This window comes from Chryseobacterium sp. CCNWLW53 (assembly GCF_037083525.1).
In the GTDB taxonomy this organism is placed as follows: domain Bacteria; phylum Bacteroidota; class Bacteroidia; order Flavobacteriales; family Weeksellaceae; genus Chryseobacterium; species Chryseobacterium lathyri.
The window spans coordinates 346,028-403,698 of the sequence record NZ_JBAOJR010000002.1 but is presented as its reverse complement, the minus strand read 5'-3'; the positions used below and the strand labels follow the sequence as shown (position 1 = coordinate 403,698).

General features: G+C 36.8%; 51 protein-coding genes (2 of these 51 running past the window's edge). 36 read left to right on the top strand and 15 right to left on the bottom strand.

Going from position 1 to position 57,671, the window contains the following annotated elements; genetic code table 11:
- Positions 1-370: the 3' portion of an N-acetyltransferase family protein gene (locus tag V6R96_RS06775; RefSeq protein ID WP_336378445.1), read on the top strand. The gene continues 122 nt to the left of window position 1, outside the view; the window shows 370 of its 492 coding nt (coding positions 123-492); its start codon lies off the left edge, out of view; it ends in the stop codon at positions 368-370.
- Positions 371-376: 6 nt separating this feature from the next.
- Complete coding sequence (arsB, locus tag V6R96_RS06770) at positions 377-1,408, top strand: ACR3 family arsenite efflux transporter (RefSeq protein WP_336378444.1); 1,032 nt, start codon at positions 377-379, stop codon at positions 1,406-1,408.
- 764 nt (positions 1,409-2,172) lie between these two features.
- Here arsB and V6R96_RS06765 read toward each other — a convergent pair.
- Positions 2,173-2,922 carry an NrtR DNA-binding winged helix domain-containing protein gene (locus tag V6R96_RS06765; protein ID WP_255815895.1) on the bottom strand — a complete coding sequence of 250 codons (750 nt, stop codon included), beginning with the start codon at positions 2,920-2,922 and terminating at the stop codon, positions 2,173-2,175.
- A 371-nt stretch (positions 2,923-3,293) separates the two neighbouring features.
- On the opposite strand from V6R96_RS06765, the gene V6R96_RS06760 reads away from it, so the two are divergent.
- The 5 genes from V6R96_RS06760 to V6R96_RS06740 all read left to right on the top strand — a co-directional run bounded on the left by V6R96_RS06760 (position 3,294) and on the right by V6R96_RS06740 (position 12,577).
- Positions 3,294-5,552, top strand: a complete 2,259-nt coding sequence (locus V6R96_RS06760) for a TonB-dependent receptor (RefSeq protein ID WP_336378443.1) — start codon at positions 3,294-3,296, stop codon at positions 5,550-5,552.
- A 10-nt stretch (positions 5,553-5,562) separates the two neighbouring features.
- Positions 5,563-7,854 carry a glycoside hydrolase family 3 N-terminal domain-containing protein gene (locus V6R96_RS06755; RefSeq protein ID WP_336378442.1) on the top strand — a complete coding sequence of 764 codons (2,292 nt, stop codon included), beginning with the start codon at positions 5,563-5,565 and terminating at the stop codon, positions 7,852-7,854.
- A 331-nt stretch (positions 7,855-8,185) separates the two neighbouring features.
- Positions 8,186-9,064 carry an alpha/beta hydrolase gene (locus V6R96_RS06750; protein WP_336378441.1) on the top strand — a complete coding sequence of 293 codons (879 nt, stop codon included), beginning with the start codon at positions 8,186-8,188 and terminating at the stop codon, positions 9,062-9,064.
- Between the two features lie 10 nt (positions 9,065-9,074).
- The gene (locus V6R96_RS06745; protein ID WP_336378440.1) at positions 9,075-10,106 is read left to right on the top strand and encodes a nucleoside hydrolase; all 1,032 of its coding nucleotides are present in this window, start codon (positions 9,075-9,077) and stop codon (positions 10,104-10,106) included.
- 5 nt (positions 10,107-10,111) lie between these two features.
- Positions 10,112-12,577, top strand: a complete 2,466-nt coding sequence (locus V6R96_RS06740; protein ID WP_336378439.1) for a glycoside hydrolase family 3 N-terminal domain-containing protein — start codon at positions 10,112-10,114, stop codon at positions 12,575-12,577.
- A 610-nt stretch (positions 12,578-13,187) separates the two neighbouring features.
- On the opposite strand, the gene V6R96_RS06735 is transcribed toward V6R96_RS06740, so the two are convergent.
- The 8 genes from V6R96_RS06735 to V6R96_RS06700 form a co-directional block, all read right to left on the bottom strand.
- Positions 13,188-14,900, bottom strand: a complete 1,713-nt coding sequence (locus tag V6R96_RS06735) for an adenosylcobalamin-dependent ribonucleoside-diphosphate reductase (RefSeq protein ID WP_336378438.1) — start codon at positions 14,898-14,900, stop codon at positions 13,188-13,190.
- Positions 14,901-14,941: 41 nt separating this feature from the next.
- Positions 14,942-16,309 (bottom strand): MBL fold metallo-hydrolase, encoded by a 1,368-nt coding sequence (locus tag V6R96_RS06730; protein WP_336378437.1) that lies wholly within the window; start codon positions 16,307-16,309, stop codon positions 14,942-14,944.
- A 109-nt stretch (positions 16,310-16,418) separates the two neighbouring features.
- The gene (locus V6R96_RS06725) at positions 16,419-16,838 is read right to left on the bottom strand and encodes an Hsp20/alpha crystallin family protein (protein ID WP_336378436.1); all 420 of its coding nucleotides are present in this window, start codon (positions 16,836-16,838) and stop codon (positions 16,419-16,421) included.
- Positions 16,839-16,906: 68 nt separating this feature from the next.
- Positions 16,907-17,287, bottom strand: a complete 381-nt coding sequence (locus tag V6R96_RS06720) for a hypothetical protein (protein ID WP_336378435.1) — start codon at positions 17,285-17,287, stop codon at positions 16,907-16,909.
- 79 nt (positions 17,288-17,366) lie between these two features.
- Positions 17,367-18,419, bottom strand: coding sequence for a response regulator (locus tag V6R96_RS06715; protein ID WP_336378434.1), 1,053 nt, complete (start codon positions 18,417-18,419; stop codon positions 17,367-17,369).
- Positions 18,420-18,440: 21 nt separating this feature from the next.
- Complete coding sequence (locus tag V6R96_RS06710) at positions 18,441-19,631, bottom strand: PAS domain-containing sensor histidine kinase (protein ID WP_336378433.1); 1,191 nt, start codon at positions 19,629-19,631, stop codon at positions 18,441-18,443.
- Between the two features lie 133 nt (positions 19,632-19,764).
- Entirely contained in the window at positions 19,765-20,640 is an 876-nt protein-coding gene (locus V6R96_RS06705) for a universal stress protein (RefSeq protein WP_336378432.1), read from the bottom strand.
- A gap of 7 nt (positions 20,641-20,647) precedes the next feature.
- Positions 20,648-22,018: a L,D-transpeptidase family protein gene (locus tag V6R96_RS06700; RefSeq protein ID WP_336378431.1), complete on the bottom strand. Its 1,371-nt coding sequence runs from the start codon at positions 22,016-22,018 to the stop codon at positions 20,648-20,650.
- Positions 22,019-22,285: 267 nt separating this feature from the next.
- Between V6R96_RS06700 and V6R96_RS06695 the strand changes: the two genes are divergently transcribed.
- The 5 genes from V6R96_RS06695 (at position 22,286) to V6R96_RS06675 (ending at position 27,860) form a co-directional block, all read left to right on the top strand.
- Positions 22,286-22,915 (top strand): hypothetical protein, encoded by a 630-nt coding sequence (locus tag V6R96_RS06695; RefSeq protein ID WP_336378430.1) that lies wholly within the window; start codon positions 22,286-22,288, stop codon positions 22,913-22,915.
- A gap of 27 nt (positions 22,916-22,942) precedes the next feature.
- Positions 22,943-23,989 (top strand): pesticidal protein Cry7Aa, encoded by a 1,047-nt coding sequence (locus V6R96_RS06690; protein WP_336378429.1) that lies wholly within the window; start codon positions 22,943-22,945, stop codon positions 23,987-23,989.
- The gene (locus V6R96_RS06685; RefSeq protein WP_336378428.1) at positions 23,979-26,309 is read left to right on the top strand and encodes a glycosyltransferase; all 2,331 of its coding nucleotides are present in this window, start codon (positions 23,979-23,981) and stop codon (positions 26,307-26,309) included. Before V6R96_RS06690 ends, V6R96_RS06685 begins: the two co-directional genes overlap by 11 nt.
- A 73-nt stretch (positions 26,310-26,382) precedes the next feature.
- On the top strand, positions 26,383-27,048 hold the full coding sequence (locus V6R96_RS06680) for a BON domain-containing protein (RefSeq protein ID WP_336378427.1): 666 nt from the start codon (positions 26,383-26,385) through the stop codon (positions 27,046-27,048).
- A gap of 335 nt (positions 27,049-27,383) precedes the next feature.
- A complete protein-coding gene (locus V6R96_RS06675; protein WP_336378426.1) occupies positions 27,384-27,860 on the top strand; it encodes a DNA starvation/stationary phase protection protein in 477 nt (158 codons plus the stop codon).
- 52 nt (positions 27,861-27,912) lie between these two features.
- On the opposite strand, the gene V6R96_RS06670 is transcribed toward V6R96_RS06675, so the two are convergent.
- Complete coding sequence (locus tag V6R96_RS06670; RefSeq protein WP_336378425.1) at positions 27,913-28,845, bottom strand: 1-phosphofructokinase family hexose kinase; 933 nt, start codon at positions 28,843-28,845, stop codon at positions 27,913-27,915.
- 170 nt (positions 28,846-29,015) lie between these two features.
- On the opposite strand from V6R96_RS06670, the gene V6R96_RS06665 reads away from it, so the two are divergent.
- From V6R96_RS06665 to V6R96_RS06645, 5 genes are all read left to right on the top strand, one after another.
- A complete protein-coding gene (locus tag V6R96_RS06665; protein WP_336378424.1) occupies positions 29,016-29,678 on the top strand; it encodes a BON domain-containing protein in 663 nt (220 codons plus the stop codon).
- Positions 29,679-29,797: 119 nt separating this feature from the next.
- Complete coding sequence (locus V6R96_RS06660; protein WP_336378423.1) at positions 29,798-30,562, top strand: ABC transporter permease; 765 nt, start codon at positions 29,798-29,800, stop codon at positions 30,560-30,562.
- Positions 30,562-31,341: an ABC transporter ATP-binding protein gene (locus tag V6R96_RS06655; protein ID WP_407934749.1), complete on the top strand. Its 780-nt coding sequence runs from the start codon at positions 30,562-30,564 to the stop codon at positions 31,339-31,341. Before V6R96_RS06660 ends, V6R96_RS06655 begins: the two co-directional genes overlap by 1 nt.
- An 11-nt stretch (positions 31,342-31,352) precedes the next feature.
- Positions 31,353-32,411, top strand: coding sequence for an MlaD family protein (locus V6R96_RS06650; RefSeq protein WP_336378421.1), 1,059 nt, complete (start codon positions 31,353-31,355; stop codon positions 32,409-32,411).
- Positions 32,412-32,455: 44 nt separating this feature from the next.
- On the top strand, positions 32,456-33,919 hold the full coding sequence (locus V6R96_RS06645; RefSeq protein ID WP_336378420.1) for a DASS family sodium-coupled anion symporter: 1,464 nt from the start codon (positions 32,456-32,458) through the stop codon (positions 33,917-33,919).
- A 21-nt stretch (positions 33,920-33,940) separates the two neighbouring features.
- Here the strand turns inward: V6R96_RS06645 and V6R96_RS06640 are convergent, their stop codons facing one another.
- Both V6R96_RS06640 and V6R96_RS06635 read right to left on the bottom strand, forming a co-directional pair.
- Entirely contained in the window at positions 33,941-34,498 is a 558-nt protein-coding gene (locus V6R96_RS06640) for an inorganic diphosphatase (protein WP_336378419.1), read from the bottom strand.
- Positions 34,499-34,703: 205 nt separating this feature from the next.
- The gene (locus tag V6R96_RS06635) at positions 34,704-37,226 is read right to left on the bottom strand and encodes a cation-translocating P-type ATPase (protein ID WP_336378418.1); all 2,523 of its coding nucleotides are present in this window, start codon (positions 37,224-37,226) and stop codon (positions 34,704-34,706) included.
- Positions 37,227-37,370: 144 nt separating this feature from the next.
- On the opposite strand from V6R96_RS06635, the gene V6R96_RS06630 reads away from it, so the two are divergent.
- The 19 genes from V6R96_RS06630 (at position 37,371) to V6R96_RS06540 (ending at position 53,690) form a co-directional block, all read left to right on the top strand.
- A complete protein-coding gene (locus V6R96_RS06630) occupies positions 37,371-38,051 on the top strand; it encodes a BON domain-containing protein (RefSeq protein WP_336378417.1) in 681 nt (226 codons plus the stop codon).
- Between the two features lie 171 nt (positions 38,052-38,222).
- Positions 38,223-38,915 carry a DUF1003 domain-containing protein gene (locus V6R96_RS06625; protein WP_336378416.1) on the top strand — a complete coding sequence of 231 codons (693 nt, stop codon included), beginning with the start codon at positions 38,223-38,225 and terminating at the stop codon, positions 38,913-38,915.
- Positions 38,916-39,044: 129 nt separating this feature from the next.
- Positions 39,045-39,368 carry a hypothetical protein gene (locus tag V6R96_RS06620; protein ID WP_336389746.1) on the top strand — a complete coding sequence of 108 codons (324 nt, stop codon included), beginning with the start codon at positions 39,045-39,047 and terminating at the stop codon, positions 39,366-39,368.
- 69 nt (positions 39,369-39,437) lie between these two features.
- The gene (locus tag V6R96_RS06615) at positions 39,438-39,884 is read left to right on the top strand and encodes a thioredoxin family protein (RefSeq protein WP_336378414.1); all 447 of its coding nucleotides are present in this window, start codon (positions 39,438-39,440) and stop codon (positions 39,882-39,884) included.
- Positions 39,885-39,888: 4 nt separating this feature from the next.
- Positions 39,889-40,815: an FAD:protein FMN transferase gene (locus V6R96_RS06610; protein ID WP_336378413.1), complete on the top strand. Its 927-nt coding sequence runs from the start codon at positions 39,889-39,891 to the stop codon at positions 40,813-40,815.
- A gap of 43 nt (positions 40,816-40,858) precedes the next feature.
- The gene (locus V6R96_RS06605) at positions 40,859-41,086 is read left to right on the top strand and encodes a DUF4266 domain-containing protein (RefSeq protein WP_336378412.1); all 228 of its coding nucleotides are present in this window, start codon (positions 40,859-40,861) and stop codon (positions 41,084-41,086) included.
- 32 nt (positions 41,087-41,118) lie between these two features.
- Complete coding sequence (locus V6R96_RS06600; RefSeq protein WP_336378411.1) at positions 41,119-42,288, top strand: DUF3570 domain-containing protein; 1,170 nt, start codon at positions 41,119-41,121, stop codon at positions 42,286-42,288.
- A gap of 621 nt (positions 42,289-42,909) precedes the next feature.
- The gene (locus tag V6R96_RS06595; protein ID WP_336378410.1) at positions 42,910-43,383 is read left to right on the top strand and encodes a DNA starvation/stationary phase protection protein; all 474 of its coding nucleotides are present in this window, start codon (positions 42,910-42,912) and stop codon (positions 43,381-43,383) included.
- A gap of 57 nt (positions 43,384-43,440) precedes the next feature.
- Positions 43,441-44,136 (top strand): LytTR family DNA-binding domain-containing protein, encoded by a 696-nt coding sequence (locus V6R96_RS06590; protein WP_336378409.1) that lies wholly within the window; start codon positions 43,441-43,443, stop codon positions 44,134-44,136.
- Between the two features lie 23 nt (positions 44,137-44,159).
- The gene (locus V6R96_RS06585; RefSeq protein ID WP_336378408.1) at positions 44,160-46,373 is read left to right on the top strand and encodes a response regulator; all 2,214 of its coding nucleotides are present in this window, start codon (positions 44,160-44,162) and stop codon (positions 46,371-46,373) included.
- Between the two features lie 22 nt (positions 46,374-46,395).
- The gene (locus V6R96_RS06580) at positions 46,396-46,947 is read left to right on the top strand and encodes an antibiotic biosynthesis monooxygenase (RefSeq protein ID WP_336378407.1); all 552 of its coding nucleotides are present in this window, start codon (positions 46,396-46,398) and stop codon (positions 46,945-46,947) included.
- Between the two features lie 428 nt (positions 46,948-47,375).
- Positions 47,376-47,933, top strand: a complete 558-nt coding sequence (locus V6R96_RS06575; protein ID WP_336378406.1) for a hypothetical protein — start codon at positions 47,376-47,378, stop codon at positions 47,931-47,933.
- A 51-nt stretch (positions 47,934-47,984) separates the two neighbouring features.
- Complete coding sequence (locus V6R96_RS06570; RefSeq protein WP_336378405.1) at positions 47,985-48,428, top strand: lipocalin-like domain-containing protein; 444 nt, start codon at positions 47,985-47,987, stop codon at positions 48,426-48,428.
- Positions 48,429-48,455: 27 nt separating this feature from the next.
- Entirely contained in the window at positions 48,456-49,424 is a 969-nt protein-coding gene (locus tag V6R96_RS06565) for an NAD(P)H-quinone oxidoreductase (protein WP_336378404.1), read from the top strand.
- Between the two features lie 298 nt (positions 49,425-49,722).
- The gene (locus V6R96_RS06560) at positions 49,723-50,769 is read left to right on the top strand and encodes a cupin domain-containing protein (RefSeq protein ID WP_336378403.1); all 1,047 of its coding nucleotides are present in this window, start codon (positions 49,723-49,725) and stop codon (positions 50,767-50,769) included.
- A 25-nt stretch (positions 50,770-50,794) separates the two neighbouring features.
- Positions 50,795-51,496: a YoaK family protein gene (locus tag V6R96_RS06555; RefSeq protein ID WP_336378402.1), complete on the top strand. Its 702-nt coding sequence runs from the start codon at positions 50,795-50,797 to the stop codon at positions 51,494-51,496.
- Between the two features lie 4 nt (positions 51,497-51,500).
- A complete protein-coding gene (locus V6R96_RS06550) occupies positions 51,501-51,962 on the top strand; it encodes a redoxin domain-containing protein (RefSeq protein ID WP_336378401.1) in 462 nt (153 codons plus the stop codon).
- Positions 51,963-51,965: 3 nt separating this feature from the next.
- The gene (locus V6R96_RS06545; protein WP_336378400.1) at positions 51,966-52,484 is read left to right on the top strand and encodes a thioredoxin domain-containing protein; all 519 of its coding nucleotides are present in this window, start codon (positions 51,966-51,968) and stop codon (positions 52,482-52,484) included.
- A gap of 384 nt (positions 52,485-52,868) precedes the next feature.
- Positions 52,869-53,690, top strand: a complete 822-nt coding sequence (locus tag V6R96_RS06540) for an alpha/beta hydrolase (protein WP_336378399.1) — start codon at positions 52,869-52,871, stop codon at positions 53,688-53,690.
- Positions 53,691-54,586: 896 nt separating this feature from the next.
- On the opposite strand, the gene V6R96_RS06535 is transcribed toward V6R96_RS06540, so the two are convergent.
- The 3 genes in view from V6R96_RS06535 to V6R96_RS06525 are tightly spaced (at most 10 nt apart) and all read right to left on the bottom strand, a layout consistent with a single transcriptional unit that may run on beyond the window.
- Positions 54,587-55,645 carry a hypothetical protein gene (locus V6R96_RS06535; RefSeq protein ID WP_336378398.1) on the bottom strand — a complete coding sequence of 353 codons (1,059 nt, stop codon included), beginning with the start codon at positions 55,643-55,645 and terminating at the stop codon, positions 54,587-54,589.
- A 10-nt stretch (positions 55,646-55,655) separates the two neighbouring features.
- Positions 55,656-56,693, bottom strand: a complete 1,038-nt coding sequence (locus V6R96_RS06530; RefSeq protein ID WP_336378397.1) for a hypothetical protein — start codon at positions 56,691-56,693, stop codon at positions 55,656-55,658.
- 10 nt (positions 56,694-56,703) lie between these two features.
- Positions 56,704-57,671: the 3' portion of a hypothetical protein gene (locus V6R96_RS06525; RefSeq protein ID WP_336378396.1), read on the bottom strand. It continues 85 nt past the right edge of the window; the window shows 968 of its 1,053 coding nt (coding positions 86-1,053); the start codon falls outside the window, past its right edge; it ends in the stop codon at positions 56,704-56,706.

The window sequence follows — 57,671 nt, the reverse complement described above, 5'->3', positions numbered from 1 at the left end:
AGGTAAACTAAAGCACAGACGATTGGTTGCTATAATTGACTACACAGTTGTTGGCTGGGCTGCACTCTCGGCAGTGAGTGACCGATGTGTCTATGGTGGTGTGGCAGAATTGAGCATCTACATTTCCAATAATCATAAAGGAAAAAGCATTGGAAAAGCCTTAATGCAAAAACTGCTAGAAGAAAGTGAAAGGAACGGCATATGGACATTGCAAAGCGGTATGTTTCCTGAGAATAAAGCAACAATGGCTCTTCATCAAAGTTCGGGCTTCAGAATGATAGGTTATCGCGAAAAAATCGGAAAGCTAAGAGATACTTGGCGTGACACCGTCATTATGGAAAGAAGAAGTAAAACAACAGGAATAAATTAAAACAGTATGCAACCAAAATTAAAATTTCTCGATAGATACTTAACACTTTGGATATTTCTTGCCATGGCAGTCGGAGTAGGCTTAGGATATATATTTCCCGAAATAACAAACATTACCAATTCACTTTCTGTAGGAGCAACCAACATTCCGCTGGCAATTGGATTGATCTTGATGATGTACCCTCCCCTCGCAAAAGTAGATTACTCTTTATTGCCTATTGCATTTAAAGACAAAAAGGTAATCAGTATATCACTTCTGTTAAACTGGATCATCGGTCCCATATTGATGTTTATACTGGCCATTATTTTCTTAAGAGGTGAACCTGATTATATGATAGGATTGATCCTCATAGGTTTGGCAAGATGTATTGCAATGGTCATCGTGTGGAACGATCTGGCCAAAGGAAACAGAGAATATGCCGCCTTACTGGTCGCCTTAAATAGTATTTTTCAGATATTCACCTACAGTTTTTTTGTCTGGTTATTCATCAATGTTTTACCGGGAAAATTAGGATTGGCCAATTTCAATGTAAGTGTATCAATGAAAGATGTGACGGAGAGTGTTCTCATCTATTTGGGTATTCCATTTCTGGCTGGGTTCTTAAGTCGCTATTTTTTGGTTAAATTAAAAGGTCTGGATTGGTATAACAGAAAATTTGTACCGGCAATTTCACCAATCACATTGTATGCCTTATTATTTACAATTGTTTTGATGTTCAGCCTTAAAGGCGAAAAAATAGTGGACCTGCCCATGGACGTTGTCAAAGTTGCGATACCACTTGTGGTATATTTTGTACTGATGTTTTTTGTCAGCTTCTTTATCAATAAATCGATGAAAGTACCTTATGACAAAAATGCCTCCATCGCATTTACAGCCACAGGAAACAATTTTGAACTGGCAATCGCAGTTGCTATCTCTGTTTTCGGCATCAACTCTGCACAAGCCTTTGTCGGGGTTATCGGTCCCTTGGTAGAAGTTCCGGTTCTGATTTTGTTGGTAAGAGCAAGTCTATGGTTAAAGAAAAAGTACTATGTATAGTGATACAAATTGATATAACAGAATAAGTTAGCTTATAACAAGCCATTTTTTTAATATAGCATTCGATTATGAAATTATCCATAACTACATTTTCTCAAGTAACATCGTTTTAATTTAGCAGGCAAGCATAGATTTTCATTTCCCTACTCTTACCTTCGTAAAATGGCTAAAATGCCTTTTATTCCGAATCCCAGGTATTCAACGGATAAAGAAAAATCCTTGGAACCCCAACGTCATCTTCATGAAGATATCAGTATGACCTGGCGCAAGCCATATCCTCAGGAACATGAAATACGATTGACCCGCAATAAGATGATATAAAAGAATCTTTAATAAGTACAATTTCAATTACACTTATTAAGGATTATAATAAAATCATACTCTTTGAATATTTATAAGTAACAGAAATAATAAACTTAACTATACTTGAACCTTTTTTTGTAAATCATTCCACATGTATTTTTTCAATAAAGTTTTGTAAATATTGTTCACTCTCACAATCAATAATTTTTCTTACATAATCATGATTTGCCTTGTTAAGCAAATAGACCTGCTTATTGGTAATATAGCTTAAATGAACAATACAAAAAAATTCTCGCTTCATTTAAGATTATGGCTTTATAACAAGATTTTTCAAAGTTTTTAAATCGCTGCTGCTATTATTTAACTTTAAATAACTCAGTCATTTTGATTTTTCCATTATCTTTTTTTATAACGTACCAATGTGTGTTATTCCCAATTAACCCCGCCTACTTATTTGAAAATTACCAGCTATTGACCCCATCCTGCAATGCCTTTTCGTAATTTTCCCTGTCAAAAGAATATAACTCCTGTGCTTTATGTGCCCCACCCTTTCGAAGCTCGTTTAATTTTTTCAGAATACCCATATTCTTGATCTTTCTATAAAAATTACCACGGTTAAGATCTCTGCCCAATATCGTTTCATACAACTTTTGCAGCTCAGTCATCGTAAATTTCTCCGGTAACAAATTATACCCTATAGGTTTATAGGTGATACGCTCTCTAAGGGTCAGGAGCGCTTTCTGAATAATTTCCTTATGGTCCATTGTAATAGGATATCTGTCAAGATTGTTGACATCCAGCCAGTCAAATTCTTCACTCATTTCATCTGCTTTGGGAGAAACATTATGGTAATTGACCAGTGCATAATACCCAATGGAAACAAATCTCTGTTTATGCCACAGGCTGTCTTCATAATCAGCAAAAGAGTCTTCGCTTCTGCCATACTTTCCGAATACCGCAAACTCCTCCAGAAATATATCGGATACCCCTGCACGCTCTGACAGAATTCTCACAGCCGCATCATCAATATTCTCTTTCTTTTTAAGATAACCACCGGGAAGAAACCACTGCTGATTAAACTTCATTTTGATCGCAAGTACCTTAAGCTCATTTTCGCTAAAGCCAAAAATGACCGTATCGATGGAAATATGTGGTAAATATAATTGATAGGACTCAGCTGATTTCTCTATGATCTGCTTATGGGGACTCATGCTTATTTTCTATTGTTTGGTTGCAACAAATTTAAGGTCATATTCAGGAAGAACCAAAATTTACGCTGCCAGATTGTTTTTTTGGGTAATATTCAGTTCAGGATTTCTTAACATTTCCAAAACTCTCCAGTCTATTTCACAATAAAATACTTTTTTATTTATCTAATAATCAAACAAATACATAAATATTAATTTTTCGCAACATTCCATTTGGTTGTATCAAAAAAAGAATGTAATATTAGTTGCTTCTTAAAGAAGCAACTAATATTTATCAGGAAATATTGGATCCTATACCATATAATGATACCGTATCCGTGATTCGATAACTCTCTGCACGATTAAAACCACAAAAAACAGATTAATTGATAATTATGAAAAATCTAAAATTTACAATTTCCGCTTTGGGACTGATGCTTTCCTTCAGTACTGCGTTCGGGCAGCAGACCGATAGCCTGGTAGTGAAAAATGCCGTGAATACAGCTATAAAAGGTGCAGAAGGTGTAAAGACTGTTACCTCCAAAGAAGACAACAACAGGAACGTCATGTTAAACGCGGCCAATAACACAAGTCCCAGAGACGTAAATATCGGTCTGCCATCAACCGTCGGAGGAATTACAATTCTTGAAAACGACCTTCCTGTGGTTTATTTTTTCTGGCCGGAACTGCCCAATAAAACATGGAGACAGAGTGTGGGCCTTGAAAAAACCGGACTTCTGAAAATGGATCAGCTGGCAAATACGATGGGAGATCTTGGTTTCGCGGTGAATTCATACGCGCAGACGGGAACCAAAGATTTCAAACTGAAAGGAAAGCTTACTACAAGCACCTTTGGTTGGCTGCAGGGCGATGTAAATGCGTCAGGACCGATTTCTAAAAACGGCTGGAGCTATACAGTCGGAGCGTTCGCAAATTATGATCCGAGCACCTATAAACTGGGGTTTGCAAGAAATGCCGATGAAACAAAGATTTTCAGGGTCGGCGCTACTAAATATTTCGATAACGATAAGGGTAAAATCTCCATCTTATATAAATATGCGGATTCTTACAGCATCACCAATTATGCGGTTTTTCAATATGGAGAAAACGGAAAAGTAACGGAGCTCGATAATTTCAAAATCGGGAGGGATTCCTATGTGGTAAGAGATGGACAGATGAAAGTCAAAGATATCCTCACGGGTGAATCTTATTGGGCGTCCATGAGCGGCAAAGATAACAGGTCAACCTCCCACAACATTGATATCTTTGGTAATTATCTTTTGAACAGTGGATGGAATTTCAGATTCTCCACAAGGGCACATTTTTCAAAAACTAAAATGTCCAATATGATTCCTTTAAGCATTTTCAATGCCGATCCTTCTGCAGGATATACTTTGGCTTCCAGCGGTCAGGCTTATTCGGGACAGGTAGGAACTATTCTGGGGATGTACACGCCGGAAACCCCAATTACAAATATCGCAAGCCGCTTTTCGTTGAATAAACAGGTCGGAAATCATAACGTGACTTTCGGTGTATTGGAACAGTATTATCACGTTGACAAATTCACGTCCAACCGTTCTTTCTTCTTCCAGACTGTTGAAGCTCAGCCTCAACGATTGATCGGGCCCAATACCGATGCTGACGGGTTCTATAACTACAATGCAGGCGGCGAATATCACAGCGGAACAGAGAACAAACTTTCACTGTATGGTACCGATGAATGGAAAGTTACCGACAACTTTAATCTGAGCTACGGTTTGCATCTGAGAAATCATATCCTAGATGGAGAATATTCTCTGACTCCCAGAACGATTGGGTTCAGTTTCACGGACCCTGGTCAGTTTAATCACATCAGCCAAAATTTCTTTCAGATTGCAGGAAGTTTGAATGCGACTTACAACATTACCAAAAACTTCGGCGTTTTGGCCAACTTCCTATACACAGAAGAAAACAGAAGACTGGAAAGCTACTCACAGGCTTTTGAACCCAATACCAATAAAATTAAAAGCCCATTGGGAGCAATTGGAGTTTTCTGGAATACAGACTGGATCCAGTTAATTTCCCAGGCAACCTATCTGAAAAAAAATAATAACCTTAACAGATATAACCTTGTAAATCCTGCCAATAGTTCTGAGGCACAGACCACGACCGTTTATTACGATATCCAGACATTGGGCTGGACCACAGACTTTGTTTTAAAGCCTTTCAAAGGATTTAATCTTCATTACCTGATTACATTGCAGAATCCGGTGTACAAGAAATTTAATTTCAATGCTTTCGGAAAAGATTACAATTACAGCGACAATAATGTTCTGGGGGTGGCCAAAACGCTGATGGAAATCGACCCAAGCTACTCGACCGGCAAATGGAGGTTCTGGGCGAGCTTCAGGTATTTCTCAAAACAGTATGCGAATCTGACCAATGCACTATATTTTGCGCCGAGATGGGAAACTTTCGGTGGTGTAAATTATACGGTTAACAAAAACATCAATGTAGGTGCAACGGTTATCAACTTCCTGAACCAGAGAGGGGCAAGCGGAACCATCAACGGTGCCGAACTGATTACAGATGCAAGCCCGTATTACGGAAAACTATTGACAGGAACATACATTATGCCGTTGACAGGCCAATTCTCGGTAAACTTTAATTTCTAAATTGTAAACAATGAAAAGAACGGTTTTAAATGTTACTGCATTATTTTTAGGAGTAACAGCATTTGCACAGAATATTCAGACAGTAACGAATTCTAAAGGCCCTGTTTTAGGGTATTCCGCAGATTCAGGTGTAAAAATTCTTACAATTGGCGGAAATAAATTCAAAGATTTAAACAGAAACGGAAAACTTGACAAATACGAAGACTGGAGACTTCCCGTTGACGAAAGAGCGAAAGATTTAGCATCAAAAATGACAGTCGAACAGATTGCAGGTTTAATGCTGTACAGCGGTCACCAATCTGTTCCTGCACCTGCAGACGGTTTCCGGGCAGGGAAATATAACGGAATGCTGTATAAAGAAAGCGGTGCAAAAGCCTCTGATTTAACAGACCAGCAAAAGAAATTTTTAAAAGAAGATAACCTTCGTCATGTTTTGGTAACAACCGTTGAATCTCCTGAAATTGCAGCACAATGGAGCAACAATATTCAGGCTTATATTGAAGGTCTGGGATTGGGAATTCCAGCCAACAACAGTACAGACCCGAGACATTCTGCAATCGTAACGGCTGAGTTTAATGAAGGAGCAGGCGGACAAATTTCTCTTTGGCCGGATGGCTTGGCAATGGGTGCAACTTTCGACCCGGAATTGGTTAGAAAATTCGGGAACATCGCAGCTCAGGAATACAGAGCATTGGGGATTTCAACGGCCCTATCACCTCAAATCGACCTGGGAACAGAACCCCGTTGGTACAGAATCGCTTATGTTTTCTCTGAAAGTCCGGAACTGACAGCAGATTTAGGAAGAGGTTATATTGATGGCTTCCAGACAACTAGCGGAAGCAAAAACGGTTGGGGTAACAAAAGTGTAAATGCGATGGTAAAACATTGGCCGGGAGGAGGTCCTGAAGAAGGCGGTCGTGACGGCCACTGGGCGATGGGGAAATTTGCTGTTTATCCGGGAAATAATTTCCAGAATCACGTAAAACCTTTTACGGAAGGTGCTTTCAAATTAAGTGGAGGAACAAAAGAAGCTTCTGCGGTAATGCCTTATTATACAATCAGCTTTAACCAGGATACGAAAAACGGAGAAAATGTCGGAAACGGTTACAGTAAATATCTGATCACAGATTTACTTCGTGGAAAATACAAATATGATGGCGTGGTGTGTACCGACTGGTTAATTACAGCTGATGAACCAAAAACTCCGGGAGGATTTGCCGGAAAACCCTGGGGTGCCGAGAAATTATCAATCGCTGAACGTCACTACAAGGTCTTGGAAGCGGGTGTCGATCAGTTTGGAGGAAATAATGATAAAGGACCCGTTTTGGAAGCGTATCAGATGGGAATGAAAGAGTACGGTGAAAAAGCATACCGTGCAAAATTTGAGCAGTCTGCCGTTCGTTTGCTGAGAAATTTCTTCAGAACAGGATTGTTTGAAAATCCGTACGTTAATGTTGAAGAAACTAGGAAAATCGTTGGCAATCCTGAGTTTATGAAGGCGGGTTACGAAGCGCAGGTTAAATCGATTGTGATGCTGAAAAATAAAGGAAGTGTTCTTCCTATCAAAGAAAGAAAAACGGTTTACATTCCAAAGCGATATTCTCCCGCAACATTCAATTGGTGGGGAATTTACACAGCCCCGTCTCTGGACTATCCCGTGGATATCGAAAAAGTCAAAAAACATTATAATGTAACCGAAGACCCTACAAAGGCGGATTTCGCATTGGTTTTTGTAAAAAGCCCGCATAGTGAAGAGGGCGGTTACAGCGATATCGATGCTGCAGAAGGCGGAAATGGCTATCTTCCGATTTCTCTTCAGTACAAAACGTATACAGCAACCGAAGCCCGTGAAAAAAGTATTGCGGCAGGCGACCCCGTTGTAGCCCCAAATGTACACGACAGAACATTTAAAAATAAAACTTCAACGGCCACCAATTTCACTGATTTACTGACGATTGAAAACACCTATAAGACAATGAACGGAAAACCTGTCATTGTTTCTGTAACGGCTTCAAAACCGATGATCTTCAACGAATTTGAAAAGCACGCTGATGCGATTCTGATGAACTTCAATGTCTCCAATCAGGCTGTTGTGGATATCGTAACCGGAAAATATGAGCCTTCGGGACTGCTTCCCCTTCAGATGCCTGCAAATATGGCAACTGTTGAAAAGCAGAAAGAGGATGTTCCTTACGATATGGAAACACACAAGGACTCCGAAGGTCATAACTACGATTTCGGATACGGAATGAACTGGTCCGGCGTGATTAAAGATGCCAGAACTCAAAAATATCATAAGTAATAGTTCATTAAAAAATTAGTTAATTGATGTCTTGAGACCGGGCATTATGTTCGGCTTCATTTCTTTAACAGTAATTATTTGGGCAGCTTTATCCGCCTTCCACTCCCAATCTTTTTTGCAATACGATTCCAGTTTAAATAGAACTCGAAGACCAAGCAAAAAAGGATTTCGTTCAAGTCGGGCTGCGAGAAATCCTATGTTAAAACCAACATAGTCTTTGTCATTCCGTAGGAATTTCAACAATGATATTTGAAATACTGAGCTTAGATTCCTACGGAATGACAAACTAACTACAAAGTTTAAGAACTAAAAATCAAAACAATTTAAAAAAATGAAAAAATTAATCATAGCAAGTTTATTTCTTGCAGGTTTAACAACCATCAACGCTCAAAAATCAATTCCATTATACAAAGGAAAAGCGCCGGGAACAGAAAACTGGACACAAAAAGAAGCACAGCAATTCAATGAATTGTTTAAAACGGAAGTTGTTTTCAATGTTTCACAACCTTCAATGCTAGTCTTTGAAGCTGATAAAGCAAAAGCCAACGGAACAGTTATCGTTGTTGCTCCAGGTGGTGGTTTTCAAAGTTTATCCATCAACAGAGAAGGAATTGATGTTGCCAAAAAATTAGCAGAAAACGGAATCACTGCAATGGTTTTAAAATACCGATTATTGGAAACAAAATCCAACGACCCGGCAAAAGAAATGATGGAAGGTATCAAAGACAGAAAAGCATTTGACGCAAAAACAGCTCCAATCAAAGTAATGGCTGGAGACGACATCAAGACGGCCATTTCCTACATCAGAACCCACGCAAAAGAATTAAATATCAATCCTGAAAAACTGGGTGTTATCGGTTTTTCAGCGGGTGCAAGTGTGATTTTGGAAAGTGTTCTTCACAGCAAAGATGCTTCAACGTTACCCAACTTCGCAGCTTCGATTTACGGCGGGCCAAGTCAGGATATTTTAGATACACAGATTCCTTCAACGCCGTTACCATTGTTTATTTGTGCCGCAAGTGATGACCAATTAAAACTGGCTCCAAAATCAGTTTTATTATACAACAAATGGATAGAAGCAGGACAGCCAACTGAACTTCACATCTACGAAAAAGGTGGTCACGGTTTCGGAATGGGGAAACAAAATCTTCCTGTTGACAAATGGTCGGATGTCTATTTGGATTGGTTGAAATTCCACAAGTTTTTATAATTAATCATTGATGAAAACAATATTGGTAAGTGTATTATCCGTATTTGCAGGAGTGTCATTGTTTGCTCAGACGACTTCCGCACTTCCGGGAATGGACAAATTTGTAAAGCCTAGATACAGAGTCATCGTCGACAATGATTTCAGTGGCGACCCGGATGGCTTGTTTCAGCTCGTTCATCAGATTCTTTCACCTTCCACAGAAATCAAAGGAATTATCGGTTCTCATTTAAAACCGGGGGATCCGTTTGATTCATCAAAAGTTACTGCTGAAAATGCAGTGAAAAAAGTCAACGAAACGTTGGAAGTAATGAATTTGAAAAACAGATTTTCAGTTTTCCAAGGTTCAAATGATCAGCTGAAAGACTTGAAAACGCCAAACATTTCCGAAGGTGCAAAAGCAATTGTTGCAGAAACAATGAAAGCGGATGAGAAAAATCCTTTGTTTGTGGTTTGTGGCGCAGGTTTGACGGAAGTGGCAAGTGCCTATTTAATGGAACCAAAAATCGCTGACAAAATTATTGTCGTTTGGATTGGCGGTCCGGAATATCCCGATTTAGCAACCCCTCCTCCCGGTTACAAGCCTTTGGAATACAATCTCGGAATCGACATCAGAGCAGCACAGGTTGTTTTTAACGAATCAAATCTTAATATCTGGCAGATTCCGAGGAATGCTTACCGACAAGCTTTGATGTCATATGGAGAACTTGTGACCAAAGTGAAGCCTGAAGGAAAAACAGGAGCTTATCTTACCAAGAAAATCGAAGATTTAATGGAAAGAACGCAGAAATTCAATCTGTTAATTGGTGAAACTTATATTATGGGAGACAGTCCGTTGGTGTTACTTACAGCTTTACAGTCTTCGTTTGAAGCTGATTCGTCTTCAAGTTCGTATGTCGTCAAAAATGCTCCAAAAATTAATGATAACGGACTTTACGAATACAATCCTAAAGGAAGAAACATCAGAGTGTATACGCAACTTGATACACGAATGATGTTCGCAGATTTCTATACAAAAATTAAAATGTTCAATACTAAAAGATAAAAATTATGAAGAAGAATGTATCTACATTGATCAGACTTTCTCAGAAAGCAAAATATTCAGGTTTATTCCTGGCTTTATTCGCAGCATCACCTTATGCAAAAGCTCAAAATAACAATCTAACCGTAAAAGTTAACGGAAAAACATTTAAAGATTCCAACAAAAACGGAAAATTAGATGTTTGGGAAGATACAAGGCTTTCGGTGGACAAAAGAATTGATGCCATCATCAAACAAATGACCAACGAAGAAAAAGTAAACCTTCTGATTGGAACAGGAATGCCCGGAATTGAAGTTCTGACAGGACCTGTCGGAGACTCAAAGCAAGGTTTGGTTCCCGGTGCAGCAGGTGGAACAGCTAATTTCGACAGGTTCGGAATTCCCGCTACCGTTGTGGCAGACGGACCTGCAGGTTTGAGAATTGCCCCGACCAGGGAAAATGATTCCAGAACGTATTATGCAACGGCATTTCCTGTGGGAACTGCTTTAGCTTCAACCTGGAATAAAACACTTTTGGAGCAGGTTGGAAAAGCAATGGGAAATGAAGTGAAAGAATACGGTGTGGACGTACTTTTAGCACCAGCCCTGAATATCCAGCGAAACCCCTTGAACGGAAGAAACTTCGAATATTATTCGGAAGACCCTTTAGTTTCCGGAAAAACAGCCGCCTCTATCGTGAACGGAATCCAGTCTCAAGGTGTAGGAACATCCATCAAACATTTTGCTGCGAATAATGAGGAAACGAACCGTTTGACCATCAACGCTCACGTTTCAGAAAGAGCAATGCGGGAATTGTATCTGAGAAATTTTGAAATCGCCGTTAAAGAATCTCAGCCCTGGACGGTAATGTCTTCTTACAATAAAGTGAATGGTATTTATACATCAGATTCAAAAGATTTACTGACTCAGGTTTTGAGAAACGAATGGGGCTTTAAAGGAATTGTGATGACCGACTGGTTTGGTGGTTTCCCCGGATTTGAATCCATTAGAAACGGAGGCATTTCCGATGTTGTAAAACAGATAAATGCAGGTAACGACCTTTTGATGCCGGGAATTCCCACACAGAAAAAAGTGTTGCTGGAAGCTTTAAATTCAGGGATATTATCTCAGCAGGTGGCCGACCTCAACGTGAGAAGAATCCTGGAATATGTCTTCAAAACTCCCACTTTTGCGCAATATGAATACAATGATAGACCCAACTTAGTTGAACATGCAGAAGTAACAAGAAACGCAGCAACAGAAGGTATGGTTTTGCTTAAAAATGAACAAAATACTTTACCTTTTGCAGGCAAGCAGAAAGAAGTTTCATTATTCGGAGTGACTTCTTATGCGTGGATTACAGGCGGGACAGGAAGCGGAAGTGTGAACAACAAGCACACTGTTTCTTTATTGGAAGGATTGAATACGGCCGGTTATAAATTAGACAAAGAATTGGTTGATTTATATAAGCCCTTTGCTGAAAAAGAAGTCACTGCCGAAAAAGAAAGAAGGAAAGCAAGAGGAATTTTAGCACTTCCTGAAAGACTTCCCGAAATAAAACTGGATGATATATTCTATGCTAAAAAAGCGGAAACTTCTGAAATCGCTTTTGTGACGTTGGGAAGAAACTCAGGAGAAGGTGGTGACAGAGTGGTGAATGATGATTTCAATTTAGCCGCTGAAGAAATCGAAATGCTGGATAAAATCTCCAAAGCCTTCCATGCAAAGGGGAAGAAAGTTGTCGTGATTTTGAATATCGGTGGTGTTATTGAAACCGCTTCCTGGAAAGATAAAGTGGATGCCATTCTTTTGGCTTGGCAACCGGGACAGGAAGGCGGACATTCTGTTGCGGATGTTATTTCTGGAAAGGTGAATCCATCAGGAAAACTGACGATGACTTTCCCTGTGAATTATGCAGACCACGCTTCGGCTAAGAATTTCCCGGGAGTTCCCGCAGACAATCCGAAAGATGTTACGTATCAGGAAGGTGTATATGTAGGTTACCGTTATTTCAGTACGTTTGGTGTAAAACCTTCGTATGAATTCGGGTATGGAAAATCTTATACAGATTTTGCTTATTCAGATATTAAAACCAGTTCCAAGACTTTTAATAATAAATTGGAAGTAACTGTTGATGTAAAAAATACAGGAAAAATTGCAGGAAAGGAAGTGGTCGAACTGTATCTGTCTGCTCCCGGAAAAAATGTCGACAAACCAAAATCCGAGCTTAAAGCATACACGAAAACCAGAGAACTTAAGCCGGGAGAATCACAAAGGGTTACTATGACATTGGACCCGAAAGATTTGGCTTCATTTGAAACCGCAAAATCTGCCTGGATTGCAGAAGCCGGAAATTACAAAGTGTCAGTCGGTGCATCTTCTTTGGACATCAAACAGACGGCAGAATTTTCTGTTCCGAAAGAACTGGTGGTTGAAAAAGTGCAGCATATCCTTCCATCGGATCAAAAGTTTGAAGATCTGAAACCTAAAAAATAAAATAACCAGCTACTATTGGATCGTACAATTTGATTACCCGACCTAAGGTTAAATAATTTTCGGAAAATAGCGACAATGTTTAATTTTTTAATTGACAAAGATGAGCTCTATAATTCCTGTCTAATTTGACTCAATCAAACCAAATCATCGACAAAAGTGTTTGAAGATACACTCGTCTCGCTCACACAGCCAAATGGCGCCAACTAAAGACAGTTGGCGCCATTTTATTTATTTCCTATTATCAAAGTATTATTATACACATACTTCTCCATTTAAACAGAAAACTTAGTATCAATATAAATCTTAATTTAAAGATTGGCAGAGCAAATACTTCAACTAATTAACATTATTTTTACTAAGCTAAGCAAATTGTACAATTAATTACCTTATAACCTAATTTTGGTAATAATTTACTTAAATGTAACAGTTAGATTTGTGGAACTAGCTCACTACCATATTCGTATTTACTTGCCATTTTGCTTAACCAATTCCAGATGCTGAAGGAAGAAAAATCTGCACCTACTTATAGTTATTTATGGCAAATATTAAATCAATTTCAAAATAATAAAAAAAGAAAGAATTAATTTCTAAACAATCAAAAAGTTTATATTCAACAACCTGTAACATTGCACTTCTGTAGTACCTGACCTTCTCTGCTACCATAACGATAAACCGTGATTCCTTTAAGTCCGTATTTATAGGCAGTTTTATAAATATCTGAAATATCCTGTATGCTAGTCTTTTGAGGGAGGTTAATGGTTTTAGAAACTGCATTGTCAGTATATTTTTGAAATGCTTTTTGATGTAATAAATGATATTGCCACGGAATATCTAAACCTGTCTTAAAAACAGCTGCTATTTTCTTAGGAATAGTTTTCAATCCATTTAAACTTCCAGTTTCTATAACGACCTGCTCCATTTCTTTATTCCATAAATCCAAGTCTTTCATTTTTTGAATAAATACAGCATTGATTTCAGTTTGGATTTTACCTTCTAAAATACCCATTCGTCTGTAAGCCAAAGCGAATAAAGGTTCTATTGAATAAGAAGTATTCGCAATAACTGAAATAGTTCCAGTGGGCGCAATACTGTTGCAGGTTGCATTTCTCATCTTTCTGTTGGAAGCTCCGAATTTACTGAGTTCCCAGCCTGGAAAAGAACCTCGTTCCCATGCCAGTTTTTCTGAAGCATCATAGCTTTCTTTCTGAAAAAACTTCATGAGTTTTTCTGCCAATACCAAGGCTCTTTTAGATGCATATGGAATATTTAACAGAATAAGCAATTCCGCCCAGCCCATTATCCCTAATCCTATCCTTCGGGAATGTAAAGTAGTGATCTTAATTTCGGGAAGTGGATAATGATTGAGTGTAATGACATTATCCAGAAAACGGATTCCAATATGAATAATCCTGGATAATTCATTCCAGTTTATTTCATATTTCCCGTTATTACATATTGTTATTCTTGAAAGATTAACGGAGCCCAAATTGCAGCTTTCATTATCAAATAAGGGAACTTCTCCGCAAGGATTAGTTGCCATTATCCTGCCCAGATCAGGTGTAGTATTGGAATTGTTGATGGCATCGAGAAAAATCAATCCAGGATCACCCGTTTTCCAGGCTTCCTGTACAATCAATTCCCAGAGTGATTTTGCAGATATGATCCGTATTACTTTTTGAGTATGTGGATTAATGAGCTGCCAATCCGAATCCTCTTCTACTGCCTTCATAAAAGCATTGCTGATCCCTACCGAAAGATTAAAGTTTTCTATAGATTTCTTATCCGATTTTGACATGATGAATTCTTCGATATCCGGATGGTCAACATTTAGGATTCCCATATTAGCTCCCCTTCTTTTACCTCCCTGTTTTACATATTCAGTGGCAGCATCGTAAATTTTCATAAAAGAAACAGGACCGCAAGATTCTCCCTTGCTAGAACTTATCAGATCTCCTTTATGGCGAAGAGCTGAAAAATTAAATCCGGTACCTCCTCCACTTTGATGAATTAATGCCGCATTTTTAAGGGTTGTAAAAATACTTTCCAAACTATCTTCTATCGGTAATACAAAACAAGCGCTTAATTGTGCGTGATCACAGCCAGCATTCATAAGTGTGGGAGAATTAGGCAGAAATTTCAGTTCACTCATTACTTTATAGAAAGCTTGGCTCCATTTGGCGGTATCTTTTTTTTCGCAACCGGAAATATATTTTGCAACCCTTTTGAAGAGGGCATCTGGAGTTTCTATTACCACACCTTCATCATTTTTCAGAAGATAACGGTCTTCCAGAATTTGTATGGCATTTTTGGCAAGAAGTTCCATAAAGTAAATTTTAAATCAATTAAACGATATTATCCTATATCTCAACAGACCACCTCTATATCTTTTACCAAAATTTTAGCAGGTATTTTCAAATCTGTTTGAATTTTAACCCGTAATGCCTCCAATGCGGAAGGCTCACCATGTACCAGCATGATTTGTCGAGGAGGATTCTTATATTTTCTTATCCACTCTATCAGTTCAGATTGATCTGCATGGGCAGACAACCCTGTTAATTCTACTATTTTTGCTTTCACCGGATAATATTTTCCGTGAATTTTTAACTCATGAGATTCATTAAGCAATGCTCTTCCACGAGTTCCTTCTGCTTGAAATCCAACAATCATTACTGTATTCCGGCTATTTCCTATATCATGCTTTAAATATTCAAGCACACGTCCTCCTGTCAGCATACCGCTTCCTGCAATAATTATTTTACTTTGCTTATCATGAACGATTTCCGCAGTATTTGCATATTCTCTATTAATATTAACATGCTCAATAATTTCCAACCATTTATCCTGATCTACAGTAGTATACTCAGCATATTCAACCATAATATCAGTGGCTGAAGCTGCCATAGGGCTATCCATTATTATTGGAAGGTTATGGGGTATTCTGTTTTGTTCCTTGAGCCGATAAAGAATATAAATAAGCTCCTGTGCTCTGCCAACGGCAAAACTTGGAATAATTATATTGCCATGGTTTTTAACAGTATGATTGATCCAATGCGCCAAACTATCATACAAATTGGTATTGTCATGAAGCCTGTCTCCGTAAGTTGATTCCATCACCAAAAAATCAGCTTTAGTGAAAAAATCAGGTGGTGGAAGAATAGCACTGTGGCTACGCCCGATATCTCCTGAAAAAATAATAGTTTTATCAAAGCATACAATTTCTACTGAGCAAGCTCCAATGATATGACCACAGGACTTGAATCTGCACTGTATGTGATTACTTAATTGTATGCTGGTATTTTCCTTAACAGTAAAAAATTGTTTAAAAGATTTTTCAGCATCATTTATCGTGTATAGGGGTTTTGCAGGATTATGCCTGGTATAGTGATGATAGTTTGCTTTTTCTGCATCCTCTTCCTGTAATTTTGCACTGTCAAGCAAGATTAATTTTGTCAGTTCCCTCGTGGGTTCTGTCATATAAATTTTACCTTTAAATCCGTTTTTTACAAGCAGGGGAATATATCCGCAATGATCCAGATGGGCATGGGTAAGAATGACAACATCGAGTTCTGCTAAATCGACACTTAAAGATTCCCAGTTTTGTTCACGAAGCGCTTTTAAGCCTTGAAACAATCCACAATCAATTAATAGGGTAAGCTCGGAAGTTTTTAGTAAATGCTTGGATCCGGTAACTGTTCCCGCTCCTCCAAGGGATTTTATAATCATAGTATCCATCTCTTTATTTTTATAAACCTGTTGCTCATTTGAAAATGATCTTGATCAAAAGATATTGGAATACATTTTCAAACGAATAACAGGTTTTATGAGTTAATAGTGAAAAAAATCAACGTATTTTAATCTCTTTTACTTCTCTTTTATCCAGATTAGCTTTACTGATCGTAATATTTAACAATCCGTTTTTATAATTGGCTTTTATATGACCCAAAGTGATGTTTTCCGGTAAATGGAAACTGCGGGAAAATGAGGTAGCAGAAAACTCTTTTCTCACAAAATTTTCCTTTTCTTCTTTTTTCTCTACACTCTTTTCAGCACTGATAACCAGTGATCCGTTTTCCACTGCTACCTTAAAATCTTTTTTCTTAAATCCGGGAGCTGATACTTTAAGCTTATAAACCCCATTCCTGTCAATGATATTAATGGTCGGTTCCATTTTCATGGATTCATCTAAAAAACCGTCCTTATTCCAGAAATCTTCTATCACACTAACCAGTGGAGATTGATTGGTTTTTTCTAAAGTTTTCATAATAAAAATTATTTTAGTTTGATACTCCCAAAGGTATTAGTGAAACAGCAGCCAGACCATGATTTCAGTTAGGTTTTCATATGATCCTGGTCACTTTTTTCCCAGCCATCTAAGGTTTCAATGATCAAGGAAGCAGCCATTCTAGAATCAGAACATTTAATAATATGGTATTGTATTCCAGAATTTTTAATAATGGATAAATCAATAAAAAACTCTTCCTTCGATTTTAAAATAAGGTATGGAATTCCCAATGAAATAAGTTTCAGGATAAAACTATGTGAAAGTTGATTTTCCTGACTCATGATAATGACAGCATCTTTTGCCTCTGCAAAATGAACTGTATTTTCGTTCAAAGGATCTGTTATTATGGTAATCTTGTGTATTTTACGATTAGCCAACGCAAGAAGTTCTTTTTCTTCTTGATTTATATTATAAACTATCGCTTTCATAATGTCTTTTGAATAATCAAATGTATTGAACCCATTATAACTATTCAATGTATAAAATCATTATAAAAAGTGACAGATATTAGTTTTTTAATTTTTGAAGACGTGAAACATCAAGTATCGTAATCCTGCCCGCATTTCTATCTATTAAATTTTCTTCTTTAAAATCACTGAGAATTCTGCTTACCGTTTCAATTGCCATTCCTGCCATAGAAGCAAGGTTTTCCCTGGAAATCTCGAAATTTTCAGTATCTTTATATTTACCATGCAGTTTAAGCAGTACCTCTGCCATTCTTTTTCTTACTGAAAAATAGGCAAGCTGCAATAACTGCTCCTCATGACTAATAACATTTCCGGCAAGAATTTTAACAAATTTTTCTGCTACATCAGGATATTTGGAAAACATTTGATCAATAACTTCTCTGGGAACTGAACATAGGGTAGCATCTTCCAGAACTTCCGCAGTTTCCTTGTACTCTTTTCCTGCAAACAATGAAGTAATGCCAAAATAATCTTCAGCACCATATACTCCTGTCATCAATTCCTTTCCATCTTCTGTCATTTTTGTTGTTTTTACAGAACCGGATATCATTAGATATACTGTACTTGCTGCATCTCCTTCATAATATATAACCTGCTTTTTTTTAAAAGACTTAATTTTCCTTTCATTAAATGCTTTTTGCAACTCATCAAGTCCGTGTGATGCCTGAAATAAATTGGTAATTTGCGTAAGATTGGAACTATAAATACTTCTCTGGCGTTCCCTTTTTTTCAAACGGCTTTCTATGGCACTCAGTAGTTCTATATCATCATAAGGTTTTGTAAGATAATCATCTGCTCCCATTTCTATCCCTTTTCTTATTTCTATCCTATCCGCTTTTGCCGTTATGAAAATAAATGGAATGAGTGCAGTATCCTCTCTTTTACTCAAAAGGTGCAGTACACCGTAGCCATCAAGCTCCGGCATCATAATATCACACAGTATGATATCCGGGATATGTTTTATGGCCAGATCTACGCCTTGTTTACCGTTGGAAGCCTGATATACTTCGTAGCTGGCAAGCTCAAGGATCTCAGAAGTACTTTCACGAATGTCCTCGTTATCCTCAATGATCAATATCTGTGTTTTTTTCATCTCAACTCAATTGAAATATTATTATAAATTTTTAGGAAATGATAAAGTAAACTCAGTTCCTTTACCGAATGTACTTTCAAAATGTATTCTGCCATCCATAAGATTGACATACCGATGCACAATATTGAGGCCTAGACCTGTTCCGGGAATATTACCTGTATTATGAGCCCGGAAAAATGGCTGAAAAAGAGCCGAATGATCTTCTTCAGGTATTCCTATTCCATTATCCTTTACTGAAAACAGATATTGATTTTCTTTTATTTCTGTGGAAAATTCAATCAGTGTATGTTCTCCGGAATATTTTATAGCATTGCTCATCAGGTTCATCAGACAATTCTTTAACAGGTTTTGATCCAAATTTATTTCGCTTTCTGATCCTGTGTGCTGATAAATTATGATTTGGTCTTCTTTGGTGATAAGCTGCATTTCTTCTGTAAGTTCTTCTGAAAACTTGATGACATCAAATAGGCAATGATTGGGATGTACAATCCCTGCTTCCAGCTTTTCCAATGAAAGAAAATCATTGAGAATACCGTTTAGACTCCCAATAGCTGTTTTGATTTTATGAAGGTGCTTTACGATCTGGAGACTGTCCGAAACCTGAAGGTATTTCTCTATTAAAATAACTGACAGCTGCATGGAACTTAAAGGAGTACGAAACTCATGAGATGCCATTGATACGAAACGGCTTTTCATACGGTTGAGTTCTTTTTCTTTTTCCAGCGATACATTCGCTTCGTTCTTTGCCTCTTCCAACTCATACAGCATTTTTTTAAGCGATTTTGTACGGTCTTCGACTAATTCTTCAAGCTCAATCGTATAATTTTTAAGAAACTCTTCCGCTTCCTTTTCTTTGGATAGATCATGGATAAATCCAGTGTAAATAATCCGTTCCTGATACTGAACCTCACTTACAGCAAGCCTGAAAGGAAACTGTGTGCCATCTTTTCTTAATCCTTTTACTTCTCTTCCTTTTCCAATAATCTTTTTTTGACCGGTAGTCTGATAATTGAGTAGATAACCATCATGCCGGCTTCTGTCTGGTTCCGGCATTAACACTGAAATATTTTTTCCGATTAATTCTTCTTCTTTATAGCCAAATATTTTTAATGCAGAGGGATTCAGGCTTTCTATTCTCCCTCTGTCATCAATGGTTATAATACCGTCAATAGCCGTTTCAATAATGGCTTGCAACAGTTTGGCACTTTCCATAGTTATCGTATTATGCAGCCATATAAAGTTATAAATTTTAGCATAAAAAACATACCTAAACTATGAAAAATGTTCGCATATTCAACATTATATGTATTTTAGACAACCATTTCTAATAATTAACTTCAACTATTTAAAAATGAACATGGCCATTTTCAGGAATGGTTAATAATGGAATTTCTAATTCTGAAGCCTGTCTTGTGGCATGACTTCCAAGAAATAGTCTTTTGAAAAAACTTTTATCATGATGTCCCATCACAAGCATATCAATGTCTTTATGTTTTAATATTTCCAAACCGTAATCTATATTTTCACTGTATATACAGTTGTAGCAAATTTTACCATTCAGGTTCTTTAAAAACACTTCTTTTTTATGATCATAATCCGTATCCTGGATCACATCATTATTGCTCTGAATAATATGGGTAATTAAAAGTTCAGCATCAAAGTATTTGGCAAATTCAATTAATAATTGAGCTGTTTTTATATCTTTTTTATTCAGATCTGTAGCGAAAGCAATCTTCTTCAGACCATTATATTTATGGCCTAACGGAATTAAAAGAAGTGGATACTTTGTGTTTTCGATCATCTTTATGCTGTTGCTCCCGAAAACAAAACGGGTAAGCATCCCTGCTCCCTGCATGCCCATAACAATAAGGAGCGGTTTTTTATCGGCTGCCATATTGTTGATCACAGAAACTGCATCACCTCCCTCACATCCATAATATATTGAAGGATGAAAAGGAAAAGCTTCATCTCCCCATACAACTTTTTCTCTGTCTTCCAGCGCCTTTGCCAACTTTTTAAGCTCTTTTATATTTTCTTCCTGTAAAGCTGGATATTCATATAAAGACCAGGCGGTCTGCCCAAGCATTGGACTTTCAACCGGTAAGCCAAAGGCATGGCATAAATCGATATTGGACTTCAGGGCGTTGGCTAGATGCAGGGCATAAAAGGCAGCATTTTTCGCTGGCTTTGAGTAATCTGTGGATACTAATATTGTTCTCATAATCTGATTATTTATTTGGGTTAAATTTATTTTCTAATGAATCATCTAAATGGTAAATATCTTTATATAATACAGGCTTTCCATCTATTATAAGACAGGTCAGGTAGGTTATAATGATGGGAACAGGTTGCTTCAGAACAAAATCTTTTCTTTTATACTCTCCCATTGCATTTTCCAAAACAGGAATCTTGTTTGCAGAACCATCATTTTTTAACATAAGAGATGCGAGTTCTTTAGCGTTCTCAACACGAATGCACCCGTGGCTCAAAGCTCTTTCCTCTTTATTAAACAATTGTTTCTGAGAAGTATCATGGAGATATATTCCATAAGAGTTTTCAAATCTAAAAACCACTGCTCCTAATGCATTATCACAACCGGATGATTGTCTGACACTATATCGATGAGGATTTTGACGGATCTCTTTTAATTTTGATGAACTTATTTCAACCTGATTTCCGTTCCTATCATAAACTGAATAATGATGGTTCTCTAAATATTGAGGATTTTTTAAGATTTTAGGCAGCATTTCTTTTACGAAAATACTTTGGGGAACTTTCCAGTCTGGGGCTGTTGTAAAATAATTAATTTTGCTTTCCAGAACCGGAGTTTTGGTGGTCGGTTTTCCTATAATTACTTTAAAATCAGATACAATTTCTTTTTGATGAAATTCTAATGCGTAAGAAGGAATATTTATTAAAATATACGGGATACTTTGGTTATTAATCCATCTGAGACGTTCCATATTAATGATGATTTTCTGTATTTCCGTTTGGGGTGCTATACAGTCATTTTCTGCATAAAGGGTATTCAAATAGTTCTGGAAGTCCATATAAGCTTTTATTTTAGGCTGAACCTCAAGGACTGTCTTGAGAAAGTCTTTCTGCTGCCTTGCATTTATTAGTATATCCTCAGATCGAAATCCATTCATATCATTGGAATCAATATAAGATGAATCATACAAAGGGTTGTATTTTCCCAAATGCAGATTATTGATGAAAGTAATAAGAGCATCCGTCATCAGAATGTCGAACAAAGCTTTCTCCTCTTGATTTGTTCCAGCAGGAGTATCTCGCAATTTTCTTAATTTCTGAAGAGAAATAGCATCCCAATGATAATCAGATAAAGACAGTCCAAATCGATAGGAATATTCCAATAATAACATTGCAATTTCAGACTGATCTGATCTTTGTGCAGTTATCCATGCATATTCAGAATTATTTCTGGCATAAAACCTAATGACCGATTTGGAGTAATGCAGTTTTGAGAGCGTAACATTGTCTTTAAGTAAAGAAGTAATCTCCTGCGTTGTTTTTAAATCCTGAGCTTGTGTGATTATTGCAAAGCAAAGAATAATAGTGAATGTTAAAAAAGCTTTCATAATCTGAAATTTATACCACAAATTTCCAAATTACCTTACTGCCAAATAATGACTGCCATCACTAAAAATAATGATACAGCTATACTTTAATCTATCTTTTATCAAAGCTCCCCAAATAAGTACTATAAGTAAATTGATTTAGAGTTTTATGCCTCTAAGAGGTTGAATCAGTGAACTGACCAGCATCATTTTTCACAGTGATGCGTGTCATATTATTTCCGATTCTGTTTTAGGACCTTTGGGATGAACTAATAATAAAATACAATCATGAAAAAATCACACTATTATAGGATAATCCTTTTTACAGCATTGGCATGTACAGTATTTCTCAATTCCTGCAGCTCCACTCATATAGCAAGCAGCTGGCGGGATCCGGATAAACAGATCCATCCTACAGATTGGAAAAAAGTACTGGTGGTGGCACTATTAAGAAATGAAACTAATCGCCGCAGTGCCGAAGATGAAATGGCGAAATACCTCGATGGAAAAGGCATCACTTCTTACAGTTATCTGGATGAAAATTTTAACAGAAAGGATGAACAGGCTTTACGGAGTAAAATAAAAAAAGACGGTTTTGATGCTGCTATAACGATGCGTTTGATTGATGTGGATAAAGAAAAGGTATATACTCCCCAGCAATATTATATGTACCCTATGTATTATAATGATTTCATCACCTATTACTACAGAAACTGGATGTATTATAATATTCCAGGCTACTATACTATCACTAAAAAATTTATTATTGAAACTATAATTTATTCCATTAAGGATGATAAAATAATATGGTCAGGAATTACAGAAACGTATGATCCGAAGGGAGTAAAAAGACTAACGAACGAAATTGCCCGGGCTCTTCGTAATAAAATGCAGCAGGAAGGATTTATTGAAAAATAATTACTATCAAATAAATAACAATCTGCTATGATCAATGTAAAAAAAGAAGGCATTATCCTGGAAAAGACCGACCATGGATTTGAGAGCTCAGGAGTTTTGAATCCTGCCGTTTTACGTGAAAATGATTCTGTTCACTTATTTTACAGAGCAGTGAGCAAAGACAATTATTCAAGTATTGGTTATTGTCAGTTAAAAACACCAATAACAATTGAAAGCCGAATGGAAATACCACTTCTTTATCCACAATATAATTATGAAAAGAAAGGGGTGGAAGACCCACGAATTGTAAAAATTGATGATCTGTATTACCTCACCTATACTGCTTACGACGGCATCAATGCCTTAGGTGCATTAGCTACATCAAAAGATTTGGTGACATGGGAAAAAAGAGGGCTGATTGTGCCGCAGTATTCCTATGAAGAATTTAAGTTTTTAGCGGAATCTAAAGGCGAATTAAATGAAAAGTACTTTCGTTTCAACGGGAAATATATAGTCTCAAAAAAACTCGAAAAAAAAGTATTGGTTTGGGATAAAAATGTAATACTCTTTCCAAGGCGGATTAATGGTAAGCTTTATTTTTTACATCGGATAAAACCTGATATTCAAGTTGTTTCTGTTTATGATTTGAATGAGCTTACCCATAATTTTTGGGATAACTTTCTTCTGATGTTCAGCGATCACATTCTCATTTCATCAAAATATGACCATGAAGTAAGTTATGTGGGAGGTGGATGCCCTCCCATTGAAACAGAAAAAGGCTGGCTGCTGATCTATCATGGAGTTCATGATACCGTTGATGGCTACGTATATTGTGTTTGTGCAGCATTATTAGATTTAGAAGATCCTACCCGCGAAATAGCCCGATTACCGTACCCATTGTTTCAACCTGAATACGATTATGAGCTGCACGGAAACGTTAACAATATTTGCTTTCCTACTGGAACATTGGTTTGTGAGGATACACTATATATCTATTACGGAGCAGCGGACGAACATGTTGCCTGCGCTTCGGTGTCTTTTTCGGAATTACTGAAAGAATTAACAACTTATAAAAACTTATCCCATGAAAAATAAATTAAATAGAAGAAAAAGACTGCTTAGACAACTCCCTTCAAAACTTATCCCAAAAAAAATACCTCAACTGCTGATGATCAGTACTTTTCCACCCAGAGAATGTGGCATTGCAACCTACACGCAAGATCTTATCCAGGCAATCAATAACAAATTCAAAGAATCCTTTGATATTAAAATATGTGCATTGGAAAATGGAAAGCATGATTATGATGAGAATGTTAATTATATTTTAGAAACACAAAACCCTCATTCCTATTACAGATTAATCCGGGATATTAATGCCTCCGATCGAATTGAATTAATCGTTCTTCAGCACGAGTTCGGTTTGTTTAGAGGCAATGAAAAAGAATTATTAATGCTCCTAGAATCTGTAGAGAAAACTTCTGTAGTGGTATTCCATACCGTTTTGCCGAAACCGGATAGGGAAACACAACAATATATTCGGAGCATCGCTGAAATTACCAATATGTTAATCGTAATGACTCAGGCTGCTAAAAAAATATTAGAGGATGATTATCTTATAGCAAAAGATAAAATTACCGTTATACCACACGGTACGCACCTCGTAGAAAATTATGATAAAAATATTCTAAAAGAAAAATACGGTTACCAGCACAGAAAAATACTTTCAACCTTTGGTTTATTGAGTTCAGGGAAAAGCATAGAAACAACACTAAAAGCTCTGCCTTCCGTTATTAAACAGCACCCTGAAACCCTATTTCTTATTATCGGGAAAACCCATCCGTGTGTTGTACAGCAGGAAGGTGAAAAGTACAGACAGTATTTAGAATTATTAATTGATGAATTAGAGTTATCTGCAAATGTAGCTTTCGTTAATGAATATTTAGACCTTGATATTTTACTGGAATATCTGCAGCTGACGGACGTTTATCTGTTCACATCCAAAGATCCCAATCAGGCAGTAAGCGGTACATTTTCCTACGCCATCAGTTGTGGTTGTCCTATTATCTCCACCCCTATTCCACATGCTCTGGAAGTATTGGAAAAGGGATCAGGTATGATTATCGATTTTAATGATTCTTCTCAACTCGCCCAAAAAGTAACTACTTTATTGGATGATGAGAATTTGAGAAATCAAATTAGATTAAACGGTTTGCATCAGATGGCTCCGACAGCCTGGGAAAATTCTGCAATAGCTCATGTTCAGCTTTTTAAAAATATTTCAAATTCCAATTTGAATATTCAATATAAAATGCCCGAAATCAATTTGAATCATTTAAGAAAAATGACAACTGATTTTGGTGTTATTCAATTCTCAAATATAAATTATCCTGATACAGAGTCGGGATACACATTAGATGATAATGCCAGAGCATTGATCGCAATGTGCCAATTTTATAGAATTTATAAAAGAAAAAATGATCTGAATTACATCAATATCTATTTTTATTTTATACTATTTACTTTTCAAGAAGAAGAAGGCCGTTTTTTTAATTATGTTGATGTTAAAAAACAATTTACCGAGCAAAACGACAGCTGCAACCTTGAAGATTCTTTTGGCAGAGCAATATGGGCATTGGGATACTTGATTTCGATGCAGGATAGTATCCCGTCAGAATTAATTATTAAAGCAAAGAAACTGTTTAATAAAGTTATTTTGCAAGCCGAATATATCCACTCAACCAGAGCAATGGCATTTATCATTAAAGGATTGTATTTTGCAGATACCAAAAATAACGATCTCTTAAACATTAACCTTATAGAACAACTTGCCGATCGTCTGGTTCAAATGTATCAACATGAAACCGATGATGAGTGGCAATGGTACGAAAGTTATCTCACATATGCCAACAGTGCGGTTCCGGAAGCTATGCTTTTTGCATGGTTAAGTGTCCATAAACCAATATATCGATCAGTTGCTTTGGCTTCTTTTGATTTTCTACTGTCAAAAATATTCTCAGATAATTCTATAAAAGTAATTTCCAATAAAGGCTGGAGGCATAATGGCCAGGAAATTAATCCGGATCATAAAGGTGGCGAACAGCCCATTGATGTTGCCTATACTATTATCGCACTTAATGAATTCTACAGCAATTTTAAAATTAAAGAGTATAAATACAAGATGATCACTGCTTTTAGTTGGTTTTTAGGTAATAACCACTTAAACCAGATTGTATATAATCCTTGTACCGGTGGTTGCTACGACGGTGTAGAAGACAGCTACATTAATCTCAATCAAGGCGCTGAATCTACCATCAGTTATTTAATGGCAAGGCTAACCATGGAAAAATCTGATATATCAGCAGAAAAACATCCGCAAAAAACAATACAAAGTCACTTCAGTAAAAAAATGATATAAGAATTTGATGCAATTATAAAATTCTTCCAATTAACAAACTTTAAACATTTATTAATCCAAAAAAAAAATTAAAATGAAAACAAACTCAAGATTACAAAAGGATGTTCAAGATGCCATTAAATGGGAGCCTTTATTAGATGCTGCGGAAATTGGCGTGATCGCAAAAGATGGTGTAGTTTCCCTTACCGGCATAGTGGACAGTTATGCAAAAAAAGTTGAGGCAGAAAATGCAGCAAAAAAAGTTGGCGGGGTTAAAGCAATAGTTGAAAATATTGAAGTAAAGCTTCCAAGTTCATGGACAAAAGCTGATGCCGAAGTCGCAAAAGAAGTATTGGACGCCTTAAAATCCAATTATTCTATTCCTAATGACAAAATAATGATAAAAGTTGAGGATGGCTGGGTTACTTTAGAAGGTGAATTACCTTGGCATTACCAAAAAGAAGAGGTAGAAAGGGCAGTAAAATATCTTACCGGTGTAAAGGGCTTGATCGACAAAATTAAAGTCAAATCAGAATTAGACGATGCAATACAAAAAAAAGATATTGAAGATGCACTGAAAAGAAGCTCAATTTATGATAGTGAAATTAAAGTATCTGTTTTAGGAACTACAGCAACTTTAACCGGAACAGCAAATTCTTTATATCAAAAAGAAGAGGCAGGCCGCATTGCCTGGAAAACTCGTGGTATATGGAATGTAAAAAATGAATTAGAAGTTAACTATGAGTATGATTTTTATTAATCTCTGATTAATTTTTGACCTGTGGAGGGTAGTTTTTTCCACAGGTCAATTATCAGTTCATATAAATTATAGTAAAAAAAATTAGTAAAATCTATTTATTAAATAAATCTGAACTCATGAGAAAATTAGAAAATAAAGTAGCCATTGTAACCGGCGGTGCTGGAAGCGTAGGAAAAATTACAGCTAAACTATTTTTAGAACAGTGAGGAAAAGTAATGCTGGTTAATAACAGTCAATTCATTACAGTACCACTCGAATAATTGATGAAAAAATGTATGCTGAATAACAATACAATACCCTTACAGTCTAATAAAAACGGTAAAAATCAATTAATTATGAAAATACAAATAGGAATAGCAAACAATCACCGCCAGGCAATCGCCGATCACCTCATAAAAATATTGGCAGATGAAAACGTTTTGTATATAAAAACAAAAAATGCCCACTGGAATGTTGAAGGAGCTGACTATCATGACAAACATATTTTTTTTGAAACTCAATGGAAACAATTGGACAATATCATAAACAGTATTGCAGAAAGAATACGTTCTCTCGGTCATTATGTTCCGGCAAATCTACAATCGTACTCAGGGTCAACTCATTTTACAGAACAAAATGGGGAAAGACATAACGGCCAGGCTTTTATTACAGAATTGTTACAAGACCATGAAAGTCTTATTCTTATACTTTGTGAATATACCATGAGCTGTAAGGATGACTTACACGACATAGTAACAAGTCATTTTATGACTCGTCTCTTAGAAGTACATCAGAAAATGGCTTGGTTTTTACGTTCATATATAATAGAATAAATCAGCAAACAAAAATTGGAGCCGACTATGATATATCATTCTTGACTAACAGTTATTTCCAAATTTCATCAAATAAGTGCTTTGCATTTTCTCTTGTAAAAAGTCCTGTTCCTTCGGTCATTGTAGTGGCAGATCCACAAGCGATTCCCATGGAAAGGACTTCTTTATAATCTCCTCCTTTTACCAAAACAGAAATCATTCCTGCAACCATGGTGTCTCCGGCACCAACAGTGCTTTTCACTTCTACAGGCGGTGCCTCAATCCTAATTTTTTCGCTTGCTGAAAATAAAACAGCTCCCTGAGAACCCAATGACACTACTACAACCTCAGCTTTACCCTGCGAAATGATAAGCTGGGCAGCTTGATCTACATCAGTTTCTTCCAGCTTTTCTTTTCCCACTAAAAAGGCAAGTTCCCCAATATTCGGTTTTAATAAAAACACACCCTCTTCTACAGCTGTTTTCAGAGCTTCTCCTGATGTATCGATAATTATCTTACTTCCCTTTGACTTATACATATTAACAAGTTTTCTTATAAAATCCGGATTTGTTTCTGTTGGTAAACTACCGCTGATGACGACAAAGTCCGGACAAGCATTTACTGTAGACAAACTGCTTAGAATATCTTTTTGTTGTTTCTGTGTCAGCTGTTCTCCAGGAAACCCAAACCTGTACTGCTTATTGCTGGAGATATCCAAAACAATAAAATTCTCCCGGGTTTCTGAAGTAACATGGAAGGGGAATATATTCAGCTGTTCGGCTTTAAGCAATTCTTCCAGCAATCCGCCGGTTCTTCCTCCTGAAATAAAAAAAATATCTGAAGTTATCCCCAATCTTTTCAGGGCTCTGGATACATTAATCCCTCCTCCTCCCGGTTCATATTTAGGAGAATCACAACGTAATTTTTTTTCAGGAATGATGTTTTGAACAATGCTGCTCTTGTCTACCGCCGGGTTCAAGGTTATTGTTAAAATAGTCTTGTCCATTTTTATTAATTATTTTTTAATGCTATATGCTTTCATATTTATCCAAATTTCAATAATAAAATACAGACCGCCAAATATTTACTCTGATTAGTATCATGATTCACTGTGATGTTAGTCATGTTATATTCTGCGAAGTTTCTGGAACTTTGAAATATAAAATTGTATCAAAAATGAAAACGAATGCAGAATTACAAAAAGATGTTCAGGATGCCATTCAATGGGAGCCTTTGCTTCATTCAGCAGAAATTGGTGTTATTGTAAACAACGGAATTGTTTCCCTTACGGGTAATGTGGACAGTTATGCAAAAAAACTACAGGCTGAACATGCCGCAAAAAATGTTTTGGGAGTAAAGGTTTTGGTAGAAGATATCGAAGTAAAATTACCAGATCCCCGGTCAAAAACCGATGTCGAAATTGCCAGTGAAATTATAGCTGCATTTAATGCGAACTCATTTATTCCACAAGAAAAAATAACAGTAAAAGTAGAAGACGGCTGGATAGATCTGGATGGTGAAGTATCTTGGGAGTACTTGAGGGAAATTACAGAAAATGCCGTTAAGTATCTTCCCGGCGTCAAAGGTATTTACAATAATATTACCATTAACCCCGAAATCCGGGACACTGTTGAAAAAAGTGATATTGAAAAGGCACTTGACAGAAGCTCGATCGATAACAGTGAAATTAGCGTGTCCGTATCCGGAACAACTGCCACATTAACAGGGACGGTACATACCTGGCATCAAAAGGAGGAAGCTGGTCGTATTGCCTGGAAAACACCTGGTATACAGGATGTGAAAAATAAGTTAGAAGTAGATTATGAGTATGATTTGTAACTAATAGGTCTGTGCCTCATTTCTAAACATTACAAACCGCCGGTTTTTATCAATCCGCTTAAGACTTTTTTCATATAAATCATCAATACAGTGCACTGGAATATTTTAAATGCAACATCGTGAAAACCTATTTTAAAAAAAACCTTAGCATTGCAGGCAATGTAGCTTTATTCTCGGGGCGCTTTTTTAAAGAAATTTTCAAACCGGGATTTGAGTTTAAGGAATTTATTCGACAATGTTTTGTTGTTGGTTATCAGTCATTGCCTCTGGTAACGATAACAGCCTTTATCATGGGATTGGTACTCACTATACAGTCACGTCCGGCTATGGCAAGGTTCGGGGCAGAGTCCATGATACCTGGTATGGTTTCTCTGTCATTAATAAGGGAGATTGCACCTGTTATTACAGCTTTGATTTGTGCAGGAAGAGTTTCCTCAGGAATTGGAGCAGAACTAGGTTCTATGAAAGTAACGGAACAAATTGATGCCATGGAGGTTTCAGCGATCAACCCTTATCGGTATCTGGTGGTAACCAGAACCCTTGCTACGACATTAATGCTTCCTGTTTTAGTATTATATGCCGATCTGATTGGGATTATGGGTGGCTTTATCGGCATCAATATGCACAGCGAAAGCAATATTGAACATTATTTCTCTCATGTATTTCAATCGTTAGAATATGAAGATATTCTACCAGCTATTATTAAAACCTTCTTTTTCGGATTTTTTATCGGAATTATTGGTTGCTATGAAGGATTTAATGCTTCGGGAGGCACTAAAAGTGTAGGTAAAGCGGCAAATTCAGCCGTAGTTTCAGCATCATTGATCATTTTTATCATTGATCTTATAGCCGTACAGATAACCGACTTGTTTTTTGAATTATGATGGAAAATAGGGAAAACTTTACAGGCGAGTATAGTGAATCACAAAACTGCGAAACATTGATAGAATTTAAAAATGTTTACAAATCATATGGCAGTAATAAAGTACTGAACGGCATCAGCTTTGCCGTTAAAAAAGGAGAAAATCTGGTCATTTTAGGAAAATCAGGCTCTGGGAAGTCTGTTGCTGTTAAATGCCTTGTAGGTCTCACAAAAGTTGATAAAGGAGAAATATTAATATCAGGAAAAGATATAACAAAATTGGATGAGGAAGAACTCAACCAGATTCGAATGAAAATCGGTTTTTTATTCCAAAACGGAGCTTTATATGACTCTATGACAGTCAGGCAGAATTTAGTCTTTACATTGCAGCACAATAATAAAATGCTCACCGAGCAAGAAATAGAAACTGCTGTTAAAGAAGCATTACAAAATGTAGGACTGGAGGAAGCGATTGACCTATTGCCGGCAGAGCTCTCCGGAGGAATGAGAAAGAGAATCGGGCTGGCCAGAGCATTAATCATTAAACCTGAAATTATCATTTATGATGAGCCAACCGGAGGTTTAGATACCATCACAGCCCGTGAAATTATAGGGCTCATTCGAAATATCAAATTAAAATACAATACCTCATCCATTATCATCACACACGATTTAACCTGTGCAAAATATACTGGTGACAGAATCATCGTCCTGAAGGATGGTCTCATTAAAGCTGAAGGCAGCTATAAAGACATAGAGCATAATGCTGATGATTGGGTAAGATCTTTTTTTGAGAAATAAATAAATCAGTCATGAACAACGAGTCATCAAACAACTGGAAATTGGGAATTTTTGTCACCGCTGGCATCCTTCTTTTCATAATAATCATCTACTTTATTGGTGTCAACAGAAATTTATTTGGCTCTAATTTCGTTCTTCGCTCAGAATTTAAAAATGTCAGCGGATTAAAGCAGGGCAGTAATGTCCGTCTTTCTGGTATTAACATAGGAACGGTCAGTAAAATAGATTTTATTTCAGATTCATTGGTTTCAGTAAAATTATTAATCAGAAAGGATGTACAAAAATACATTAAAACTGACGCAGTTGCCAGTATAACATCAGATGGGTTAATGGGTGATAAAATTCTTATTATTTCTCCCGGCACCACCTCCACTACCATTGTGAAAGATAATGATATAATTGCTTCTTATAAAACTATTGAAATAGATGATCTATTTTCAAGTGTAAAACAAAGTGCCGACAACGCCAAAGCAATTACCGATGAGCTTGTTGAGTTCACCAGTAAAATGAATAACAAGAATAGTGTATTGACAAAAATAATGACGAATAAAGATTTTGCCTCCAGAATTGACAGAACTGTAGAAAATCTGCAACTAAGTTCCAAAGAACTGGCAAAATTCACCCCCATTCTGAATAATAAAAATGGAATTGCATCAAAAATTTTTACCGATAAGAAATGGTCAGATAATATTGAAAACAGCATTTCTAATCTACGGAACAGCTCCCATGAAATCAGTCTATTCACCAAAAAACTAAATGATAAAAACAATGTATTTTCTCAATTATCTTCCGACGATTCTTTAGCTCTTTCAATCGAAAAGACACTGCGCAATCTTGAAAAAAGCTCTGATGACCTTATTCAGTTTACTTCGAAAATAAATAATGATGAGAATGTACTATCAAAACTTACTAACGATCCTAAACTTGGCAAGTCTGTAGATTCTACCATCGTTAATATTGAAAAAGGTGTCGGGGAATTGAGAGAAATAGAAGCCGCCGCAAAAAATAATTTTTTGCTGAGAGGTTATTTCAATAAAAAGAAAAAAGAAACCGAAAAACAAAAAAGATAATTGTTGTTAATTAATTCAAAACTGATTTATTTATTCGGACCGCCATGCCAACCTACTACAAAACTCACAGAAAAGAAATCGGACTGGTCATTGGGCTTTTACTAAGTTTGTTGAGCTTTATAACCAATCCTTTTATATTATCCCATCATGCCAATCAAGTTCTCTCTATTATTATCCTTATGATTGTCTGGTGGATATTTGAAGCGGTGCCTATAGCTGTTACCGCTTTAATACCCATTGTATTATTTCCTGCTTTGGGTATTTCTTCCATAAAAGAAGTCGCACAAAGCTATGCAGATCCAGTCGTTTTTTTATTTATGGGAGGTTTCTTCATTGCAATAGCCATCGAGAAATGGAATCTTCACAAAAGAATAGCTCTGGGAATTATAAGAATTACAGGAACCAATGGAAATCATATCATCCTTGGCTTTATTATGGCAACAGGTTTGCTCAGTTTATGGCTCAGTAATACTGCGACAACTATGATGATGTATCCTTTGGCCGTATCGGTCATCCAGGTCGTTCAGAATCACAATAAAAATGAAAAAAATACACAAAACTTTTCTTTAGCGCTCCTTCTTTCCATAGCGTATGCCTCCAACTTTGCTTTAGGTACCGTCATTGCTACCCCTCCAAATGTAGCATATGTGGGGTATATTAAAGACAGATTTAATTATACCATCAGCTTCTCTGACTGGATGGTGCTGTTTTTGCCGCTGACTTTGGTTTTGTTATTAATGCTTTACGGCGTACTTGTCAAAATAATGCATCCCAATAATATCCAACACAATGATGAGGCCTCAGACACAATAAAAAAATCCCAACATCAATTGGGAACAATAAGCAGACCCGAAGTACGAGTCCTGCTGATTTTCATTTTTACTGTTTTATTATGGATTTCAAAAGATCTGGTGAACAAATGGCAAATTTTTGTAACATTGGACGATACGGTTATTGCCCTATTGAGTGCCGTTCTTTTATTCATAATCCCATCAGGCAATAAGAAAAACAGAAAACCTGAAAGATTACTGGTTTGGCGCGATACTCAAAAGATGGCATGGGATATCCTGCTGCTATTTGGAGGAGGGATCGCATTGGCCAATGCTCTTGAGATATCACAATTAGCCAATGAGTTCGCCAACGGACTGGCTTACATTACTACAGGTAATCTGCTTTTAGTTATAATAATTATATCTGCCATCTCCATATTTTTAAGTGAAGTGATCAGCAATCTGGCTTTAGTGATGATCCTTTCACCCGTTGTGACTACCCTAGCCCTATCTTTACACATTGATCCCCTACTACTTGGAATTCCAATGACATTAAGTGCAAGTTGCTCATCTATGCTTCCTATGGGAACTCCTCCAAATGCAATAATCTTTGCAAGAGGCAACATAAAAATTCAGACGATGATGAAAACAGGATTTGTACTTAATATCATTTGTATCATCATCATTTCGTTGGTATGCTGGTTCTTTATCCCCATGATGCCAGGTATGAAATTATAAAACCAAAAGATCTTATTAAAATTAATCCTCTTTTATTTTAGGTTTAATTTCTTTGATATACATTGATAAACTTTCTTCAATACAAGCGAAAGCTTCTTCCTTATTTTTAAAACCAAACACTTGTACGGCTTTTCCCTCCAGTTTTTTATATTCTTCAAAGAAATTCTGAATCCCGTCGATCGTGTAAGCTGGCAGATCTTCAATATCATGAACATGTGTCAGAGAAGGATCATTTTCGACCACAGCTATTATTTTATGATCTTTTTTATCCTCATCTGTCATTTCGAGTATTCCTATTACTCTTGCCTTAACCAGGGTTAACGGAACAAGGCTTTCCCAACATAAAACCAAAATATCTAGTGGATCTCCGTCACTGTAGTAAGTCTGTGGTATTATCCCATAATTGGCAGGATAATACATAGAAGATAAAAGAATCCTATCCAGTCTTATCAGTCCTGATAGTTTGTCGATTTCGTATTTCGTATGGCTGCCGCTGGGTATTTCAATAACAGCTGTAACTATTTGTGGCAGCTGCTCTCCTGGAGAAACATCATGCCACGGGTGTTGATTTCCTATCATTATCGTAGTATTGATTTTTTTTAGCTAAACGAAGAGCACTCCTGAATGAATGCCCTTCTTTTTGTGAGATTTTGTCAAACAAACTTGCATGCTGCATGAATCTTCATGGTTATTAATTTGCTTGTGTAAAATTCAATAAATTATTAATTTCAGGAAATGATATCAGTCACTAAAAAAAATGATATTGCAAGATGAACACTCCGGCTTAAGGCTCGTTCTTTTTTAAAGGTTTTCTTTTTCTTTTGACATATTTATAGACCTCAAACCATAAAACAGAAACCGCTGCGATGAAAAAGGTAAGTCCCAATTCGTTTATATTGAGTGCTGTTACTTTAAAGAATAGAGAAATCGGCTTTACATATAATATAATTAAAAGCATCATCAGTATTAAAACAGAAATGCCGATGAGTAAAGGATTGCGGTTTTTGAAACTTTCCACCACACTGTAAAAGAATGATCGGTTGACAAAACTCAGTAATATGTTGGCAAAGATCAAAGTACTGAATACCATTGTTCTTGTCTTGTCTTCATCACCTCCGTTTTGAACGGTAAACTGATACACAAAAAGAACCGCAAGAGTAATTACAAATCCCTGAACAATACTGATTCCCAATTCATTTAAACTTAAAAAAGTATCTCCCATCGCTCTTGGCGGCTGTTTCATTGTGTTTTTTTCCATTGGTTCATTCTCATAAACGATAGAACAAGTCGGCCCCATCACTAACTCAAGGAAAATAACGTGAACCGGAGTAAATATGTGTGGAAATACCCATCTCAAAAACAGAGGCAAAGAAACCGTCAGTATAATAGGAATATGAATAGAAATAATATATTGAATCGCCTTTTTAATATTGTTATAAATTCTTCTTCCTGCAGCAATTCCAACAATAAGCTTTTCTAAATCATCATTAGTAATGACCAGTGCGGCAGCGGATTTGGCAATTTCGGTTCCTTTATTTCCCATGGCAACACCAATATGAGCCGCTTTTAGCGCGGGACCGTCATTAACTCCATCTCCAAGCATGGCCACCACTTCGCCTTTCTTTTTCAAGGCATTGACTACTTCAAGCTTGGCATCTGGAAACATTCTGGTAAACAAAACTGTACGTTCTGAAATCTGCATCAGCTCTTTTTCAGAACGGTCTATAATATCAATGCCATTGATTGCAGGAGCCTCATTTATAATTCCTGCCTGAAGCGCAATCGCATTCGTTGTATCTGCATTATCTCCAGTAATGACTTTTACCTTAATCCCTGCATCATAAATACTTTGAAAGACCTCTTTTATTCCTTTTTTGGGAGGATCATAAAATACAGTCAGCCCTAAAAATTCAAAATCAAAATCCTGCTGTCTTTTGGGAAAATTATTTCCTTCAAAATTCGACTTCGCAACTCCCAAAACACGGTAGCCCTGTTGTCCAAATCTTTTTATAATATCTCTTATCTTATTTTTTCCAGTCTCTGAAAGCCTTGAAACACTTAAAATAGCTTCGGGGGCTCCTTTCGCTGCAATGATTCTATCTTTATTTGTATTTTCAAAAAGATGGGTCATCATTGGAGGTTTCCCTTCAAGCGGATATTCGTGAAACATTTTATATTCTTTTCGTAAATCATTCTTTTGAGTTTCCTCATACGTTTTATGCAGAGTGACTTCCATAGGGTCAAAAGGGACAGGCTCACTGCTCCACATTGCATAATCAATCAGTTCTTTCAATTCGTCAGACTCAAATTCCTTTTCTTCATAAATATTATCGGAAAGGTAATTATATAAATGTTGAAGCTTCATCGAATTCTCAGTAATGGTCCCTGTTTTATCAGTACAGATAACCGTGGTACTTCCCAGGGTTTCTACAATACTGCTCCGCTTAATAATAATTCCCTGGCGCATAAGCTTCCATGCTCCCAAGGCCATAAAAGTTGTAAATGCCACAGGAATTTCCTCCGGCAATACAGACATTGCCAGTGTTAATCCACTAAGAAGACTCGTTATCAAATCTCCGGTTTTAATATAACTGAAGATACAAACCATAAGAAAAATAATGATCCCGATAACAGCCATCCATTTTACAAACTTCCGGATCTGGATCTGTAATGGTGATATTTCTTCTTTTATATTCAGTATTGATTGTCCAATTTTTCCGACACGGGTTTCTGAGCCTATTTTTTGTACTTCAAAAACGGCCAGACCTGAAACTGTAATCGTACCGCTATAAACAAGGTTATCCTCAGATTTGCTGTCTTTAAAAACTGAAAAACTTTCACCGGTAAGAGAAGATTCATTCACAGAGAAATCATTGCTGTGCACAATCACTCCATCCGCATTTATATTTTTTCCCTCCTCAGTAATACATAAATCACCTACAACGATTTCATGGGTCGGAATTTCTACTATTTGCGAGTTTCTGATGACCATACTTAAGGGTTCATTCAACTTCTCAAGTTCCTCCAGAGCTTTTTTACTGCGATTATCCTGATAAAAAGAAATAGCGGTTACCGCTACAATAGCTACAAACATAAAAGCAGCCTCGCCATAATCTCCCACAATCACATAAATGAGTGAAATAATGATAAGCAAGATCAGCATTGGTTCTTTTAAAATATTAACGACCAGATCAAACCATGTATTCTTACGGATTTCTTCTAAACGATTATATCCATTTCGTTGTCTGGAAGCTGTCACTTCATCATCGGTAAGACCTGTAAGACCTTCGGGTATATTATAAGACATATCAAATAAATAGGTTATCTAAAATAAGCAATTATTATATACCAATTGAATTTCCCTGATTGACCATTATCAGGTTTAAACGTGATGCATATCATAGGGTTTTCTCCAAAGTTTATGGAATTTTGATTAATAAATTACAATATCATGAAGACCAATGCAGAATTACAAAAAGATGTTCAGGACGCCATTAAATGGGAGCCATTATTGCATGCTGCAGAGATAGGGGTTACGGCAAAAGGTGGTGTAGTTTCTCTTACGGGAATAGTTGATCATTATGCAAAAAAAATAGAAGCTGAAAATGCTGCAAAAAAAGTTATTGGAGTCAAAGTTTTAGTAGAAAATATTATCGTGAAGTCTTCAGATTCTTCATCAAAAACCGATAATGAAATTGCCGATGAGATTTTAAAAGCTTTCAAATCCAATGCATTGATTCCAGAAAACAGAATCAAAGTAATTGTGGAAAATGGTCAGGTGACTTTAGAGGGTGAATTGCAATGGGATTATGAGCGGGAAATTACTAAAAATACAATCTGTCATCTTCCAGGTGTAAGAGGGATCATCAATCATATTAAAATCAAATCAGAAATAATAGATGATATCAAACAAAAAGATATCGAACATGCAATGAAAATGAACTGGGTGGTATATGATAGTGATATCCACATACAGGTATCCGGTGCTACAGTGATCTTAACAGGAACCGTAAATTCATGGCATCAAAAAGAAGAAGCTGAACGTATTGCGTGGAAAACTCCGGGAATAAAACATGTAGATAACAGGCTATTTGTAGATTATGAATATTCAAAGAATAGTCTATCATCTTAGTTATAAGCCTCTAATTCAATCGAGTTACCAGAATATTGAAAAATTACAGCGGACATTAATTTAAAAGCGCAAAATGGCACTTGAATAACAATTAAATTTTACATTATTCTATAAAATAACAAAAAAAGGAAAATGTCCTGCAATAATTTAAATTTTGAAAGATCATCAAAAATGAAAACAAGCTATATCAGCAAAAAAGAGATCGGAAAAGGTGAAGAAATACAAGGTCGGGACATCAGGGATGGTATTTTTAATTTATTAAAAATAGATTTCCCCGACTTTTCAAGAGACCATTATATTTCTTTAATTGAATTGAATACTTATAGACGTCTTTATTTAACTTCTTTAATATCCCAGGAGAAAGGTGAACTGGCTATCATAGACTTGGATGTAATGGATGCGATTAAAAATAATTCAATTCTTTCAGAAAACATACACGATGAAATAGAATCGGAAGTAACTTTTGGAGAGAAAGTGGCTGATAAAGTCGCCTTATTTGGTGGCAGCTGGACATTTATCATGGTCTTTTTTTTATTTATAATACTATGGATGCTAAGCAATATATGGTTCCTAAACACTTCTTTTGATCCATTTCCATTTATCTTACTCAATCTTATTCTTTCATGTTTAGCAGCCATTCAGGCTCCCATTATTATGATGAGCCAAAACAGACAGGAACAAAAAGATAGACTTAGAGGAGAGCACGATTACAAAATCAATTTAAAAGCCGAATTAGAAATTAAATTATTAAGCGAAAAAATAGACCATTTATTAGTAAATCAAAATAAAAAACTCTTGGAAATACAAGATATACAAACTGATTATCTGGAGGATCTTATGAAGGAAATGAAGAGAAAAGATTAGAGGATATCATTTAATTCTTAATTTAAAACCATTCTAACCAAAACATTTTATAATTTTGATTGAGTGAAAAAGTTAATTTCAATATTGCTTCTATGTTTGTATTTGGTTTCAACAACCGAACTGTATCAGTTGTTGAAAATCCCAGATTTAATAGAACATTATTGGGAGCATAAAGCTTTGAATCCGGAAATGTCTCTCACAGCATTTCTGAAAACGCATTATGATCATCCTGTAAAAGACAAAGATTACCGCAAAGATCAAAAATTACCGTTTATTATTCATTCTGCACCTCTTGCATTGGTTTTTACAATTAACCAAGGGTTCAGTTTTGAGCCGGCAATTCATAACTTCAGTCCATTAACATTGAATAAAATTCCTTCAAAAGATGAAGATCTTTGCTATAAAGGTTTTCTGGGTTCAGTTTGGGAACCTCCTAAATTTTCTTTTTCTTAGTTCGGCAATTGATTTATAATCTTTAAATCAATATCATCATCTTTTTTATTATCATTAATCTTTAAAATAATGAAAACAATATTTTCAGCCCTATTGTTGGCTGTATTTGCTGTTGGTATTCATGCTCAAAACCGTTTTGAGAGTGCTAAAAAACACGCAGCAGAAAATAAAGAACTTATCTTGCTTAATTTCTCGGGTTCTGATTGGTGTATTCCGTGCATTAAGCTTCATAAAAATATTATCGAAACAGAAGATTTCAAAAAACTGGAAACCGAAAATGTAATTGTTTACATCAATGCAGATTTTCCAAGAAACAAGAAAAATCAGCTTTCTCCCGAATTGAAAAAAGAAAACAATTCACTCGCAGATAAGTATAATTCAAAAGGGCTGTTTCCTTATACACTTTTATTGAATTCCGAAGGAAAAGTACTGAAAAGCTGGGAAGGCCTTCCTTCTGAAAATGCTATGACTTTCAGTAAGGAAATAAAAGAAATAAAAGACAATCAAAAACCATAAAAGTATGTTAAGAGAATTCAAAAGACCTCAGAAATTAATGGGGAATGCTTTTGAAATTACAGTTGTTTCTGATGACGAAAAAACAGCTCAACATCATATTGACGCTGCCATCGACGAGATCCGGAGAATAGAAAAATTGCTCACGACCTACAGTGAAGAAAGCCAGACTAGTCTTATCAACCAAAATGCAGGAATACAGCCTGTGAAAATTGATTGGGAAGTTTTTAACCTTATCGAAAGAAGTCTGAGAATCAGCAATATCACAGACGGATATTTTGACATTTCATATGGCGGTATCGATAAAAGTTTCTGGAATTTCGACCGGGAAATGAAACAGCTTCCTGATCCTGAATTGATTAAAGAGCATTTAAGATTAGTCAATTATCAGAATATTCTACTAAGTCATGAAAACCAGACTGTATTTCTTAAAGAAAAAGGAATGAGGATTGGTTTCGGAGGAATCGGAAAAGGTTATGCTGCGGAAATGGCAAAAAGACTTCTTCAGAAAAGAGGTGTAAAATCGGGAATTGTAAACGCTTCCGGTGATCTTACAACTTGGGGAAATCAGGCAGACGGAAAACCCTGGACTATCGGAATTGCCGATCCGGAAAATGCAAAACAGCCGTTTTCATATATGAATATTACAGATATGGCCATCGCAACTTCAGGAAATTATGAAAAATTTGTTGTCATCAACGGTAAAAAATATTCTCATACAATCAACCCGAAAACCGGAATGCCGGTTTCGGGCGTAAAAAGTGTTACCATTTTTTGTCCGAACGCTGAAATTGCTGATGCAATGGCAACTCCCGTAAGTATTATGGGAATTGATTCTGCCCTCAATATGGTGAATCAGATCAACCATCTGGAATGCATCATTATCGATGATCAGGACAAAATTTATTCATCTCAAAACATTAATTTAAAATGAAATCGAAGATTCCATTTGTCCTTAAAAAACAAACTTAATTCAAATGAAAAATTTCATAAAAATAACGATAGTAATTTGTTCTTTAATAACAATTGCTTCAGTACAATCCTGTACAACCGTAAAAGAGTACGAAAAAAACAAATTAAACGATGCTGAAATGGTTCTTGGAAACAGAACAATAGAAAAAACCGAACTGAGCTTCCAATCTTATAGAGAAGGTTCTTCAGGTGCCAATGCAGGAAAAGTTGGCGGCGGATGCGGATGTAATTAAAAGGGGTAAGTGTAATTTAATTGTGATTTAAAATGAAAAAAATTATAATAAGTATTGTTGCTCTTTTCGGAATTTTCAATGCAAAAGCGCAGGAAAATACAAGCAGCGAACAGCCGAAAAAACTGACTTTTGATGAAGCCAATTTAGTTTCCAGCTATTACAAACAGGACGGAAACAATTCGGCAATAACAGGAGGAACAGGCTCTGAAAAACTGACCGACGTTTCCAATACCATTGATGTAACAATGGTGAAATATGATAAAAAAAACAGAAAAAATAAATTCAACTTCAGTGTCGGAATCGATCATTATACATCGGCATCTTCCGATATGATCGACCTGAAAGCCAATTCATCTGCTTCCCATGCAGACAACAGAATTTATCCTGCATTAAGCTGGAGCCGCGAAAACGAAAGCAAAGGAACAACACTGATGGCTGGAATTTCATTCTCTACAGAATTCGATTATCAGTCTTATGGGGCAAATATTGGCTTTTCTCAAAAAACAGCCAACAAAATGGGAGAATTTACAGCAAAATTCCAAGCTTATCTGGATCAGGTAAAATTGATTGCTCCGATAGAATTGCGTACTGCAGATAATGAAGGTACAAGTGGCAGGAATACATTTGCACTTTCTCTATCCTATTCTCAGATCATCAATCAGAATTTCCAAATAGAATTTTTAGCAGATGGTATTCAGCAGACGGGATATTTGAGTTTACCTTTTCACAGAGTTTACTTTACGGATCATTCGGTTCATCAGGAAGCGTTGCCGGATAAGCGTTTTAAAATTCCTTTGGGAGTAAGAGCGAATTATTTTCTTGGTGATAAAGTAATTTTAAGAGCATATTACCGCTATCATACTGATGATTGGGGACTAAAATCAAATACATTCAGTCTGGAGACTCCGGTGAAAATTTCTCCCTTTGTTTCGGTGAGTCCTTTTTACAGGTATTATTCTCAGACTGCGGCAAAATATTTTGCACCTTATCAAAAGCACACAGCTTTTGATGATTTTTACACCAGTAATTACGACCTATCGAAATTTGATAGTCATTTTTACGGAGCAGGAATCCGTTTCAGTCCGAAGAACGGTTTGTTTGGAATTGAGCGTCTCAATATGATCGAAATTCGATATGGTCATTACACGAAGTCGATTGGAATGAAGTCTGACATTGTTTCCTTGAATTTAAGGTTTAAATAAATCATTTTGATTTATTAAATTAATGAAATTGCTCAAATTTCCAATAATGTTACTGCTATGGGCTATTATTATTTTGACGGAGCAGTATGGCAAAGAATAAGTGATGTTTCGCATCACCTGCTCGCCGAAGTCTCCTGATTTTGAAGCAAGTTTAAAGGAAATGATCTATTTTATTAGCTCAAAGTCGGGAGACTTTCCACAGCAGATTAATTGGGCTCAAATAAACCAAATCATCTATGAAAGTTTTTGAAGATAATCCAGTCTTAGTCACAAGACCGACATTTTAAGATTTCACTCTTCGATGTCGGTTTTTTTATTTCATAACTTATTGTTATACGAAATCATAAAAGCATTTCTCTACTTTTCAGTCTGAATGAAGACAAAATTTCATAGTTAAAAAAAGGATACAAGTTAAAATGCTTCTGAAAATTGCAAGCCACAGCAACAGAAATACTGCACATTTAACTGTTTAACAAATGAGTTTTTAATCAAATTCAGATAAAATATTTTCTATACCGAACTTAACGACTCATTTTGCCCATTCAACGAAAAAATTTTCAAAACAACGTACCTCCGACCGAACTTTACATCATTAAAAAGAACAATTTAAATTCTATTATTATGAAAACAAACATCGGAATTACAGAGCAAAACACAGAAGCTGTTGCAGAACAATTAGCAAAATTATTAGCGGATGAAACTGTACTTTACATCAAAACGAGAAATGCTCACTGGAACGTGACCGGTGACAACTTCCACGCTAACCACATTTTCTTTGAAGAACAGTACAAACAGATTGACGAGTTGATTGACAGCGTGGCAGAACGTCTGCGAAAAATCGGTCATTACGCTCCAGCAACAATGAAAATCTATCTGGAACTCACCCATCTTACAGAATACAGCGACAGAACCAACGACGGACCCGGTTTTATGAAAGATTTGTTAAGCGACCACGAAAGCATCATCGATTTTCTGAGAGGAAACGTTACACCTTTCGCAGAAAAATACAAAGATTACGGTTCCAGCGACTTCATCACAAGCTTAATAGAAACCCACGAAGAAATGGCCTTGATGATACGTTCTTATTTCAGATAATTGAGTAAATAAATCAAGGAATAATTATATTTGTGTCAACCATAATAAACTATCCCTATGAAAGCCTTAATTGTCGATGACAACGATATCGCAAGAACAACTTTGGCGCACTTGGTAAAACAAGTCCCAAACCTCACGATTATCAATGAATTTTCCAACGCGATTGAGGCTTACAACTTCTTGCAGACCAATTCCGTCGATTTGATTTTTCTCGATATCGAAATGCCGGAAATGAGCGGTATAGAACTCACAAAAAACCTTTCCGGGAAAGACACCATCATTATTTTCACAACGTCGAACAAAGAATATGCACTCGAAGCTTTCGAACTCAACATCGCAGATTATCTTCTGAAACCTGTGATGCCTGCTAGATTTTTACAGGCGGTAAGCAAAGCCCAGGCAATTCTTGATAGCAGAAAAGAAGATGTGGAAGTCACCAAAGATGAGTTCCTATTCGTGAGAGATTCCAATATCACAAGGCGTTTGAAGCTTGACGATATTTTTTACGCAGAAGCAATGGGCGATTACGTGAAGTTTTATACACGGGAAAAAATGTTTGCCATCCATGGTAAAATGAAAACAGCTGAAGAACGTTTGCCTAAAGACCATTTTATCAGAGTTCATCGCTCTTACATCGTTTCTGTCGGCAAAATAGACACGCTTCAGGATGGTGGAATTATGATCAATGGAAAATTCATTCCGGTTGCAGATGCTTATCGAAAGGCGCTCAACACAAGAATGAATGTATTCTAATTGAATATTAATTATAAGCACTTATGAAAAAAATATCCTCAATAATGGGAAACAGACGGTTCAGTTATTTCATCATCCTCACATTTATTGCGGGTTCTCTCCTATTGATAGCAGTTCAAATCAATTCGGCTAAAAATACCAAAGAACTCATTCAAAATAACAACCGACTTCTCAACGAATTGCGTTCCAGCAATCATTTGCGTGAAATCGACCGCGATATTCTTGGCGTTGAAAGCAGAATCCGAGCTTCTATTGCGACCAACGATACGACTCATCTCGAAGGAATCGACCAAAAAATCAGTCAGATAGAAAACTTTCTCGATTCACTTTCCAAAGATAATTCAGACGGCGTTGAAGAAAGGTTGATTCACAGATTGAGCGTTCTTGCGATGGAAAAGAAAACAACGAAAGACAAATTACTGCTTCGCTATCACACCCTTGGAAATATGGACGACAACACTTCCATTGCCAATCCAAGAGCTCGAAAAATTTCGAACGAAATCACGTCCATCACTGCTAAAATTTACGAAAGCAGAAAACTTCATATGATTGGCCTCAGCAAAGAGACTGAAGCAATGGGACAAAAAGCGAGATTGTATGATATTTCCTTATTGATTCTTTTGATTTTGGGCGGTTCCATTGTCGGTTATCATATTCTACGTCAGTTCAAACGTCAGAGACTTTTGATTCAGGAATTGGATGTTGCAGAGAAAAAAGCATTGGTTGCTGCACAAACCAAAGAAAATTTTCTAGCCAATATGAGTCACGAAATCAGAACGCCCTTGAGCGGAATTTTAGGCTTTACCAATCTTTTGCAGAAAAGACCTTTGGATGAAACCTCTAAAGAATTTGTCTCATCCATTCAACGTTCCGGAGAAAATCTGATGGCTATTATCAATGACATTTTAGATTTATCAAAAATCGAAGCCGGAATGATGCGCATTACCAAAGGTATATTCAGCATCAATGGATTGGTGAATTCTGTGGAAACATTTTTTGTTGAACGAGCTAAGGAAAAAGGATTGACGATTTCCAGCAAAATCGATACTTCAATTCCCGATACTTTGAATGGCGACGCAACGAGACTCACTCAGATTTTGGTCAACCTCATCGGAAATGCCATCAAATTTACACATCAGGGAACTATCAATATCGAAATTTACAATAAACAGCAAACCGAAAACGAAATCATTGTCGGCTTCAAAGTTTTAGACACAGGCATCGGAATTGATAAAGAAAAACTCACTGAAGTTTTTGAAAGATTCAATCAGGGAGAAGATTCAACGACCAGAAATTACGGTGGAACAGGACTTGGTTTATCGATTGTGAAAAATCTGATTCACTTACAGAAAGGCGATATTGAAGTGATAAGCGAACAGGGAAAAGGCACGACTTTCCATTTTTATATTCCTTATACAATTGCAAAAGAACAGCTGAATATAATTCCTACAGTTGATACAAATTATTTTAAAGATAAAACAAACGCACCTTTGAAAGTGTTAATCGTGGATGACAACGCTATCAATCAAAGTCTGATGAAACATCTTCTCTCACAATGGAATATCAATTTTGATATGGCAAACAATGGTCTGGAAGCGGTAGAATTTCTCAGAAATAACGAATGTGATTTGGTTTTAATGGATATTCAAATGCCACAAATGGATGGTTACGTTGCCACGCAGACAATTCGTGAAGAACTGAAACTGAACACTCCAATCATCGCAATGACCGCACACGCTTTGGCAGGCGAACGCGAAAGATGTATGAGCCGTGGAATGAACGAGTACATTTCTAAACCTATCAAAGAAGAAGAATTATTCAAATTAATCTCCAATTTCGGATTAAAAGAAAACGAAAAAACGGAAACGAAAATCGAAGAAATCGCTTCTAGCTATGAGTTCATCGACCTTACTTATTTGAAGTCTATAAGTAATGAAGACAAGGATTTTGAAAGAACAGTGACACAACAATTTTTAGATAAAGTCCCTACTCATTTGCAGGAACTGAAGCTAGCTTATGATAACAAAGATTTTAAATTGCTAAAATTAAGAGCACACGATCTAAAATCGAGTGTGGCTATAATGGGTTTGCTTCCTTTATTAGAGGAGAAACTAGATATTTTAGAATTAACAGTCGACGATAATCCAGCTTCAACACAAGCTTTGGAAGAGGTGAAAGATATTTTGCTGAAATCTTTCTTCGAAACTAAATTATTTATGAAATCCATCAATCATTGATTCATTAAAAACCAATTTTATTATGAAAACTCAGGGCGCATCTGTGGTCATCACCCATCACGTTCTCGACGGCAAACAAACCGAATACGAAAAATGGCTCGATGAAATTCTGCCCATTTCCAAAAGCGCCAAAGGTTTTATCGATTGGCAAATTGTTCGCCCTATTCCAAATCTCACTTTTGTTTACACAGTGATTATCCGCTTTGATACGATTGAAAATCTCAGAAACTGGATGGAATCCGATACCAGAAGAAAATTGATTGACAAAGCCCATCCTTTATTCACAAAAGAAGACAATTACGATATCAAATCGGGACTGGATTTTCTTTTTTATGGCGAAAAAACAGACAACAAAGTTCCTGTTCGATGGAAACAATATTTAGCAACCTGGTCTGCTATTTATCCCTTATCATTGCTGATGCAATTGCTTTTATTACCCTCCTTACGATTAATGAATATTCCTGCCAATCGGTATTTTGATACGTTGGTGAGTACCGGCTGTCTGGTTTTTCTGGTGATTTATGTGGTGATGCCGAATTATACTAAGTTGATTAGGAAATGGCTTTATAAATAATTAGAATTTAGTTTTAAAGTAAAATCCGTCTCAAACAGAATTGGGAGGGATTTTTTTTGTTTTAAAGCTTATTCAAAACAACTTGTTTAAACTCAAGCATCATTTACTTTTTCTCCAAACAAACTGTTTAAGACAAAACAACTTTATGTTTAGTTTCCCGCAGACCGTTTTGTAACTAAATGACTTTTACTTTTATTTAAATCAACCCTGTTTGGGACCAACTTACTTTGTGTTTTGTTTCCCTCAACCTGTTTGAAACAAAACAACCTTTTCCTTTGCATAAAATAATCTGCGGAATATTACAATCTTATTTTCTCATTCAACGACAGTTTCCGCCTGTTCATCGAGCACCAATTGATTTTGAAATTTGTTGAATGTAGCTTTACATCATCAAATTAGCATATACAAACAATTAAACTTTAAACATTATGGAAATCATTCAAACACCAGAAAACGCATTATCTCACTCTACAGTTACAGCGATTATTAATGCCCCAATCGAAAAAGTAAACATCGCAGATTGGCTGCTCAACCTTCCCGATGCAGAATATCAGAGATGTTCTACGCAGCACATCGGAGCAGCCATTTCTACCACGTATGATGGCGAACCGGTTTCTTTAAACGTCGAAACAATCGGAGATGCTTTGATGGTTCAGCATTATGTAACGGTAGAGCACCGTCCGGATTACTGCAGAATGTTATCCATCTCAGATTCCATCACCAAAGGCGGCCGTACCAAAGTTCAGGTTTTATGGGAACTGAAAGCCACAAAAATTGATGATCACATGACATTGTATACCAACGAAATTCACGCGACCGCCACACCTGAAATGTTCGAATACTTAAAAGAACACAACGTGAATCTTGCTGATGCCGCCGCTTCAAGACAAGCTGCTTCTGACGCCCACAACCACGAAGAAACGCCCAATTTTGCAAAAAGTATAGAAAACAAAGCGTTGACCGGAAAATATAATCAACCTTTTTAATTTTAAAGACATAATGAGCGTATTTCGGTACGCTTATTTCATTTTAAAATTATGGAAACATTATTTAATAAACTCTTAGGAACTTGGACCTTGGTAGAACTCATCGAAGTTCCTGTCAATGGCGGAGAAATTATCCATCCGATGGGCGAAAATCCGAAAGGATTGATTATTTACAATCCTGACGGTTATATGTCGGCACAAATTATGGATACGCACCGGGAAAACTTTCATCAGGAACATTGGACCAATGCCACTCCGGAAGAACATACACAGGAAGGTTCAACCTATCTTGCGTATTCGGGGCCATTCAAAACGGATAATGAAAAACAATTGGTGAGCCACACAATGTACATCTCGCTTTTTCCCAATTGGACAGGACAGACGCAAAATAGAATCGTTATCTTTAAAGATGGTTTTCTGCATCTTGAAAGTGAGAAGCCGTTCACCAGCAATTCCCGATTGGTGACTCACCAACTGACCTGGAAAAGAGTTTGAAATTAGTCTGATATTAAAATTGAAAAAATGAAAGCAATCGTTATTACACAATATGGCTCTCCTGAAGTATTGAAATTACAGGAATATCCTACTCCCGAAATATCCGGAGACGAAGTCTTAATCGAAGTGAAAGCCGCAGGAATCAACCGTCCCGATGTTTTCCAGCGTGAAGGCAATTATCCTGCTCCAGATGGAGTTGCAGCCGATATTCCTGGGCTGGAAGTGGCCGGAACCATTGTAAAATGCGGACCTGATGTTGTAGATTTCACCGTTGGAGACAAAGTTTGTGCACTTCTTGCAGGTGGCGGTTACGCAGAATATGTCGCTGTGAGGGAAGGTCAATGTTTACCAATCCCGGCAGATTTAAGTTTTGCTGAGGCGGCAAGCTTACCGGAAACAGTCTTTACAGTTTGGTCTAATGTTTTTCAGAGAGGAAATCTTCAACCAGGAGAAACCCTTTTGCTCCACGGTGGGAACAGCGGGATTGGAATCACGGGAATTCAGATTGCTCACGCTTTGGGTTCAAAAGTAATTGTCACCGTAGGTTCTGATGAAAAAGGCCAGAAATGTCTTGAACTCGGCGCAGATTCATGCATTAATTATAAAACACAGAATTTTGAGACCGAACTTCAAAGCGAAGGTGTAGATGTTATTCTGGATATGATTGGGGGTGATTATTTAGCCAAAAACATCAATATTTTAAGACCTGAGGGCAGATTGGTTCACATCAATGCGGTAAGTGGCAGTAAGGTTGATCTGGACATTTGGAAAGTGATGATAAAAAGACTTACTATCACAGGAAGTACTTTGAGAAGCCGGGAATATGAGTTCAAAAAACAATTGGCCAAAGAGATTCAGAAAAATGTCTGGCCTTTGATAGAATCTAAACAGTTCAGACCTGTTATTTTTAAAACATTTTCTTTTTCTGAAGCTTCAGAAGCGCACCGATTGCTTGACGACGGTTCGCATACAGGCAAAATTATTCTTGTGAGATAAAGCAACTAATAGATTCATTAATAATTTAACCCGAATTTTAATCCTTCGCAATCCGAAATTGTGAAGGATTTTTATTAAAAACAACGTCATTAAGATTTTTCCAATTAATAAAATTCAAATCGAAAGGCTTTCATCTATTATCTATTTTCTCTACTCTAAAGACACCAACTATTCCTTTCAAATTCCCACCGACTCATTTTGCCCATTCACCGAAAAGCACCTCAAAACCGCATCATTCTGAAGTAGCTTTACACTAGAAATAAAGACAATCTATCATTAATCGCAAAAAATTATCATTATGAATACTGCATCATTAAGTTTCAAATACGAATTAGAAAAAAAAGAACCAAGAACCAACGATGGCGGAACTACAAGAGGTGCCTCCGTAAAAGATTTCCCTGCTTCTATCGGCATTGCCGGCGTTTCTATGAGACTGCAACCGGGAAGTATGCGAGAATTGCACTGGCACGCGAATGCAGCTGAATGGGCTTATGTGATTTCGGGAACAGTGCGTACCACGATTATTCATCCGGACGGTCATAGCTACACAGATAATTTTGAACCGGGTGATGTATGGTATTTTCCAAAAGGTTATGGTCACTCGATTCAGGCAACTGGAACGGAAGAATGTCATTTTATTTTAATTTTTGACAACGGTAATTTTTCTGAAGACCACACCTTCAGCGTAACCGATTTTGTTTCAAGTGTACCCCCTGAAATCGTGGCTCAGAATTTAGGCTTAACTTTAGAAGAAGTGGCGGCTTTACCTCAGAAAGAAGCATATTTCGCATCAGGAATTGTTCCGGATGAAATGTCTTTTGTTGCAGCAGCAAGACCTGATGAATCGGATATTGAATTAACCAGTTTTCACCGTTATCCTTTGCATTCTCAACAACCGAGAATTGTTCCGGGCGGAGGTTTGCAGAGATTGGTAACGAGTAAAGAATTCCCCATCAGCAGTACAATGTCGGGTTCTATTTTGGAATTGCAGCCGGGTGCTTTGAGAGAAATGCACTGGCATCCGAATGCGGATGAATGGCAATATTTTATTTCAGGACAAGCGGAGATGTCGGTTTTTTTAGCAGAATCTACCTGCGTTACAGAGCAGTTCAGTGCAGGAGATGTGGGTTACGTTCCAATGGGAGCCGGACATTACATCAAAAATACAGGCAACACGGTTTGCCGGATTCTGATAGGATTCAACAGCGGAAAATATGAATCAATTGACTTAAGCGAATGGCTTTCCGGAAATCCGAAAGATGTTGTAATAACGAATTTCGGTTTGAAAGAAGGTGAAATTGAAAAATTCCCGACTGAGAAAGTTTTCATTCAGCCTGAGAAATAAGATTAGAATTAAATCTCTCTAAATAATGGATAATTCTGGCATTAAAACAAACACTTCCGTTTCATCTGAATCGATTAAGACGCAAGAGAGATTGGCCATATTTTTAGCTTTGATTGCCGGATATATCGATGCAACAGGATTGATACAATGGAAAACGTACGTCTCTTTTATGAGTGGAAATACAACTTCATTGGGAACGGCCATTTCAACTGAGAACTATGGAATCATTATTACATCAATTACAGTCATAAGTTGTTTTTTATTAGGAATTTATGCAGGAACCTGTCTTTCATTACGGAAGAGAAGTAAGAACCCAATATTAACATTTTATCTTGTTTCAGGAATTCTTATTTTCTATTCAATAATTGCTTATTTTTACGATATTAACAATATGCTATCCATTGCAATCGTTGGATTTTCAATGGGAATGATGAACACAATTGTGACTTCTGTCGGAAATCAAAAAGTGAACACAGATTTCGTGACCGGAACTTTGAACAGCCTGGCAAGGAACACTGCAATGATGATGATGACTGAAAATAAAGCAGAAAAAAAAGAATACACATCCAATGCTGTTCATCTTTTGCTGTTGTGGATTGGCTTTTTATCAGGCGCATCTATTGCCCCTTTCCTACTCGATTATTTTGGAAAATGGACTTTTACTTTTCCTGCTTTATTACTGATGACTTGTGGATTATTGATCTCAAAATTTAACTCTAAAAACTAATATAATGTTACAGAAAAACGATGTTGCTCCAGATTTTACATTGTATGCAACGCCCGACCAGAAAATTACACTTTCAGAATTCAAAGGAAAGAATGTCATTCTCGCTTTTTATCCTGCCGACTGGAGTCCGGTTTGCAGCGACCAAATGGCTTTGTATAATGAAACTTTGAAGTTCTTCAAAAAATACGATGCAGAGATCTTCGGAATTTCTGTAGACAGCAAATGGTGTCACCTGGCATTTGCACAATCCAGAAATTTACATTTTCCATTATTAGCAGATTTTGAAGCAAAAGGAGAAACTGCCAAAAAATATGGTGTTTACGATGAGGAAGAAGGTGAATGTAAACGAGCTCTTTTCATCATTAATAAAGAAGGCATTATTGAATGGAGTTATCTGTCTCCAACGGCAATTAATCCAGGAGCAGATGGAATTTTAGACGCTTTAGAAACCCTTAACACAAAATAAATTATGTCACTAAAACCAGCCGTCAGCCAGACTGACCACGCACAAGGCAACTTAGAAGCCGACCTCATTATCGTAGAATACGGTGATTATCAATGTCCATATTGTGGTGCTGCTTATCCGGTTCTGAAAGAATTGATGAAGGAATATGGAAGTCAAATCAAATTTGTTTTCAGAAACTTCCCATTGTCTGAAATGCATCAATATGCTAGACCAGCAGCAATCGCAGCGGAAGCAGCCAATCTTCAGGGGAAATTTTGGGAAATGCACGATGCGATTTATGAAAATCAGAGAGACTTGAATGGGAGCTTGCTGATGAAGCTTGCAGAACAATTAAAACTGAATATTCCACAATTTGAAAAGGATTTGGAAAGTACAGCGTTGGCAGACAAAGTTGATTCAGATTTTGAAAGCGGAATCGTAAGCGGCGTGAACGGAACCCCTTCTTTCTTTGTGAATGGAAAGAAATTTGATGGCGGTGCGGAAGATTTGATTGAACTTTTGAGAGAGAATACTGAGAGTTAAATCACAAAAGGCACAAAAGTTTTTTGACATTTAATTAATCTTAAGTTTCCATAGAAATGCAAAATAAGAACACATAAGCTTTCTTTACAATGAAATCTCGTGTTTTAAACTGAATCTGCAGCCCGACTTGAGTGGAAATCCTTTTTTGCGTGGCCTTCGAGTTCTACTTCACTGAAAACGTTGGCAAAAAAGATTGGGAACGGAAGGCGGATAAAGCTGCCCAACCTAATGAAATGGTTCGACGTAGTCAAATAAAAATTTCATCTAAATAGACGATTTTAACCTAGGTTAAGATGGATTGAATTTTGCAGACCTACATTTGCTAAAGAATTAAGACAACAAAATATTAAAATAAATTAATCACAAAAACTAAAAAAGTAAATTATGAGCACATTACAATTAAAAGACGGAACAGAGATTTTTTATAAAGATCAGGGAGAAGGACCTGTATTAATGTTTCACCACGGATGGCCATTATCATCAGACGATTGGGATGCACAGGTTATTTTCTTCCTACAAAGAGGTTACAGAGTCGTAACTCACGATAGAAGAGGTCACGGACGTTCCAGCCAGAATATCTACAACCACACGATTGAGCAATATGCTTCTGACGCGGCGGAATTGGTAGATTTCCTAGGATTGACAGATGTTATCCACATTGGTCACTCAACTGGAGGTGGTGAAGTTATCCGTTATGTCAATAAATATGCTAATGGAAGAGCAAAGAAAGCAGTTTTAATCAGTGCAGTTCCGCCAATTATGGTGAAAAGTGAGACCAATCCTGATGGTGTTCCTATGGAAGTTTTTGACAATATCAGAGACCAGACTTTGAACAACAGAAATCAATTTTATATTGATCTGACTTTCCCTTTCTACGGATATAACAGAGAAGGTGCAGACGTGAAAGAAGGTGTTCAAAGAAACTGGTGGAGACAGGGAATGATGGGCGGAATTGTGGCTCATTATGACGGTATCAAAGCGTTTTCTGAGACTGATTTTACTGAAGATTTGAAGTCAGTGGATATTCCAGTTTTAGTTCTTCATGGTGAAGATGACCAGATTGTTCCTATCGAAAATTCTGCGATAAAATCTGCAAAACTGTTGAAAAACGGAAAGTTAATTACGTATCCTGGTTTCCCTCACGGAATGCCAACTACGGAAGCAGCTACTATTAATAAAGATCTTTTGGAGTTTATTGAGGCTTAAAATCAGAAATATATACAAATGAAAAGTGAATCGCATTGATTTAATCTGAGTTAAGTTTATCAAATATAAAAATATTTGGCCACACCTCGGTTTTGTACGGTAAGAGACAAATAAAGAAAACTAAACAAATAAGGGGCACACTACAGATACTTAACATTTAAATGTTTGGAATTACATTTCACTACAGTTTAATTTAAATAAATTGGTTGATAAAAATGAGTTTTGTAATTCCTGCTTTATTTGGCTCAACCGAACCAAATCATCGAGAAAAGTGTTTGAAGATACGCTCGTCTTGGTCACAAGACGGGGATTTAGATTTTTTGAATTTAAATTCCCGTTTTTTTTGTTGAGATAATTCCCCTCTAATCAATAAGATAGCATGAACAAAAGAGTTAATTTTGGTAGTTTGAAAATAGCTTCCATTAAAAATTATCTTTTCAGGGTATATCAAACTCACGATCGCTCGTTTATCCATAGTGCTAGCTTTTATATATCTCTCTGAAATATTTCCAACGATTTTTAGTGCTTTGCTAATCTTATCTTCTACCCCCTAAGCCGATAGAGAGCCTAATTATCTTTTAATAGATTAATATTAACAAATGTAAAATTAAAATAACAAAGACGATATATCTTGTATTCGTTTGAAATAACATAATTTGATATTGCCATATTCTAGACATATTTATGTTTCCTCGAAGAACCGCATAGGAAAACTGTAAAACAGATGCTTGATGCGGAGTTAGATTCTCATCTGGATAATGAAAAACCTAGATAGCTGTCCAGATAATCGGTTATGTCGGCTACTGTATAGCAATCCATAATTCCACATTCTGATTTAGGACTTATTTTCTGAAGTTTCGTTCTGTTGGCTCTATATTCTTTATTTAGTAGATTTGTTATTGCCCTAAATAAACAAAATAATTAGTGTTTAATGCTGCCGGCTGTATGTTGATAGGAGTTGCAGCTCCTCCGGTGCTCACCGTATAAGTGTGATTATGTCCGATTGATGAAGAAGTTATATTATAGAATCCCCCACCTCCGACAACCGTTCCTGCGAGCCAGTATACATGGATATTATTTCCGCCGCCAAACGCGGTAGTAGTTCTGATCCTTTGATAAGTCATTGTATGGGAATGCCCCGCTTCCGCATCGGCTGTATAGCTGAGGTTGACATTGGGTAGATTGGACCTGGTAAGAGTTGCTGTACTACTTCCTGAAACTGCACCGGGAGTTGCTGTGGTTCCCATAGAATATCGACCTGCCGCATTGGGCAGCAACGTGGTTATTCCTAATATATTTGATGCATTATTTTGGGCTGTTTCCGGAAGTGTGCTAATATTTCTTCCGTCCAGCAGATACCACCCATCATGATCGGCTGTAATCAATGAAGGTTTTACATCTCCCACATCAAAAAAGTCAGGATTATGCATAAGTACACCCTGCGCAGTAGATATAACACCGGCTACCTTGTTAAGAGTTTGAATTCTGACAGTACCGTCTACATCAATGGTTTGAGTGGGAGAAGTAGTAAGTACTCCCATAGTAGAAGAGGTTCCATCCAGATAAAGGAATCCCGGACCTATATTAAGTTGTTTTCCATCCTGATTGACTTGCCGGTTTGATGTTAAAGTCCCGTTTACAGTATAAATGTTTTCATTATTACTCCCGTCTCCTGTAAGAGGAAACCAGGTTCCTGAACGAAAATACCAAAATCCCTTTCTGGTAATTATCACTCCGTTATCTGTTAACGAATAAGCCAGCTCTGATTCATCAGGATTTTGCATGCTTTCAATCTGAAAAGCGGCTTGACGGGGAATTAAGATTCCGTTATTAGTGGAAACTATATCCAATACTGCTCGAGGATTAGCCGTTCCTATTCCAATTAATGGCTTTTGTGCCAGAGAAGGTATAGATAATCCTAAAGAAAAAATAAATAGTATAATTATTCTTTTCATTGATTTAATTTTATTGTCCTAAGTAAATAAAGTAGCTGTATGATATATTTTGCGGCACGATAGTAAGGGGAGTTCCGCTTCCGCCCGTATTAACGGTGCCGGTGTGGCTGTGTGCACCGGCAGCAGGTAAGGTTATCGTTGTAGTTCCGGACACCGTTCCCCTTCCCGCTCTAAAGACATACGCGTTACCAGCCGCATTTTGAGCAAAATTGTATCCGCCGGCAGTTAACGAATGCGTATGTGCTGCTGCTGTCGATGTTACTCCTGTTAAATTAACATTAGGAAGGTTAGCTCTGGTCAGTGTTGTCGTATCAGAACCTCCTGCAGTAAATGGAGTTCCTTGTTTCATGAGTCTTCCATTGGTATTTACCAACGTACTGCCAAGTCCTATTGCTGAAGCATTACTTTGTGCAATGGCTGGGAGTGTCGTTACAGCCCGGCCGTCAAGTTTATACCAGCCATTGTGGTCATTTGAACGCAGAGATTCTTTAACAGTGCCATAAGCTACTTTAGGGCCAACAGATAAAGTTCCGTCTGAGAGAGCTTTTACATTTCCGCCTGTAAGACTTCTAACACGCATATCTCCATTTACATCTACCGTGTAACCCGGAGTATCGTTTCCAATTCCTATTCTCTGTTCCACAGAGTGAATCGAAAGCTTATCTGTATCAAATGATAAATTGCGCCCGTTCATTGTTACGGTACGATCGGAAGTCAGAGTGCCATTATTATTATAAATGTTGATAACTGGCTGGGAGCTTCCTCCAAAGGGACGCCATACTGTATTGTCATAATACCAGAAGCCTGTTTTATTAATAACAATACCGTTGTTTGTAGTTACGTAAACCAATTCTCCTGTAGCAGGTGTTGTAATGGCTTCTGCCTGTAGGGCAGTCATTCTGGGGATGAGTATGCCTTGTGTAGTGGAGCTGACATCCAATGCTGCATTGGGATTGGCTGTACCAACACCTACACGCTGTGCACTGGCCGGAAGAAAAAAAAGAAGATTGAGTATAGATATAATATTAATCGAAGTTTTACTAAACATAATTTAATTTTTAAATTCCTAAATAAATAAAGTAATTAAGCTGTATGTAGTCAGGATTCAACGCGATAGCAGCTCCAGTTCCTCCGGTAGGTATAGTGACAGTGTGATTGTGTGCTCCCGATGCTGAACTTGTATAAGTTCCCTCAGAAAGTATTGATCCCACTATTGCCCCTCCTGCCAATTCCCATGAATTGGCATTACCATTAACAGTTTGTAGAATATCCGTTCCTCTTACCTGTGCTGCACCCGGGCTTACCAGAGGATGACTATGATACAAAGTTGTTGTATTTCCGCTAAGAACAAAATTGGGTAAATTAGCTCGGGAAAGAACTACGCTTGCCGCTCCGCTCAGTGTTCCGGGGGGACCTTGTTTAATATATCTTCCTGTAGCATTGGGAAGATTTCCTGCAAGCCCAAGAGCTGTAGCTCTTGATTGAACACTTACTGGTAATGTAGAAAGTGCTCTGCCATTAAGCAAATACCAACCTTCATGATCTGTAGGAAGATAGGAATATTGGATATCCCCATAATGGTTAATCAACCCTGTATCAAAAGACAGTAAACCATCTCCCTGGGTGATCACATTTCCTTTAAACAGACTACGGATTCTCATTCCTCCGTTAACGTCTAATTTTTCTGTTGGAAGATTGGTGTTAACTCCAATATTACCTGTACTTCCGGATATAAACAGTTTGTCGGGTCCGATATTCATATCATGATTGTTAAGACTTACAATTCTGTTGCCAGTAAGAATGCCATCAGAATTATAAATATTCTCACCTATTGAATTATTGGCGATAATGGGGTTCCAGGTAGTGCCGTCAAAATACCAAAATCCAATAGTATTAACCACACTACCCGTATTAGTTGTACTGAAAACCAGCTCCCCTTCAGTTGGCGTATTGATTTGTTCTATTTGAGCGGCAGTCATTCTGGGAATTAAAACTCCACTTTTATCCGACACAATATCTAAGGCCG

Coding starts and splice junctions, on each gene's coding strand:
- V6R96_RS06725 (WP_336378436.1), bottom strand. CDS start 16,838: ATGAAAACTTTAGAAAAAACCAATCAATCTCCACTGGTTAGTGTGATA.
- V6R96_RS06550 (WP_336378401.1), top strand. CDS start 51,501: ATGTTACAGAAAAACGATGTTGCTCCAGATTTTACATTGTATGCAACG.
- V6R96_RS06695 (WP_336378430.1), top strand. CDS start 22,286: ATGAAAAAATCACACTATTATAGGATAATCCTTTTTACAGCATTGGCA.
- V6R96_RS06535 (WP_336378398.1), bottom strand. CDS start 55,645: ATGAAAAGAATAATTATACTATTTATTTTTTCTTTAGGATTATCTATA.
- V6R96_RS06665 (WP_336378424.1), top strand. CDS start 29,016: ATGAAAACGAATGCAGAATTACAAAAAGATGTTCAGGATGCCATTCAA.
- V6R96_RS06680 (WP_336378427.1), top strand. CDS start 26,383: ATGAAAACAAACTCAAGATTACAAAAGGATGTTCAAGATGCCATTAAA.
- V6R96_RS06675 (WP_336378426.1), top strand. CDS start 27,384: ATGAAAATACAAATAGGAATAGCAAACAATCACCGCCAGGCAATCGCC.
- V6R96_RS06540 (WP_336378399.1), top strand. CDS start 52,869: ATGAGCACATTACAATTAAAAGACGGAACAGAGATTTTTTATAAAGAT.
- V6R96_RS06670 (WP_336378425.1), bottom strand. CDS start 28,845: ATGGACAAGACTATTTTAACAATAACCTTGAACCCGGCGGTAGACAAG.
- V6R96_RS06645 (WP_336378420.1), top strand. CDS start 32,456: ATGCCAACCTACTACAAAACTCACAGAAAAGAAATCGGACTGGTCATT.
- V6R96_RS06700 (WP_336378431.1), bottom strand. CDS start 22,018: ATGAAAGCTTTTTTAACATTCACTATTATTCTTTGCTTTGCAATAATC.
- V6R96_RS06650 (WP_336378421.1), top strand. CDS start 31,353: ATGAACAACGAGTCATCAAACAACTGGAAATTGGGAATTTTTGTCACC.
- V6R96_RS06715 (WP_336378434.1), bottom strand. CDS start 18,419: ATGAAAAAAACACAGATATTGATCATTGAGGATAACGAGGACATTCGT.
- V6R96_RS06580 (WP_336378407.1), top strand. CDS start 46,396: ATGAAAACTCAGGGCGCATCTGTGGTCATCACCCATCACGTTCTCGAC.
- V6R96_RS06685 (WP_336378428.1), top strand. CDS start 23,979: ATGAAAAATAAATTAAATAGAAGAAAAAGACTGCTTAGACAACTCCCT.
- V6R96_RS06710 (WP_336378433.1), bottom strand. CDS start 19,631: ATGGAAAGTGCCAAACTGTTGCAAGCCATTATTGAAACGGCTATTGAC.
- V6R96_RS06765 (WP_255815895.1), bottom strand. CDS start 2,922: ATGAGTCCCCATAAGCAGATCATAGAGAAATCAGCTGAGTCCTATCAA.
- V6R96_RS06690 (WP_336378429.1), top strand. CDS start 22,943: ATGATCAATGTAAAAAAAGAAGGCATTATCCTGGAAAAGACCGACCAT.
- V6R96_RS06530 (WP_336378397.1), bottom strand. CDS start 56,693: ATGTTTAGTAAAACTTCGATTAATATTATATCTATACTCAATCTTCTT.
- V6R96_RS06560 (WP_336378403.1), top strand. CDS start 49,723: ATGAATACTGCATCATTAAGTTTCAAATACGAATTAGAAAAAAAAGAA.
- V6R96_RS06625 (WP_336378416.1), top strand. CDS start 38,223: ATGAAAACAAGCTATATCAGCAAAAAAGAGATCGGAAAAGGTGAAGAA.
- V6R96_RS06755 (WP_336378442.1), top strand. CDS start 5,563: ATGAAAAGAACGGTTTTAAATGTTACTGCATTATTTTTAGGAGTAACA.
- V6R96_RS06555 (WP_336378402.1), top strand. CDS start 50,795: ATGGATAATTCTGGCATTAAAACAAACACTTCCGTTTCATCTGAATCG.
- V6R96_RS06635 (WP_336378418.1), bottom strand. CDS start 37,226: ATGTCTTATAATATACCCGAAGGTCTTACAGGTCTTACCGATGATGAA.
- V6R96_RS06750 (WP_336378441.1), top strand. CDS start 8,186: ATGAAAAAATTAATCATAGCAAGTTTATTTCTTGCAGGTTTAACAACC.
- V6R96_RS06605 (WP_336378412.1), top strand. CDS start 40,859: ATGAAAAATTTCATAAAAATAACGATAGTAATTTGTTCTTTAATAACA.
- V6R96_RS06640 (WP_336378419.1), bottom strand. CDS start 34,498: ATGATAGGAAATCAACACCCGTGGCATGATGTTTCTCCAGGAGAGCAG.
- V6R96_RS06610 (WP_336378413.1), top strand. CDS start 39,889: ATGTTAAGAGAATTCAAAAGACCTCAGAAATTAATGGGGAATGCTTTT.
- V6R96_RS06565 (WP_336378404.1), top strand. CDS start 48,456: ATGAAAGCAATCGTTATTACACAATATGGCTCTCCTGAAGTATTGAAA.
- V6R96_RS06590 (WP_336378409.1), top strand. CDS start 43,441: ATGAAAGCCTTAATTGTCGATGACAACGATATCGCAAGAACAACTTTG.
- V6R96_RS06585 (WP_336378408.1), top strand. CDS start 44,160: ATGAAAAAAATATCCTCAATAATGGGAAACAGACGGTTCAGTTATTTC.
- V6R96_RS06575 (WP_336378406.1), top strand. CDS start 47,376: ATGGAAATCATTCAAACACCAGAAAACGCATTATCTCACTCTACAGTT.
- V6R96_RS06655 (WP_407934749.1), top strand. CDS start 30,562: ATGGAAAATAGGGAAAACTTTACAGGCGAGTATAGTGAATCACAAAAC.
- arsB (WP_336378444.1), top strand. CDS start 377: ATGCAACCAAAATTAAAATTTCTCGATAGATACTTAACACTTTGGATA.
- V6R96_RS06615 (WP_336378414.1), top strand. CDS start 39,438: ATGAAAACAATATTTTCAGCCCTATTGTTGGCTGTATTTGCTGTTGGT.
- V6R96_RS06570 (WP_336378405.1), top strand. CDS start 47,985: ATGGAAACATTATTTAATAAACTCTTAGGAACTTGGACCTTGGTAGAA.
- V6R96_RS06600 (WP_336378411.1), top strand. CDS start 41,119: ATGAAAAAAATTATAATAAGTATTGTTGCTCTTTTCGGAATTTTCAAT.
- V6R96_RS06760 (WP_336378443.1), top strand. CDS start 3,294: ATGAAAAATCTAAAATTTACAATTTCCGCTTTGGGACTGATGCTTTCC.
- V6R96_RS06740 (WP_336378439.1), top strand. CDS start 10,112: ATGAAGAAGAATGTATCTACATTGATCAGACTTTCTCAGAAAGCAAAA.
- V6R96_RS06735 (WP_336378438.1), bottom strand. CDS start 14,900: ATGGAACTTCTTGCCAAAAATGCCATACAAATTCTGGAAGACCGTTAT.
- V6R96_RS06730 (WP_336378437.1), bottom strand. CDS start 16,309: ATGGATACTATGATTATAAAATCCCTTGGAGGAGCGGGAACAGTTACC.
- V6R96_RS06595 (WP_336378410.1), top strand. CDS start 42,910: ATGAAAACAAACATCGGAATTACAGAGCAAAACACAGAAGCTGTTGCA.
- V6R96_RS06745 (WP_336378440.1), top strand. CDS start 9,075: ATGAAAACAATATTGGTAAGTGTATTATCCGTATTTGCAGGAGTGTCA.
- V6R96_RS06720 (WP_336378435.1), bottom strand. CDS start 17,287: ATGAAAGCGATAGTTTATAATATAAATCAAGAAGAAAAAGAACTTCTT.
- V6R96_RS06545 (WP_336378400.1), top strand. CDS start 51,966: ATGTCACTAAAACCAGCCGTCAGCCAGACTGACCACGCACAAGGCAAC.
- V6R96_RS06705 (WP_336378432.1), bottom strand. CDS start 20,640: ATGAGAACAATATTAGTATCCACAGATTACTCAAAGCCAGCGAAAAAT.
- V6R96_RS06630 (WP_336378417.1), top strand. CDS start 37,371: ATGAAGACCAATGCAGAATTACAAAAAGATGTTCAGGACGCCATTAAA.